General features: G+C 42.5%; 72 protein-coding genes, 1 rRNA gene and 2 other annotated features (1 of these 75 running past the window's edge). Of the genes, 71 read left to right on the top strand and 2 right to left on the bottom strand.

The window, feature by feature from the left end; all coding sequences use genetic code 11:
- The 69 genes from clpC to salA all read left to right on the top strand — a co-directional run.
- A protein-coding gene (gene clpC, locus AC0C66_RS20995; RefSeq protein WP_003225731.1) for an ATP-dependent protease ATP-binding subunit ClpC crosses the window boundary here: on the top strand, positions 1-101 show its 3' portion. It extends 2,332 nt beyond the left edge of the window; the window shows 101 of its 2,433 coding nt (coding positions 2,333-2,433); its start codon lies beyond the left edge, outside the window; the stop codon is at positions 99-101.
- Positions 102-192: 91 nt separating this feature from the next.
- A complete protein-coding gene (radA, locus tag AC0C66_RS20990) occupies positions 193-1,569 on the top strand; it encodes a DNA repair protein RadA (protein WP_072182888.1) in 1,377 nt (458 codons plus the stop codon).
- A gap of 3 nt (positions 1,570-1,572) precedes the next feature.
- Positions 1,573-2,655: a DNA integrity scanning diadenylate cyclase DisA gene (disA, locus tag AC0C66_RS20985; protein ID WP_014112331.1), complete on the top strand. Its 1,083-nt coding sequence runs from the start codon at positions 1,573-1,575 to the stop codon at positions 2,653-2,655.
- Between the two features lie 114 nt (positions 2,656-2,769).
- Positions 2,770-3,870, top strand: coding sequence for a PIN/TRAM domain-containing protein (locus AC0C66_RS20980; RefSeq protein ID WP_014112332.1), 1,101 nt, complete (start codon positions 2,770-2,772; stop codon positions 3,868-3,870).
- A gap of 13 nt (positions 3,871-3,883) precedes the next feature.
- Positions 3,884-4,582 carry a 2-C-methyl-D-erythritol 4-phosphate cytidylyltransferase gene (ispD, locus tag AC0C66_RS20975; RefSeq protein WP_072182889.1) on the top strand — a complete coding sequence of 233 codons (699 nt, stop codon included), beginning with the start codon at positions 3,884-3,886 and terminating at the stop codon, positions 4,580-4,582.
- A complete protein-coding gene (ispF, locus tag AC0C66_RS20970; protein ID WP_072182890.1) occupies positions 4,575-5,051 on the top strand; it encodes a 2-C-methyl-D-erythritol 2,4-cyclodiphosphate synthase in 477 nt (158 codons plus the stop codon). Before ispD ends, ispF begins: the two co-directional genes overlap by 8 nt.
- Before the next feature lie 90 nt (positions 5,052-5,141).
- Entirely contained in the window at positions 5,142-6,593 is a 1,452-nt protein-coding gene (gene gltX / locus AC0C66_RS20965) for a glutamate--tRNA ligase (RefSeq protein ID WP_061188090.1), read from the top strand.
- Positions 6,594-6,595: 2 nt separating this feature from the next.
- Positions 6,596-6,826 (top strand) — a binding site (T-box leader).
- 70 nt (positions 6,827-6,896) lie between these two features.
- Positions 6,897-7,550 carry a serine O-acetyltransferase gene (gene cysE / locus AC0C66_RS20960; RefSeq protein WP_014112338.1) on the top strand — a complete coding sequence of 218 codons (654 nt, stop codon included), beginning with the start codon at positions 6,897-6,899 and terminating at the stop codon, positions 7,548-7,550.
- Entirely contained in the window at positions 7,547-8,947 is a 1,401-nt protein-coding gene (gene cysS / locus AC0C66_RS20955; protein ID WP_072182891.1) for a cysteine--tRNA ligase, read from the top strand. The genes cysE and cysS overlap by 4 nt, the downstream gene beginning before the upstream one ends.
- Before the next feature lie 3 nt (positions 8,948-8,950).
- Entirely contained in the window at positions 8,951-9,382 is a 432-nt protein-coding gene (locus tag AC0C66_RS20950; protein WP_003242030.1) for a mini-ribonuclease 3, read from the top strand.
- The gene (gene rlmB, locus AC0C66_RS20945; RefSeq protein ID WP_003225755.1) at positions 9,366-10,115 is read left to right on the top strand and encodes a 23S rRNA (guanosine(2251)-2'-O)-methyltransferase RlmB; all 750 of its coding nucleotides are present in this window, start codon (positions 9,366-9,368) and stop codon (positions 10,113-10,115) included. The genes AC0C66_RS20950 and rlmB overlap by 17 nt, the downstream gene beginning before the upstream one ends.
- A 6-nt stretch (positions 10,116-10,121) precedes the next feature.
- Positions 10,122-10,634, top strand: a complete 513-nt coding sequence (rae1, locus tag AC0C66_RS20940; RefSeq protein WP_003225756.1) for a ribosome-dependent mRNA decay endonuclease Rae1/YacP — start codon at positions 10,122-10,124, stop codon at positions 10,632-10,634.
- Between the two features lie 62 nt (positions 10,635-10,696).
- Complete coding sequence (gene sigH / locus AC0C66_RS20935; RefSeq protein ID WP_003225758.1) at positions 10,697-11,353, top strand: RNA polymerase sporulation sigma factor SigH; 657 nt, start codon at positions 10,697-10,699, stop codon at positions 11,351-11,353.
- A gap of 92 nt (positions 11,354-11,445) precedes the next feature.
- Positions 11,446-11,595 (top strand): 50S ribosomal protein L33, encoded by a 150-nt coding sequence (gene rpmG, locus AC0C66_RS20930; RefSeq protein WP_003156421.1) that lies wholly within the window; start codon positions 11,446-11,448, stop codon positions 11,593-11,595.
- A gap of 33 nt (positions 11,596-11,628) precedes the next feature.
- Positions 11,629-11,808 carry a preprotein translocase subunit SecE gene (secE, locus tag AC0C66_RS20925; RefSeq protein WP_072182892.1) on the top strand — a complete coding sequence of 60 codons (180 nt, stop codon included), beginning with the start codon at positions 11,629-11,631 and terminating at the stop codon, positions 11,806-11,808.
- 179 nt (positions 11,809-11,987) lie between these two features.
- The gene (gene nusG / locus AC0C66_RS20920) at positions 11,988-12,521 is read left to right on the top strand and encodes a transcription termination/antitermination protein NusG (protein WP_003225764.1); all 534 of its coding nucleotides are present in this window, start codon (positions 11,988-11,990) and stop codon (positions 12,519-12,521) included.
- Positions 12,522-12,688: 167 nt separating this feature from the next.
- Entirely contained in the window at positions 12,689-13,114 is a 426-nt protein-coding gene (gene rplK, locus AC0C66_RS20915; RefSeq protein ID WP_003156430.1) for a 50S ribosomal protein L11, read from the top strand.
- A 94-nt stretch (positions 13,115-13,208) separates the two neighbouring features.
- Positions 13,209-13,907, top strand: coding sequence for a 50S ribosomal protein L1 (rplA, locus tag AC0C66_RS20910; RefSeq protein ID WP_003235040.1), 699 nt, complete (start codon positions 13,209-13,211; stop codon positions 13,905-13,907).
- A 45-nt stretch (positions 13,908-13,952) separates the two neighbouring features.
- Positions 13,953-14,093 (top strand) — a sequence feature (ribosomal protein L10 leader region).
- Between the two features lie 65 nt (positions 14,094-14,158).
- Positions 14,159-14,659, top strand: coding sequence for a 50S ribosomal protein L10 (rplJ, locus tag AC0C66_RS20905; protein WP_003242020.1), 501 nt, complete (start codon positions 14,159-14,161; stop codon positions 14,657-14,659).
- 45 nt (positions 14,660-14,704) lie between these two features.
- On the top strand, positions 14,705-15,076 hold the full coding sequence (gene rplL, locus AC0C66_RS20900) for a 50S ribosomal protein L7/L12 (protein ID WP_003156436.1): 372 nt from the start codon (positions 14,705-14,707) through the stop codon (positions 15,074-15,076).
- A gap of 89 nt (positions 15,077-15,165) precedes the next feature.
- Entirely contained in the window at positions 15,166-15,771 is a 606-nt protein-coding gene (locus tag AC0C66_RS20895) for a class I SAM-dependent methyltransferase (RefSeq protein ID WP_472973702.1), read from the top strand.
- Between the two features lie 246 nt (positions 15,772-16,017).
- The gene (gene rpoB / locus AC0C66_RS20890; protein ID WP_472973701.1) at positions 16,018-19,599 is read left to right on the top strand and encodes a DNA-directed RNA polymerase subunit beta; all 3,582 of its coding nucleotides are present in this window, start codon (positions 16,018-16,020) and stop codon (positions 19,597-19,599) included.
- Positions 19,600-19,660: 61 nt separating this feature from the next.
- Positions 19,661-23,260, top strand: a complete 3,600-nt coding sequence (gene rpoC / locus AC0C66_RS20885) for a DNA-directed RNA polymerase subunit beta' (RefSeq protein WP_014112343.1) — start codon at positions 19,661-19,663, stop codon at positions 23,258-23,260.
- A 175-nt stretch (positions 23,261-23,435) separates the two neighbouring features.
- On the top strand, positions 23,436-23,684 hold the full coding sequence (locus AC0C66_RS20880; RefSeq protein WP_003225778.1) for a 50S ribosomal protein L7ae-like protein: 249 nt from the start codon (positions 23,436-23,438) through the stop codon (positions 23,682-23,684).
- 113 nt (positions 23,685-23,797) lie between these two features.
- Entirely contained in the window at positions 23,798-24,214 is a 417-nt protein-coding gene (gene rpsL / locus AC0C66_RS20875) for a 30S ribosomal protein S12 (RefSeq protein WP_003225781.1), read from the top strand.
- A gap of 41 nt (positions 24,215-24,255) precedes the next feature.
- Positions 24,256-24,726: a 30S ribosomal protein S7 gene (gene rpsG, locus AC0C66_RS20870; RefSeq protein WP_003225784.1), complete on the top strand. Its 471-nt coding sequence runs from the start codon at positions 24,256-24,258 to the stop codon at positions 24,724-24,726.
- A 52-nt stretch (positions 24,727-24,778) separates the two neighbouring features.
- Entirely contained in the window at positions 24,779-26,857 is a 2,079-nt protein-coding gene (fusA, locus tag AC0C66_RS20865; RefSeq protein ID WP_041520830.1) for an elongation factor G, read from the top strand.
- Between the two features lie 119 nt (positions 26,858-26,976).
- Positions 26,977-28,167, top strand: coding sequence for an elongation factor Tu (gene tuf, locus AC0C66_RS20860; protein ID WP_003225787.1), 1,191 nt, complete (start codon positions 26,977-26,979; stop codon positions 28,165-28,167).
- A 100-nt stretch (positions 28,168-28,267) separates the two neighbouring features.
- A complete protein-coding gene (locus AC0C66_RS20855) occupies positions 28,268-29,224 on the top strand; it encodes an alpha/beta fold hydrolase (protein WP_072182895.1) in 957 nt (318 codons plus the stop codon).
- A 237-nt stretch (positions 29,225-29,461) separates the two neighbouring features.
- On the top strand, positions 29,462-29,770 hold the full coding sequence (gene rpsJ / locus AC0C66_RS20850; protein WP_003156464.1) for a 30S ribosomal protein S10: 309 nt from the start codon (positions 29,462-29,464) through the stop codon (positions 29,768-29,770).
- Between the two features lie 39 nt (positions 29,771-29,809).
- Complete coding sequence (rplC, locus tag AC0C66_RS20845) at positions 29,810-30,439, top strand: 50S ribosomal protein L3 (protein WP_003225791.1); 630 nt, start codon at positions 29,810-29,812, stop codon at positions 30,437-30,439.
- 27 nt (positions 30,440-30,466) lie between these two features.
- A complete protein-coding gene (rplD, locus tag AC0C66_RS20840) occupies positions 30,467-31,090 on the top strand; it encodes a 50S ribosomal protein L4 (RefSeq protein WP_003225792.1) in 624 nt (207 codons plus the stop codon).
- Positions 31,090-31,377 (top strand): 50S ribosomal protein L23, encoded by a 288-nt coding sequence (gene rplW / locus AC0C66_RS20835; protein ID WP_003225793.1) that lies wholly within the window; start codon positions 31,090-31,092, stop codon positions 31,375-31,377. Before rplD ends, rplW begins: the two co-directional genes overlap by 1 nt.
- Before the next feature lie 31 nt (positions 31,378-31,408).
- On the top strand, positions 31,409-32,242 hold the full coding sequence (gene rplB / locus AC0C66_RS20830; RefSeq protein ID WP_003225795.1) for a 50S ribosomal protein L2: 834 nt from the start codon (positions 31,409-31,411) through the stop codon (positions 32,240-32,242).
- 57 nt (positions 32,243-32,299) lie between these two features.
- On the top strand, positions 32,300-32,578 hold the full coding sequence (gene rpsS, locus AC0C66_RS20825; RefSeq protein ID WP_003156472.1) for a 30S ribosomal protein S19: 279 nt from the start codon (positions 32,300-32,302) through the stop codon (positions 32,576-32,578).
- 16 nt (positions 32,579-32,594) lie between these two features.
- Positions 32,595-32,936: a 50S ribosomal protein L22 gene (gene rplV / locus AC0C66_RS20820; protein WP_003156475.1), complete on the top strand. Its 342-nt coding sequence runs from the start codon at positions 32,595-32,597 to the stop codon at positions 32,934-32,936.
- A 3-nt stretch (positions 32,937-32,939) separates the two neighbouring features.
- Positions 32,940-33,596 (top strand): 30S ribosomal protein S3, encoded by a 657-nt coding sequence (gene rpsC, locus AC0C66_RS20815; protein WP_003242001.1) that lies wholly within the window; start codon positions 32,940-32,942, stop codon positions 33,594-33,596.
- A gap of 1 nt (position 33,597) precedes the next feature.
- Positions 33,598-34,032, top strand: coding sequence for a 50S ribosomal protein L16 (gene rplP, locus AC0C66_RS20810; protein WP_003225801.1), 435 nt, complete (start codon positions 33,598-33,600; stop codon positions 34,030-34,032).
- On the top strand, positions 34,022-34,222 hold the full coding sequence (gene rpmC / locus AC0C66_RS20805; RefSeq protein ID WP_003156482.1) for a 50S ribosomal protein L29: 201 nt from the start codon (positions 34,022-34,024) through the stop codon (positions 34,220-34,222). Before rplP ends, rpmC begins: the two co-directional genes overlap by 11 nt.
- Before the next feature lie 22 nt (positions 34,223-34,244).
- Positions 34,245-34,508 (top strand): 30S ribosomal protein S17, encoded by a 264-nt coding sequence (rpsQ, locus tag AC0C66_RS20800; RefSeq protein ID WP_003225804.1) that lies wholly within the window; start codon positions 34,245-34,247, stop codon positions 34,506-34,508.
- Between the two features lie 40 nt (positions 34,509-34,548).
- Positions 34,549-34,917 (top strand): 50S ribosomal protein L14, encoded by a 369-nt coding sequence (gene rplN, locus AC0C66_RS20795; protein ID WP_003225805.1) that lies wholly within the window; start codon positions 34,549-34,551, stop codon positions 34,915-34,917.
- 36 nt (positions 34,918-34,953) lie between these two features.
- Entirely contained in the window at positions 34,954-35,265 is a 312-nt protein-coding gene (gene rplX, locus AC0C66_RS20790) for a 50S ribosomal protein L24 (RefSeq protein WP_003156486.1), read from the top strand.
- Positions 35,266-35,291: 26 nt separating this feature from the next.
- Positions 35,292-35,831: a 50S ribosomal protein L5 gene (gene rplE / locus AC0C66_RS20785; protein ID WP_003225809.1), complete on the top strand. Its 540-nt coding sequence runs from the start codon at positions 35,292-35,294 to the stop codon at positions 35,829-35,831.
- A gap of 22 nt (positions 35,832-35,853) precedes the next feature.
- The gene (rpsN, locus tag AC0C66_RS20780; RefSeq protein WP_003156488.1) at positions 35,854-36,039 is read left to right on the top strand and encodes a 30S ribosomal protein S14; all 186 of its coding nucleotides are present in this window, start codon (positions 35,854-35,856) and stop codon (positions 36,037-36,039) included.
- 31 nt (positions 36,040-36,070) lie between these two features.
- Complete coding sequence (rpsH, locus tag AC0C66_RS20775; protein WP_003241998.1) at positions 36,071-36,469, top strand: 30S ribosomal protein S8; 399 nt, start codon at positions 36,071-36,073, stop codon at positions 36,467-36,469.
- 29 nt (positions 36,470-36,498) lie between these two features.
- The gene (gene rplF, locus AC0C66_RS20770) at positions 36,499-37,038 is read left to right on the top strand and encodes a 50S ribosomal protein L6 (RefSeq protein ID WP_003225814.1); all 540 of its coding nucleotides are present in this window, start codon (positions 36,499-36,501) and stop codon (positions 37,036-37,038) included.
- Between the two features lie 32 nt (positions 37,039-37,070).
- On the top strand, positions 37,071-37,433 hold the full coding sequence (gene rplR, locus AC0C66_RS20765; protein WP_014112347.1) for a 50S ribosomal protein L18: 363 nt from the start codon (positions 37,071-37,073) through the stop codon (positions 37,431-37,433).
- Between the two features lie 24 nt (positions 37,434-37,457).
- On the top strand, positions 37,458-37,958 hold the full coding sequence (rpsE, locus tag AC0C66_RS20760; protein ID WP_003156493.1) for a 30S ribosomal protein S5: 501 nt from the start codon (positions 37,458-37,460) through the stop codon (positions 37,956-37,958).
- 13 nt (positions 37,959-37,971) lie between these two features.
- Positions 37,972-38,151: a 50S ribosomal protein L30 gene (gene rpmD, locus AC0C66_RS20755; RefSeq protein WP_003156497.1), complete on the top strand. Its 180-nt coding sequence runs from the start codon at positions 37,972-37,974 to the stop codon at positions 38,149-38,151.
- A gap of 30 nt (positions 38,152-38,181) precedes the next feature.
- Positions 38,182-38,622, top strand: coding sequence for a 50S ribosomal protein L15 (gene rplO / locus AC0C66_RS20750; protein ID WP_003225819.1), 441 nt, complete (start codon positions 38,182-38,184; stop codon positions 38,620-38,622).
- 1 nt (position 38,623) lies between these two features.
- Positions 38,624-39,919 (top strand): preprotein translocase subunit SecY, encoded by a 1,296-nt coding sequence (gene secY / locus AC0C66_RS20745; RefSeq protein ID WP_014112348.1) that lies wholly within the window; start codon positions 38,624-38,626, stop codon positions 39,917-39,919.
- A 54-nt stretch (positions 39,920-39,973) separates the two neighbouring features.
- Positions 39,974-40,627 carry an adenylate kinase gene (locus tag AC0C66_RS20740; RefSeq protein ID WP_003225823.1) on the top strand — a complete coding sequence of 218 codons (654 nt, stop codon included), beginning with the start codon at positions 39,974-39,976 and terminating at the stop codon, positions 40,625-40,627.
- Positions 40,624-41,370 (top strand): type I methionyl aminopeptidase, encoded by a 747-nt coding sequence (map, locus tag AC0C66_RS20735; protein WP_003225828.1) that lies wholly within the window; start codon positions 40,624-40,626, stop codon positions 41,368-41,370. Before AC0C66_RS20740 ends, map begins: the two co-directional genes overlap by 4 nt.
- Before the next feature lie 310 nt (positions 41,371-41,680).
- Complete coding sequence (gene infA, locus AC0C66_RS20730; protein ID WP_003156508.1) at positions 41,681-41,899, top strand: translation initiation factor IF-1; 219 nt, start codon at positions 41,681-41,683, stop codon at positions 41,897-41,899.
- Between the two features lie 33 nt (positions 41,900-41,932).
- Positions 41,933-42,046 carry a 50S ribosomal protein L36 gene (gene rpmJ, locus AC0C66_RS20725; protein ID WP_003156543.1) on the top strand — a complete coding sequence of 38 codons (114 nt, stop codon included), beginning with the start codon at positions 41,933-41,935 and terminating at the stop codon, positions 42,044-42,046.
- A gap of 22 nt (positions 42,047-42,068) precedes the next feature.
- Positions 42,069-42,434 (top strand): 30S ribosomal protein S13, encoded by a 366-nt coding sequence (gene rpsM / locus AC0C66_RS20720; protein ID WP_003235095.1) that lies wholly within the window; start codon positions 42,069-42,071, stop codon positions 42,432-42,434.
- A 20-nt stretch (positions 42,435-42,454) separates the two neighbouring features.
- A complete protein-coding gene (gene rpsK / locus AC0C66_RS20715) occupies positions 42,455-42,850 on the top strand; it encodes a 30S ribosomal protein S11 (protein ID WP_009966385.1) in 396 nt (131 codons plus the stop codon).
- A 176-nt stretch (positions 42,851-43,026) separates the two neighbouring features.
- Positions 43,027-43,971 (top strand): DNA-directed RNA polymerase subunit alpha, encoded by a 945-nt coding sequence (locus tag AC0C66_RS20710; protein WP_003225835.1) that lies wholly within the window; start codon positions 43,027-43,029, stop codon positions 43,969-43,971.
- A gap of 77 nt (positions 43,972-44,048) precedes the next feature.
- A complete protein-coding gene (rplQ, locus tag AC0C66_RS20705; protein WP_003225836.1) occupies positions 44,049-44,411 on the top strand; it encodes a 50S ribosomal protein L17 in 363 nt (120 codons plus the stop codon).
- Positions 44,412-44,540: 129 nt separating this feature from the next.
- Entirely contained in the window at positions 44,541-45,386 is an 846-nt protein-coding gene (locus AC0C66_RS20700) for an energy-coupling factor ABC transporter ATP-binding protein (protein ID WP_014112350.1), read from the top strand.
- The gene (locus tag AC0C66_RS20695; protein ID WP_072182896.1) at positions 45,362-46,231 is read left to right on the top strand and encodes an energy-coupling factor ABC transporter ATP-binding protein; all 870 of its coding nucleotides are present in this window, start codon (positions 45,362-45,364) and stop codon (positions 46,229-46,231) included. Before AC0C66_RS20700 ends, AC0C66_RS20695 begins: the two co-directional genes overlap by 25 nt.
- Positions 46,228-47,025: an energy-coupling factor transporter transmembrane component T family protein gene (locus tag AC0C66_RS20690; protein WP_472973700.1), complete on the top strand. Its 798-nt coding sequence runs from the start codon at positions 46,228-46,230 to the stop codon at positions 47,023-47,025. Before AC0C66_RS20695 ends, AC0C66_RS20690 begins: the two co-directional genes overlap by 4 nt.
- A gap of 9 nt (positions 47,026-47,034) precedes the next feature.
- The gene (truA, locus tag AC0C66_RS20685; protein WP_061188096.1) at positions 47,035-47,778 is read left to right on the top strand and encodes a tRNA pseudouridine(38-40) synthase TruA; all 744 of its coding nucleotides are present in this window, start codon (positions 47,035-47,037) and stop codon (positions 47,776-47,778) included.
- Positions 47,779-47,939: 161 nt separating this feature from the next.
- The gene (gene rplM / locus AC0C66_RS20680) at positions 47,940-48,377 is read left to right on the top strand and encodes a 50S ribosomal protein L13 (protein ID WP_003241966.1); all 438 of its coding nucleotides are present in this window, start codon (positions 47,940-47,942) and stop codon (positions 48,375-48,377) included.
- A 20-nt stretch (positions 48,378-48,397) separates the two neighbouring features.
- Positions 48,398-48,790, top strand: a complete 393-nt coding sequence (rpsI, locus tag AC0C66_RS20675; protein ID WP_004399691.1) for a 30S ribosomal protein S9 — start codon at positions 48,398-48,400, stop codon at positions 48,788-48,790.
- A gap of 475 nt (positions 48,791-49,265) precedes the next feature.
- Positions 49,266-50,033 (top strand): class I SAM-dependent methyltransferase, encoded by a 768-nt coding sequence (locus AC0C66_RS20670; protein WP_014112354.1) that lies wholly within the window; start codon positions 49,266-49,268, stop codon positions 50,031-50,033.
- A 195-nt stretch (positions 50,034-50,228) separates the two neighbouring features.
- A complete protein-coding gene (locus AC0C66_RS20665) occupies positions 50,229-50,672 on the top strand; it encodes a YbaK family protein (protein WP_014112355.1) in 444 nt (147 codons plus the stop codon).
- Between the two features lie 59 nt (positions 50,673-50,731).
- On the top strand, positions 50,732-51,445 hold the full coding sequence (gene cwlD, locus AC0C66_RS20660; RefSeq protein WP_472973699.1) for an N-acetylmuramoyl-L-alanine amidase CwlD: 714 nt from the start codon (positions 50,732-50,734) through the stop codon (positions 51,443-51,445).
- A 95-nt stretch (positions 51,446-51,540) separates the two neighbouring features.
- Entirely contained in the window at positions 51,541-52,599 is a 1,059-nt protein-coding gene (gene salA / locus AC0C66_RS20655) for an iron-sulfur carrier protein/transcriptional regulator SalA (protein WP_061188098.1), read from the top strand.
- A gap of 37 nt (positions 52,600-52,636) precedes the next feature.
- On the opposite strand, the gene gerD is transcribed toward salA, so the two are convergent.
- Positions 52,637-53,194 carry a spore germination lipoprotein GerD gene (gene gerD / locus AC0C66_RS20650; protein WP_014112358.1) on the bottom strand — a complete coding sequence of 186 codons (558 nt, stop codon included), beginning with the start codon at positions 53,192-53,194 and terminating at the stop codon, positions 52,637-52,639.
- Positions 53,195-53,303: 109 nt separating this feature from the next.
- On the opposite strand from gerD, the gene kbaA reads away from it, so the two are divergent.
- On the top strand, positions 53,304-53,900 hold the full coding sequence (gene kbaA, locus AC0C66_RS20645; RefSeq protein WP_003225859.1) for a KinB-signaling pathway activation protein: 597 nt from the start codon (positions 53,304-53,306) through the stop codon (positions 53,898-53,900).
- On the opposite strand, the gene pdaB is transcribed toward kbaA, so the two are convergent.
- Positions 53,901-54,665, bottom strand: a complete 765-nt coding sequence (gene pdaB / locus AC0C66_RS20640; RefSeq protein ID WP_061188099.1) for a polysaccharide deacetylase family sporulation protein PdaB — start codon at positions 54,663-54,665, stop codon at positions 53,901-53,903.
- 353 nt (positions 54,666-55,018) lie between these two features.
- Between pdaB and AC0C66_RS20635 the strand changes: the two genes are divergently transcribed.
- Positions 55,019-55,142 (top strand): 16S ribosomal RNA (locus AC0C66_RS20635); the annotation flags it as partial.

The raw sequence follows: 55,142 nt of genomic DNA, 5'->3' as shown, positions 1-55,142 counted from the left end.
CTGAAGAACTCCTCCGAGGAAATATTCATAAAGGACAGCATATCGTTCTCGATGTAGAAGACGGCGAATTTGTCGTAAAAACGACTGCTAAAACGAATTAATATAGAAGACGAAAATGAGGCATACAGCATGTAAGTGTATGCCTCACTTTCATATCAAGAAATAGAACAAGGGAGAGGTCTTACACTATATATGGCTAAAACAAAATCGAAATTCATCTGCCAATCCTGCGGTTACGAGTCTCCAAAATGGATGGGGAAATGTCCGGGCTGCGGTGCTTGGAATACTATGGTGGAAGAAATGATAAAAAAAGTGCCGGCCAATCGGAGAGCGGCTTTTTCTCATTCAGTTCAAACTGTACAGAAACCTTCACCTATTACATCAATCGAAACATCAGAAGAACCCCGGGTTAAAACCCAGCTTGGCGAGTTTAACAGAGTGCTCGGCGGGGGCGTCGTCAAAGGCTCACTCGTTTTAATCGGCGGCGATCCTGGTATCGGAAAGTCAACGTTATTACTGCAGGTTTCCGCTCAATTATCAGATTCATCGAACAGTGTGCTGTACATTTCGGGAGAAGAATCGGTAAAGCAAACGAAACTGAGAGCAGATCGTCTTGGCATTAATAGTCCGTCACTGCATGTTTTATCTGAAACCGATATGGAGTATATTTCGTCTGCTATACAAGAGATGAATCCAGCGTTTGTTGTTGTAGACTCTATTCAAACGGTTTACCAAAGTGACATTACATCGGCTCCGGGCAGTGTGTCACAGGTCAGAGAATGTACCGCTGAGCTGATGAAAATTGCAAAAACAAAAGGCATTCCGATTTTTATCGTAGGGCACGTGACGAAAGAAGGGTCTATTGCAGGGCCGAGACTGTTGGAGCATATGGTTGACACTGTTTTATATTTTGAAGGGGAACGTCACCATACTTTCCGTATTTTGCGGGCTGTAAAAAACCGTTTTGGTTCTACAAATGAAATGGGCATTTTCGAAATGCGCGAAGAGGGGCTCACTGAAGTTTTGAACCCTTCAGAAATTTTCTTGGAAGAACGCTCAGCGGGATCCGCAGGCTCAAGCATAACTGCTTCTATGGAGGGCACAAGACCGATTCTCGTTGAAATCCAGGCGCTCATCTCGCCAACAAGCTTTGGCAATCCGCGGCGTATGGCAACAGGAATAGACCATAACAGGGTTTCTCTGTTAATGGCTGTGTTAGAAAAAAGAGTTGGGCTGCTGCTGCAAAATCAGGATGCTTATTTGAAAGTGGCCGGCGGCGTAAAGCTTGATGAACCTGCAATTGATCTTGCCATTGCGATCAGCATCGCGTCCAGCTTTAAAGATACACCTCCAAATCCTGCAGATTGTTTTATAGGAGAAGTGGGATTAACCGGAGAAGTTCGGCGGGTTTCAAGAATTGAACAGCGTGTGAAAGAAGCGGCTAAGCTCGGTTTTAAACGAATGATCATACCCGCGGCAAATCTGGATGGATGGACAAAACCAAAAGGGATTGAGGTTATCGGAGTAGCAAATGTTGCAGAGGCGCTTCGTACTTCATTAGGAGGATAATAGATGGAAAAAGAGAAAAAAGGGGCGAAACAAGAGTTAGACCTGTCATCTATATTGCAGTTTGTTGCTCCGGGTACACCGCTCAGAGCAGGGATGGAAAACGTCTTGAGAGCAAATACAGGCGGTCTGATTGTTGTTGGATATAATGATAAAGTAAAAGAAGTGGTGGACGGCGGCTTTCACATAAACACGGCTTTTTCTCCGGCTCATTTATATGAGCTGGCTAAAATGGATGGAGCAATCATTTTAAGTGATTCAGGTCAAAAGATCCTCTACGCCAATACTCAGCTGATGCCAGATGCCACAATTTCTTCATCAGAAACAGGAATGCGGCACCGTACTGCCGAAAGAGTAGCTAAGCAAACTGGCTGCCTCGTGATCGCTATTTCTGAAAGAAGAAATGTTATAACGTTATATCAGGAAAACATGAAGTATACACTAAAAGACATAGGATTTATTTTAACCAAAGCGAACCAAGCTATACAAACACTTGAAAAATATAAGACAATCCTCGATAAAACGATTAACGCACTGAATGCATTAGAGTTTGAGGAGCTTGTTACCTTCAGTGATGTCTTGTCTGTCATGCATCGTTATGAAATGGTGCTGAGAATCAAAAACGAAATCAACATGTATATCAAAGAGCTGGGGACAGAAGGACATCTGATTAAGCTGCAAGTCATTGAATTGATTACAGATATGGAAGAAGAGGCTGCTTTATTTATTAAGGATTATGTGAAAGAAAAGATTAAAGATCCGTTTGTTCTCTTGAAAGAGCTGCAGGATATGTCCAGTTATGATCTGCTGGATGATTCCATTGTGTATAAGCTGCTCGGTTATCCGGCTTCTACAAATCTTGACGATTATGTATTGCCTAGAGGATACAGGCTGTTAAATAAGATACCGCGTCTTCCGATGCCGATTGTTGAAAATGTTGTAGAAGCATTTGGAGTCCTACCAAGGATTATTGAGGCGAGTGCAGAAGAATTAGATGAAGTTGAGGGAATCGGTGAAGTACGAGCCCAAAAAATCAAAAAAGGACTAAAACGCCTGCAAGAGAAGCATTATTTAGACAGACAGCTGTGATTTCGGTTAAAACCTTATGAATACGGGTATATTAATGTTGGTTTTTGTTTATTCTGATATTCGTAGGATGCATAAAACTTTGTGAAATAAAATGTTAAAAAAGGAGGTGGGGGTATGTTAAAACGAATAGTTCAGGCGTTCTTCATTATCTTTGGCGGCGTTGTTGGTATATTTTTAATACCTGAATTGTTTGTACTGTTAAGTATACAGGACATACCTTTAATAACAAACGCATATACGTCTGCGGCAATAGGAGCAATTATCTTTTTTCTCATCAGTATATGGGGTACAGAATACGTTGTGAACTGGGTGAAGTGGATAGAGGATTCATTGTTAAAAGCGCCGGTTCCAGATTTGTTATTTGGAAGTCTTGGCCTGGTTTTTGGACTTATAATCGCTTATCTTATCGTAAATGTTATTCCTTTAGACAATATACCTTACCGCATATTCAGCACAATCATCCCTGTGTTTTTAGCGTTCTTCCTTGGTTATCTCGGTTTCCAGGTGGGCTTTAAGAAAAAGGATGAATTGATCAGCCTGTTTTCTATTTCCGCCAGAATGCAAAAGAAAAAAGGAACAGCCGATGAAGAACATGAGGTTCAGGACAAGAAGCTGAAAATTTTGGACACAAGTGTTATTATTGATGGGAGAATAGCAGATATTTGTCAGACTGGGTTTTTAGAGGGAGTTATCGTGATTCCGCAGTTTGTCCTTGAGGAATTGCAGCATATTGCTGATTCTTCAGATGTTTTAAAACGAAACAGAGGACGACGCGGTCTCGATATCCTGAACCGCATTCAGAAAGAATTAGACATTGAAGTTGAAATTTATGAAGGCGACTTTGAAGATATTCAGGAGGTTGACAGCAAGCTCGTCAAACTCGCTAAGCTGACATCCGGGGTCGTCGTGACGAATGATTTTAATTTAAATAAAGTATGCGAGCTTCAGAAGGTAGCAGTACTAAACATTAATGACCTTGCCAATGCGGTCAAGCCTGTTGTGCTTCCTGGCGAGGAAATGAATGTTCAGGTCATTAAGGACGGGAAAGAGCATAATCAGGGAGTTGCCTACTTGGATGACGGTACGATGATTGTTGTTGAAGAAGGACGCAATTATATCGGCAAGCATATTGATGTACTCGTTACAAGTGTGCTGCAAACAGCAGCGGGACGAATGATTTTTGCTAAGCCCAAGCTGTTGGAGAAGGCGCTGTAAAGGGAGAAAAACAATGAGTTATGATGTGGTGATTCCTGCAGCCGGACAGGGAAAACGGATGAAGGCAGGGAGAAATAAGCTGTTCATTGAGCTGAAAGGAGACCCGGTGATCATTCACACGTTAAGAGTGTTTGACAGCCACCGGCCGTGCGAAAAAATCATTTTGGTGATTAATGAGCGCGAGCGGGAGCACTTTCAGCAATTGCTGGCCGATTATCCGTTTCAAACCGCTGTTGAGCTTGTGGCAGGCGGAGATGAGCGTCAGCACAGTGTTTATAAAGGGCTGAAAGCCGTGAAACAAGAAAAGATAGTCCTTGTTCACGACGGCGCCCGGCCTTTTATAAAGCATGAACAAATTGACAAACTGATCGCTGAAGTGGAACAGACAGGAGCGGCCATCCTCGCTGTCCCGGTAAAAGATACGATTAAACGCGTTCAAGATTTACAAGTCAGTGAGACGATTGAACGTTCAAGCTTGTGGGCTGTCCAAACGCCACAAGCTTTTCGTCTTTCTTTATTGATGAAGGCCCACGCTGAGGCGGAGTATAAGGGATTTTTAGGGACGGATGACGCCAGCCTCGTTGAAGAGATGGAAGGCGGTTCGGTCCGCGTTGTAGAAGGCAGCTATACAAATATTAAGCTGACGACGCCAGACGATTTAACGTCAGCTGAAGCTATCATGGAATCAGAAAGTAGGAATAATCATGTTTAGAATTGGACAAGGATTTGATGTGCATCAATTAGTGGAGGGGCGCCCTCTTATTATTGGCGGAATTGAAATCCCGTATGAAAAAGGGCTGCTCGGCCATTCTGATGCAGACGTATTGCTGCATACAGTCGCTGACGCCTGCCTCGGAGCTGTTGGAGAAGGCGACATCGGCAAGCATTTTCCTGATACTGATCCCGAGTTCAAGGACGCAGATTCTTTCAAATTACTTCAGCATGTCTGGGGGATCGTGAAACAGAAGGGGTATGTTCTTGGAAACATTGACTGCACCATCATTGCACAGAAGCCAAAGATGCTGCCGTACATAGAAGATATGAGACAAAGAATCGCTGAAGGGCTTGAGGCGGACGTTTCTCAAGTAAATGTAAAAGCAACAACAACAGAAAAGCTTGGATTTACAGGTCGAGCGGAAGGAATAGCGGCTCAAGCGACAGTACTGATACAAAAAGGCTAACTTGCTTTGATGCTGGGTCTATTTGGTGGTAGAATAGATTCATACATTTTTGCCTGAGGCCATACATGACATGAAAGGAAGTATTTGAAAATGGGAAACGAAGTACGCGTCCGTTATGCACCGAGTCCAACCGGACATTTGCATATTGGAAATGCCAGAACGGCGCTTTTTAATTATTTATTTGCCCGCAATCAAGGCGGTAAGTTTATTATTCGTGTTGAGGACACTGATAAAAAGCGCAATATTGAGGGCGGAGAACAAAGCCAGCTGAATTATTTGAGATGGCTTGGTATTGACTGGGATGAGAGTGTGGATGTCGGCGGTGAGTACGGCCCATACCGTCAGTCAGAGCGTAACGATATCTATAAAGTGTACTATGAAGAGCTTCTTGAAAAAGGGCTTGCTTATAAATGTTACTGTACGGAAGAAGAGCTTGAAAAAGAGCGTGAAGAACAGATAGCCCGCGGAGAAATGCCGCGTTATTCCGGAAAACACAGAAATCTGTCTCAAGAAGAACAGGAAAAATTTATTGCTGAAGGCAGAAAGCCAAGTATTCGTTTCCGCGTGCCGGAAGGAAAAGTCATTGCCTTCAACGATATCGTAAAAGGCGAAATTTCTTTCGAATCAGATGGCATTGGCGACTTTGTTATTGTGAAAAAGGACGGAACGCCGACTTACAACTTCGCAGTAGCTATTGATGACTATTTAATGAAAATGACACACGTGCTGCGCGGTGAGGATCATATTTCTAACACACCGAAACAGATTATGATTTATCAAGCATTCGGATGGGATATTCCTCAGTTCGGACACATGACGCTGATCGTAAATGAAAGCCGTAAAAAGCTCAGCAAACGCGATGAGTCCATTATTCAATTCATCGAGCAGTATAAAGAGCTTGGCTACTTGCCGGAAGCGCTGTTCAACTTTATCGGCCTGCTTGGCTGGTCACCGGTTGGGGAAGAAGAGCTATTCACAAAAGAACAGTTTATTGATATTTTTGATGTAAACCGTTTATCTAAATCACCAGCTTTGTTTGATATGCATAAGCTAAAATGGGTTAACAATCAATACGTGAAGAAGCTGGATCTTGATCAGGTTATTGAACTGACGCTTCCGCATTTGCAAAAAGCCGGCAAAGTTGGCGCTGAGCTTTCTGCTGAAGAACAAGAATGGGTTCGTAAACTGATTTCCCTGTATCATGAGCAATTAAGCTACGGTGCGGAAATTGTTGAGTTGACTGATTTGTTCTTTACGGATGAGATCGAGTATAATCAAGAAGCAAAAGCTGTTCTGGAAGAGGAACAGGTTCCTGAAGTGCTCAGCACATTCGCTGCGAAGCTTGAAGAGCTTGAGGAGTTCACTCCGGATAACATCAAAGCATCAATCAAAGCAGTGCAGAAAGAAACTGGCCATAAAGGGAAAAAACTGTTTATGCCGATCCGTGTTGCCGTAACAGGGCAAACTCACGGTCCGGAACTGCCGCAATCAATTGAATTGATCGGTAAAGAAACTGCAATTCAGCGTTTAAAAAATATCTAAATAAATGATTGTTGACAGGGAAGAGTATAGAGCTTTAGGCCTTTACAGAAAGGATCTTCATTGGCTGAGAGAGATCCATGAGCCGGGTTTTAGAAGTGCGCCCTTAAGACCTTTGAAGAACATTTTTCGAAATCAGTATTCAAAGGCGGCCGCCGCCGTTACAGGCTGAAGTTGGGAGAGCAGAAGTCTGCTTTTCAAACAGAGTGGAACCGCGCGGTTAAAGCGTCTCTGTCATGTTTTCATGCAGAGGCGCTTTTTTTATTGGGTGAAGAGGAAATCAGATAGAGAAGTGGGGGGAAGCATGTGTTTTTTAGAATGCTCAAAGAAGACATTGATACAGTGTTCGATCAAGATCCTGCAGCAAGAAGCTATTTTGAAGTGATTTTAACTTATTCCGGTTTACATGCTATATGGGCGCATCGGATTGCACATGCTTTATATAAACGAAAATTTTATTTCCTTGCACGCCTTATATCTCAGGTAAGCCGATTTTTTACCGGGATCGAAATCCATCCCGGCGCTACTATCGGGAGAAGATTTTTCATAGACCACGGTATGGGGGTTGTCATTGGGGAGACATGTGAAATCGGCAATAACGTAACCGTTTTTCAGGGGGTTACCCTCGGGGGAACGGGGAAAGAAAAGGGAAAAAGGCACCCAACGATTAAAGATGACGCATTGATAGCCACAGGTGCTAAAGTGCTCGGTTCAATTACTGTCGGTGAAGGCTCAAAGATTGGAGCTGGTTCAGTAGTGTTGCACGATGTTCCTGATTTTTCAACAGTTGTCGGCATCCCTGGACGGGTCGTTGTACAAAATGGCAAGAAAGTAAGACGCGATTTAAACCATCAGGATTTGCCCGATCCGGTTGCTGATCGCTTTAAGTCTTTGGAACACCAGATTTTAGAGCTGAAGGCAGAACTTGAAGACAGAAAAGAAAGGATCAATCAAAAATGACAATCACTCTTTATAATACATTGACTAGACAGAAGGAAACATTCGTTCCTCTTGAAGAGGGAAAAGTGAAAATGTACGTGTGCGGACCGACGGTTTACAATTACATTCACATCGGGAACGCTCGTCCGGCTATCGTATACGATACGGTTCGAAACTATCTGGAGTATAAAGGCTATGATGTGCAGTATGTCTCTAACTTTACAGACGTAGACGATAAATTAATTAAAGCGGCAAATGAACTCGGTGAGGACGTACCTACCATTTCAGAGCGTTTTATTAAAGCATACTTTGAAGATGTAGGTGCGCTCGGCTGCCGAAAAGCCGACCTTCATCCGCGAGTGATGGAAAACATGGATGCGATTATCGAATTCGTAGATCAGCTCGTGAAAAAGGGCTACGCTTATGAATCAGAAGGTGACGTTTATTTCAAAACAAGAGCATTTGAAGGGTACGGAAAGCTTTCTCAGCAATCTATTGATGAACTGAGATCAGGTGCACGCATCCGGGTCGGCGAGAAAAAAGAAGATGCTCTTGATTTCGCGCTGTGGAAAGCGGCAAAAGAAGGAGAAATCTCTTGGGATAGCCCTTGGGGAAAAGGACGTCCGGGCTGGCACATTGAATGCTCAGCGATGGTGAAAAAGTATCTGGGTGACCAGATTGATATCCATGCGGGCGGACAGGATTTAACATTCCCTCACCATGAAAACGAAATTGCGCAATCTGAGGCACTGACAGGCAAAACGTTTGCGAAGTACTGGCTCCATAATGGCTATATCAATATTGATAATGAAAAAATGTCAAAATCACTGGGCAACTTTGTGCTTGTGCATGACATCATTAAACAGCATGATCCGCAGCTTTTGAGATTCTTTATGCTATCTGTTCATTATCGCCACCCGATTAACTATTCAGAAGAGCTTCTGGAGAATACGAAAAGCGCATTTAATCGTTTGAAAACAGCGTACAGCAACCTTCAGCACCGTCTGAACAGCAGTACGAATTTAACGGAAGATGACGATCAATGGCTTGAGAAAGTTGAAGAACACCGCAAAGCATTCGAAGAAGCGATGGACGATGATTTTAATACGGCGAATGCCATCTCTGTCTTGTTCGACTTAGCGAAGCATGCCAATTATTATCTTCAGAAAGATCATACGGCTGATCATGTGATTAAGGCGTTTATCGGCATGTTTGACCGCATTGTATCTGTCCTCGGTTTTTCATTGGGCGAGCAGGAACTTCTCGATCAAGAGATTGAAGACTTAATCGAAAAAAGAAATGAAGCGCGCCGAAATCGCGATTTTGCACTGTCAGATCAGATCCGCGACCAGCTGAAAAGCATGAATATCATTCTTGAAGATACGGCTCAAGGTACTCGCTGGAAACGGGGAGAATAACGGATGCTTGATTTTGAAACGATAAAAGATTCAAAGCAGCTTAACGGTCTGGCGCTTGCTTATATAGGTGATGCCATTTTTGAAGTGTATGTAAGGCATCACCTGCTTAAGCAGGGTTTTACCAAACCAAATGATCTTCATAAGAAATCAAGCCGGATCGTGTCGGCAAAGTCACAGGCTGAGATCCTATTCTTTCTGCAGGATCAATCATTTTTTACGGAAGAAGAGGAAGCGGTGCTGAAAAGAGGCAGAAATGCGAAGTCGGGAACGACACCTAAAAATACAGATGTTCAGACATACCGCTATAGTACAGCATTTGAAGCGCTGCTTGGCTATCTTTTTCTAGAGAAAAAAGAGGAAAGACTTAGTCAGCTCGTTGCCGAAGCTATACAATTCGGGACGTCAGGGAGGAAAACAAATGAGTCAGCAACATGATTACGTCATAGGGAAAAATGCAGTGATCGAGACGTTAAAATCAGATCGTAAGCTGTATAAGCTGTGGATGGCGGAAAACACCGTAAAGGGACAAGCACAGCAGGTGATTGAGCTTGCGAAAAAGCAGGGGATCACGATTCAATATGTCCCGAGAAAAAAACTCGATCAAATGGTGACAGGGCAGCATCAAGGCGTAGTGGCACAGGTTGCAGCGTATGAATATGCAGAACTGGACGATTTATATAAAGCAGCCGAAGAAAGAAATGAACAGCCTTTCTTCCTCATTCTGGACGAGCTTGAAGACCCTCATAATCTCGGTTCCATTATGAGAACGGCTGATGCGGTCGGCGCCCATGGCATCGTGATTCCAAAGCGGAGAGCTGTCGGGCTGACAACAACAGTGGCTAAAGCTTCAACAGGGGCAATTGAGCACATTCCTGTAGCAAGAGTCACCAATTTGGCGCGGACGTTAGAAGAAATGAAAGAGCGGGGGATCTGGGTTGTCGGAACGGATGCATCCGCGCGTGAGGATTACCGCAATATGGACGGCAATATGCCTTTGGCTTTAGTCATTGGAAGTGAAGGAAAAGGGATGGGCCGCCTCGTTAAAGAAAAGTGTGATTTTCTCATTAAACTCCCGATGGCCGGGAAGGTAACTTCACTGAATGCATCTGTCGCGGCTGGTCTTTTGATGTATGAAGTCTACCGGAAACGAAACCCTCTGGGAGAATAAAGACCCATGGATATCCTGTTAGTAGACGGATACAACATGATTGGAGCCTGGCCGCAGCTGAAGGATTTAAAAGCGAACAGTTTTGAAGAGGCGAGAGACGTACTGATTCAGAAAATGGCGGAATATCAATCGTATACAGGGAACAGGGTTATTGTTGTTTTTGACGCACATCTCGTAAAAGGGCTTGAGAAAAAACAGACCAATCACAGAGTTGAAGTGATTTTTACGAAAGAAAATGAGACGGCTGATGAGCGGATAGAAAAGCTTGCTCAGGCTTTGAATAATATTGCGACTCAAATTCATGTTGCAACCTCTGACTATACTGAGCAGTGGGCGATTTTCGGGCAGGGGGCATTGCGGAAATCGGCCCGGGAGCTTTTGAGAGAGGTAGAAGCGATTGAAAGGCGAATAGAGAGACGGGTAAGAAAAATCACTTCTGAAAAGCCGGCGGGTAAAATTGCTTTATCGGAAGAGGTTTTGAAAACGTTTGAAAAGTGGAGGCGGGGAGACTTAGATTAAGTTGACGCTTTTTTGCCCAATACTGTATAATATTTCTATCTACGTGCGCCGGGGGGATCGGAGTGAATCTACAGAACAACAAGGGAAAATTCAACAAAGAGCAGTTTTGCCAGTTGGAGGACGAGCAGGTCATTGAAAAGGTTCATGTTGGGGACAGTGATGCGTTAGATTACTTGATTACGAAGTACCGAAACTTTGTTCGGGCAAAAGCAAGATCCTATTTTTTAATAGGAGCGGACAGAGAAGATATTGTTCAGGAAGGTATGATAGGCCTCTATAAGTCTATTCGTGACTTCAAAGAGGACAAGCTTACCTCTTTCAAAGCTTTCGCAGAATTATGTATTACCCGCCAAATTATTACCGCAATAAAGACAGCTACTCGCCAGAAACACATTCCTTTGAATTCCTACGTCTCATTAGATAAACCGATTTTTGATGAAGAATCAGACCGAACGCTGCTTGATGTCATTTCAGGAGCGAAAACCTTAAACCCTGAGGAAATGATCATCAATCAGGAAGAATTTGATGACATTGAAATGAAAATGGGAGAACTATTAAGTGATTTAGAGAGAAAAGTACTCGTCTTATATCTTGACGGAAGAAGTTACCAAGAGATTTCCGATGAACTGAACCGGCATGTGAAATCGATCGACAATGCCCTTCAGCGTGTAAAACGTAAGCTGGAGAAGTACTTGGAAATTCGTGAAATCAGTTTGTAATAGGGATTTATGTTATATTGACAGTATTTTTCTGACTGTGATATGTTACTAAAGATAAGAACTAATGTCTATTTAGAAAAAGGTGTAATGACATGAGAAAAAAGATTACGCTAGCATGCAAGACATGCGGAAACCGTAATTATACGACAATGAAGAGCTCTGCATCAGCGGCTGAGCGATTAGAAGTAAAGAAATACTGCAGTACTTGCAATTCACATACAGCTCATCTTGAAACAAAATAGTTTTTGCGCTTTTAAATTGTGGAGGTCTTTTACATGCGTATTATGAAATTCTTTAAAGATGTTGGGAAAGAAATGAAAAAGGTAAGCTGGCCTAAAGGAAAAGAGTTAACGCGTTATACCATTACGGTGATTTCAACAGTTATCTTTTTTATTATCTTTTTTGCCCTCCTTGACACAGGAATTTCTCAATTAATTCGTTTAATAGTTGAATAATGATCAGCAATACGTGCTATAATAGATCATAATATCACTTGCCAAAACCCGTTCAGCGGGTTTTTTATTGTGGCTTAAAATGAAAGTTATCATAGGTTTGCCGCCTATTTTTTGAAGCGTTATGGTCATTCACTAAAAACCAAATGCGGGGAGGGAAGGACTGGAGAGTCCTGAAGAGAATGGAAAAGAATTGGTATGTTGTTCACACGTACTCTGGTTATGAGAATAAAGTAAAAGCCAACTTGGAAAAACGTGTTGAATCAATGGGGATGCAGGATAAAATTTTCCGTGTAGTCGTACCTGAAGAAGAAGAAACGGATATCAAAAACGGCAAGAAAAAAGTCGTGAAAAAGAAAGTATTCCCTGGTTATGTGCTTGTTGAAATTGTAATGACAGACGACTCTTGGTATGTTGTCCGCAACACGCCAGGCGTTACTGGATTCGTAGGATCTGCCGGCTCTGGCTCAAAACCGACGCCGCTGCTTCCGGGCGAAGCGGAAACCATTCTGAAGAGAATGGGCATGGACGAACGCAAAACGGACATTGACTTTGAACTGAAAGAGACAGTGAAAGTGATAGACGGGCCTTTTGCCAACTTTACTGGATCAATTGAAGAGATTGATTATGATAAAAGCAAGGTCAAAGTTTTCGTTAATATGTTCGGCCGTGAAACGCCGGTTGAGCTGGAATTTACCCAAATCGATAAATTGTAATGTGAAAAAACTTGAAATTGCTATATATAAATGATAATATAGCAAAGGTACGTCTTGGACTTATCCAAGGCAACTAGCTTGATATTTCGTCATTCATATAAAGAATGAAACCTTGAGTGGGAGGGTCTACCCTATTACCACATCACGGACTTAAGGAGGTGTGTCTCGTGGCTAAAAAAGTAGTAAAAGTTGTAAAATTGCAAATTCCTGCTGGAAAAGCTAACCCAGCACCACCAGTTGGACCTGCACTTGGTCAAGCCGGTGTTAACATCATGGGATTCTGTAAGGAGTTTAACGCTCGTACAGCTGACCAAGCTGGTTTAATCATTCCTGTTGAAATTTCGGTTTACGAAGACCGTTCATTTACATTTATTACAAAAACTCCGCCTGCTGCAGTATTGCTTAAAAAAGCAGCTGGAATTGAGTCTGGTTCTGGTGAACCAAACCGTAATAAAGTGGCAACTGTTAAGCGCGATAAAGTACGCGAAATCGCTGAAACGAAAATGCCTGACTTAAACGCAGCAGACGTTGAAGCGGCAATGCGCATGGTTGAAGGTACTGCCCGCAGTATGGGTATTGTAATCGAGGATTAATTTGTTTCTTGTCGGGTTGCGAGTTTTAACAAGTTCGCAACCCTTATTCGTGGGAGGTTATTCCGCTATAACCACATAAGGAGGAAATTTTAAAATGGCTAAAAAAGGTAAAAAGTACGTTGAAGCTGCTAAGCTTGTAGATCGTTCAAAAGCTTACGACGTTTCTGAAGCAGTAGCTCTCGTTAAAAAAACAAACACAGCTAAATTCGACGCTACAGTTGAAGTGGCTTTCCGTCTAGGGGTTGACCCTCGTAAAAACGACCAGCAAATCCGTGGAGCAGTCGTGCTTCCAAACGGAACTGGTAAAACTCAGCGCGTTCTCGTTTTCGCAAAAGGCGAAAAAGCGAAAGAAGCTGAAGCTGCTGGTGCAGATTTCGTTGGCGATACTGACTACATCAACAAAATTCAACAAGGCTGGTTCGATTTCGATGTAATCGTAGCTACACCTGACATGATGGGTGAAGTTGGTAAAATCGGTCGTGTACTTGGACCAAAAGGTTTAATGCCAAACCCTAAAACTGGTACAGTTACTTTCGAAGTTGAAAAAGCTATCGGCGAAATCAAAGCTGGTAAAGTTGAATACCGTGTTGATAAAGCTGGAAACATTCATGTTCCTATCGGTAAAGTTTCTTTCGAGGATGAAAAACTTGTTGAGAACTTCACAACAATGTATGATACAATCCTGAAAGCTAAACCTGCTGCAGCAAAAGGCGTTTACGTGAAAAACGTTGCTGTAACTTCTACTATGGGACCTGGTGTCAAAGTAGACTCTTCAACTTTTAACGTAAAATAATATTGACACGACATCAACATTCTGATATGATTCAAAATGTTGTAAAATAGAATATCATTTATACCGTAGACAGTAGGGGCCTAACCGCTTAATGATCCTACCGAGGTGTATATTATCACAGCTATTACGTTACGTATGCTTGTATATACAGCCTCCATGTCTCATGGAGGCTTTTTATATGGAATCCGTCGTCTCAGTCGTGATCACCTAACGGTATAAGTGTTACACAAGAATCTACAGGAGGTGTAACCATGAGCAGCGCAATTGAAACAAAAAAAGTTGTTGTTGAAGAAATTGCTTCTAAACTGAAAGAAAGTAAATCAACGATCATCGTTGACTATCGCGGACTTAACGTTTCTGAAGTAACAGAACTTCGTAAACAGCTTCGCGAAGCTAACGTTGAGTTCAAAGTTTACAAAAATACGATGACTCGCCGTGCGGTTGAACAAGCTGAGCTTAATGGTTTGAATGATTTCTTAACTGGACCGAACGCGATCGCATTCAGCACTGAAGATGTTGTCGCTCCGGCTAAAGTTCTTAATGAGTTCGCTAAAAACCACGAAGCTCTTGAAATCAAAGCTGGCGTTATCGAAGGTAAAGTTTCTACTGTTGAAGAAGTGAAAGCTCTTGCTGAACTTCCATCACGCGAAGGCTTGCTTTCTATGTTGCTTAGCGTACTTCAAGCTCCAGTTCGCAACTTTGCTCTTGCTGCAAAAGCTGTGGCAGAACAAAAGGAAGAACAAGGCGCTTAATCTAATCAGTTTTTCATAAATTAAAACAAAATGGAGGAATTACAAATGGCTTTAAATATCGAAGAAATCATTGCTTCCGTTAAAGAAGCAACTGTACTTGAATTGAACGACCTAGTAAAAGCAATCGAAGAAGAATTTGGCGTAACTGCTGCTGCTCCTGTAGCTGTAGCTGGCGGAGCTGCTGCAGGCGGAGCTGCTGAAGAGCAAAGCGAATTCGACCTTATCCTTGCTGGTGCAGGTTCTCAAAAAATCAAAGTTATCAAAGTTGTACGTGAAATCACTGGTCTTGGCTTGAAAGAAGCTAAAGAACTTGTTGACAACACTCCAAAACCACTTAAAGAAGGTATTGCTAAAGAAGAAGCTGAAGAGCTTAAAGCTAAACTTGAAGAAGTTGGCGCTTCTGTAGAAGTTAAGTAATCTTCACTTACCTGTAGGGGAAGCTCGCTTTTATGAGGCGAGCTTTTTCTTTGCCATTCTTTAAGACATGACAAAAGGAGGTTCTAATAATGAGTGAGCACTATTATTCAGAAAAACCTTCAGTAAAAAGCAACAAGCAAACCTGGTCTTTTAGGCTTCGTAAGAAAGATTTCACGTTTACAAGCGACAGCGGGGTTTTTTCTAAAAAGGAAGTTGATTTCGGATCCCGTCTGCTGATTGATTCTTTTGAAGAGCCAGAAGTTGAGGGCAGCATTCTGGATGTAGGCTGCGGGTATGGCCCGATTGGTCTATCAGTGGCCAGCGACTTTAAAGACCGGACCATCCACATGATTGACGTTAATGAGAGAGCTGTAGAGCTATCAAATGAAAATGCGGAACAAAACGGAATAACAAACGTTAAGATTTATCAGAGTGATATGTTTTCAAACGTTGATTCTGCCCAAACATTTGCTTCTATTCTTACAAATCCCCCAATCCGAGCCGGAAAAAAAGTTGTCCATGCTATCTTTGAGAAAAGCGCTGAACACTTAAAAGCTTCAGGTGAGTTGTGGATCGTCATACAGAAAAAGCAAGGCGCGCCTTCTGCCATTGAAAAGCTCGAGGAACTGTTCGATGAAGTTTCTGTCGTTCAAAAAAAGAAAGGCTATTATATCATAAAAGCAAAAAAAGTTTGACTCGGTATTTTAGCTATGTTAATATTATAAAATGCCAATGTATATATTTTGCTTGATATGATGAATTGTCAATGTCTATGTATAAATTATACAAGTATGGAAATGCTAATAAAATCGGTATTTGTTTTTGGATGTGGTTTTCTTAATTAGAAACCCTTTTTTCTTTTGTCTTGTAAAAGTATTTTCTTTCTATGAAAAGAAATGCTTATTACACATATAATACGCATGATTTGAGGGGTGAATCAGTTGACAGGTCAACTAGTTCAGTATGGACGACACCGCCAGCGCAGAAGCTATGCTCGCATTAGCGAAGTGTTAGAATTACCAAATCTCATTGAAATTCAAACCTCTTCTTATCAGTGGTTTCTTGATGAGGGTCTTAGAGAGATGTTTCAAGACATATCGCCAATTGAGGATTTCACTGGTAACCTCTCTCTTGAGTTCATTGATTATAGTTTAGGTGATCCTAAATATCCTGTAGAGGAATCAAAAGAACGTGATGTGACTTACTCAGCTCCGCTAAGAGTGAAGGTTCGTTTAATTAACAAAGAAACTGGAGAGGTAAAAGACCAAGATGTCTTCATGGGTGATTTCCCGATTATGACAGATACAGGTACTTTTATCATTAACGGTGCGGAACGCGTTATCGTTTCCCAGCTTGTTCGGTCTCCAAGTGTATATTTCAGTGGTAAAGTAGACAAGAACGGTAAAAAAGGTTTTACCGCAACTGTCATTCCAAACCGTGGCGCATGGTTAGAATACGAAACTGATGCGAAAGATGTTGTTTATGTCCGCATTGATCGCACACGTAAGTTGCCGGTTACGGTTCTTTTGCGTGCTCTCGGCTTCGGTTCCGATCAAGAGATTCTTGATCTCGTAGGAGAGAACGAATACCTGCGAAATACGCTTGATAAAGATAACACGGAAAACAGCGACAAAGCGCTGCTTGAAATTTACGAACGTCTCCGTCCTGGAGAGCCGCCTACAGTAGAAAATGCGAAAAGCTTGCTTGATTCTCGTTTCTTTGATCCGAAACGATACGATCTTGCCAATGTAGGACGCTATAAAATTAATAAAAAACTTCATATTAAGAATCGCCTCTTTAATCAGAGACTTGCTGAAACGCTTGTTGACCCTGAAACAGGAGAAATCCTGGCTGAAAAAGGTCAGATTCTTGATAGAAGAACACTAGATAAAGTACTGCCATACTTAGAAAACGGAATCGGTTTCAGAAAGCTGTATCCGAATGGCGGTGTTGTTGAAGATGAAGTAACTCTTCAATCGATTAAAATCTTTGCTCCGACTGATCAAGAAGGAGAACAGGTTATTAATGTAATCGGCAATGCTTACATTGAAGAAGAGATTAAAAACATTACGCCTGCTGATATTATTTCTTCCATCAGCTACTTCTTCAACTTGCTGCACGGAGTAGGCGACACAGATGATATCGATCATCTTGGAAACCGCCGTTTGCGTTCTGTAGGTGAGCTTCTCCAAAACCAATTCCGTATCGGTTTAAGCCGTATGGAGCGTGTGGTTCGTGAGAGAATGTCAATTCAAGATACGAATACAATTACACCTCAGCAGCTGATCAATATTCGTCCTGTTATTGCGTCCATTAAAGAGTTCTTTGGAAGCTCTCAGCTTTCTCAATTCATGGACCAGACGAACCCGCTTGCTGAATTAACGCATAAGCGCCGTCTGTCAGCATTAGGACCGGGCGGATTGACACGTGAGCGTGCCGGAATGGAAGTACGTGACGTTCACTACTCCCACTATGGCCGTATGTGTCCGATTGAAACACCTGAGGGTCCGAATATCGGTTTGATCAACTCACTTTCATCATATGCAAAAGTAAACCGTTTTGGCTTTATCGAAACGCCATATCGCCGCGTTGACCCTGAAACAGGGAAGGTAACGGGCAGAATCGATTACTTAACTGCTGATGAAGAGGATAACTATGTTGTCGCTCAAGCGAACGCTCGTCTTGATGACGAAGGCGCATTTATTGATGACAGCATCGTAGCCCGTTTCCGCGGGGAGAACACCGTTGTTTCCAGAAACCGTGTAGACTACATGGACGTATCGCCTAAGCAGGTTGTTTCTGCTGCGACAGCATGTATCCCGTTCCTAGAAAACGATGACTCCAACCGTGCCCTCATGGGAGCGAACATGCAGCGTCAGGCTGTGCCTTTGATGCAGCCGGAAGCGCCATTCGTTGGAACTGGTATGGAATACGTATCAGGTAAAGACTCTGGTGCCGCTGTTATTTGTAAACACTCTGGTATCGTTGAACGCGTAGAAGCGAAAAACGTATGGGTTCGCCGTTATGAAGAAGTCGACGGTCAAAAAGTAAAAGGAAACCTGGATAAATACAGCCTGCTGAAATTTGTCCGCTCTAACCAAGGTACGTGCTACAACCAGCGTCCGATCGTAAGTGTCGGCGATGAAGTGGTAAAAGGAGAAATCCTTGCTGACGGTCCTTCTATGGAGCTTGGTGAACTTGCACTTGGCCGTAACGTAATGGTCGGCTTCATGACATGGGATGGCTACAACTATGAGGATGCCATCATCATGAGTGAACGCCTTGTGAAGGATGATGTTTATACATCTATCCATATCGAAGAATACGAATCAGAAGCACGTGATACGAAACTTGGACCTGAAGAAATCACTCGCGATATTCCAAACGTCGGTGAAGATGCGCTTCGCAATCTTGATGACCGCGGAATCATCCGTATTGGGGCAGAAGTAAAAGACGGAGATCTTCTTGTTGGTAAAGTAACGCCTAAAGGCGTAACTGAACTGACTGCTGAAGAACGCCTGCTTCACGCCATCTTTGGTGAAAAAGCCCGCGAGGTTCGTGATACTTCACTTCGTGTGCCTCACGGCGGCGGTGGAATTATCCATGACGTTAAAGTCTTCAACCGTGAAGATGGAGACGAACTTCCTCCAGGTGTTAACCAGTTGGTACGCGTATATATCGTTCAGAAACGTAAGATTTCTGAAGGGGATAAAATGGCCGGTCGTCACGGTAACAAAGGTGTTATCTCTAAGATTCTTCCTGAAGAGGATATGCCTTACCTTCCTGACGGCACACCAATTGATATCATGCTTAACCCGCTGGGCGTACCATCACGTATGAACATCGGGCAGGTATTGGAGCTTCATATGGGTATGGCCGCTCGTTACCTCGGCATTCACATTGCATCTCCTGTATTTGATGGAGCGCGAGAAGAGGATGTTTGGGAAACACTTGAAGAAGCCGGCATGTCTCGTGACGCCAAAACTGTGCTTTACGACGGACGTACTGGAGAGCCATTTGATAACCGCGTATCTGTCGGTATCATGTACATGATCAAACTGGCTCACATGGTTGACGATAAACTTCATGCACGTTCTACAGGTCCTTACTCACTTGTTACGCAGCAGCCTCTTGGCGGTAAAGCGCAATTTGGAGGACAGCGTTTCGGTGAGATGGAGGTATGGGCACTTGAAGCTTACGGTGCGGCTTACACTCTTCAAGAAATTCTGACTGTGAAGTCTGATGACGTGGTTGGACGTGTGAAAACATACGAAGCCATCGTTAAAGGTGACAATGTTCCTGAACCGGGTGTTCCGGAATCATTCAAAGTATTAATCAAAGAACTTCAAAGCTTAGGTATGGATGTCAAAATCCTTTCTGGTGATGAAGAAGAAATAGAAATGAGAGATTTAGAAGACGAAGAAGATGCGAAACAAGCTGACGGCCTGGCATTATCAGGTGATGAAGAGCCGCAAGAAACAGCATCTGCAGACGTTGAACGAGATGTAGTAACGAAAGAATAATCTCTAGTTATAAAGGCAAGTGACATCGGTTAATCCGAAGATAAAAAGGGAGGTAGGCCCCTTGCTAGATGTGAACAATTTTGAGTATATGAACATCGGTCTTGCTTCACCGGATAAAATCCGTTCATGGTCTTTTGGTGAAGTGAAAAAGCCTGAAACGATAAACTATCGTACGTTAAAACCTGAAAAGGACGGTCTATTCTGCGAACGCATTTTCGGACCGACTAAGGACTGGGAATGTCATTGCGGGAAGTACAAGCGAGTTCGTTATAAAGGCGTAGTTTGTGACCGCTGCGGAGTCGAAGTAACACGGGCAAAAGTCCGTCGTGAGAGAATGGGGCACATTGAACTGGCTGCCCCAGTTTCCCACATTTGGTATTTCAAAGGTATTCCAAGCCGTATGGGTCTTGTGCTGGATATGTCACCTCGTGCTTTAGAAGAAGTCATTTACTTTGCTTCTTACGTTGTAACTGATCCGGCAAACACACCGCTTGAAAAGAAACAGCTTCTGTCTGAAAAAGAATACCGTGCTTATCTTGATAAATACGGTAATAAGTTCCAAGCGTCTATGGGTGCAGAAGCGATTCATAAACTTCTTCAAGATATCGATCTTGTAAAAGAAGTTGATATGTTAAAAGAAGAGCTAAAAACTTCACAAGGACAGCGCCGTACTCGTGCGATCAAACGTCTTGAAGTTTTAGAAGCCTTCCGTAACTCAGGAAACAAGCCTTCTTGGATGATCCTTGATGTGCTTCCTGTTATTCCTCCTGAGCTTAGACCGATGGTTCAGCTAGATGGCGGACGTTTTGCGACTTCTGATTTGAATGATCTTTATCGTCGTGTCATCAACCGTAACAATCGTTTGAAACGCCTTTTGGACCTTGGTGCGCCTAGCATCATTGTTCAAAACGAAAAGCGTATGCTTCAAGAGGCTGTCGATGCTTTAATTGACAACGGCCGCCGCGGACGTCCTGTAACAGGTCCTGGTAACAGACCGTTAAAATCTCTTTCTCACATGTTGAAAGGGAAGCAAGGCCGTTTCCGTCAAAACCTTCTTGGTAAACGTGTCGATTACTCCGGACGTTCTGTAATCGTTGTTGGTCCTCATTTGAAAATGTACCAATGCGGATTACCGAAGGAAATGGCGCTTGAACTTTTCAAACCTTTCGTTATGAAGGAGCTTGTTGAAAAAGGTCTTGCTCACAACATTAAGAGTGCGAAACGTAAAATTGAGCGCGTACAGCCTGAAGTATGGGATGTACTGGAATCAGTTATTAAGGAGCATCCGGTACTTCTGAACCGTGCCCCTACACTTCACAGATTAGGTATCCAAGCGTTTGAACCAACACTTGTTGAAGGACGCGCAATCCGTCTTCACCCGCTCGTATGTACAGCTTACAACGCTGACTTTGACGGTGACCAAATGGCGGTTCACGTACCATTATCTGCTGAAGCTCAAGCTGAAGCACGCATCTTGATGCTTGCTGCTCAAAACATCTTGAACCCTAAAGATGGTAAACCGGTTGTAACACCGTCTCAGGATATGGTACTGGGTAACTATTACCTGACACTTGAGCGTGCCGGTGCTGTCGGTGAAGGTATGGTCTTCAAGAATACAGACGAAGCGCTTCTTGCTTATCAAAACGGATATGTGCATCTTCATACGAGAGTAGCTGTTGCAGCTAACTCCCTTAAGAATGTGACATTTACCGAAGAACAGCGCTCAAAATTGTTAATTACAACTGTTGGTAAGCTTGTCTTCAATGAAATTCTTCCGGAATCATTCCCTTACATGAATGAACCAACGAAGAGCAACATTGAAGAGAAAACACCTGACCGTTTCTTCTTAGAAAAAGGTGCCGATGTAAAAGCTGTCATTGAACAGCAGCCAATCAATGCACCGTTTAAAAAAGGTATTCTGGGTAAAATCATCGCGGAAATCTTTAAACGATTCCATATCACGGAAACGTCTAAAATGCTTGACCGCATGAAAAACCTAGGTTTCAAATATTCAACAAAAGCTGGTATTACAGTTGGGGTTTCTGACATCGTCGTACTCGATGATAAACAAGAAATTCTTGAGGAAGCGCAAAGCAAAGTTGATAACGTCATGAAGCAATTCCGACGTGGTCTAATCACTGAAGAAGAACGCTATGAGAGAGTTATCTCTATCTGGAGTGCTGCAAAAGACGTTATCCAAGGCAAACTGATGAAATCACTTGATGAGCTCAACCCGATCTACATGATGAGTGACTCCGGTGCCCGTGGTAACGCGTCTAACTTTACGCAGCTTGCCGGAATGCGCGGCCTGATGGCCAACCCGGCTGGACGTATCATTGAATTACCGATCAAATCAAGTTTCCGTGAAGGTCTGACAGTATTGGAGTACTTTATCTCCACTCACGGTGCGCGTAAAGGTCTTGCCGATACCGCCCTTAAAACTGCTGATTCAGGTTACCTTACACGCCGTCTCGTTGACGTTGCGCAGGATGTTATCATCCGTGAAACTGATTGCGGAACTGACCGAGGCATCCTTGCTAAGCCTCTTAAAGAAGGAACTGAAACAATTGAGCGCTTAGAAGAACGCTTAATCGGCCGTTTTGCACGAAAACAAGTGAAGCACCCTGAAACAGGTGAAGTGCTTGTAAATGAAAACGAACTGATCGATGAAGATAAAGCACTGGAGATTGTAGAAGCCGGTATTGAAGAAGTGTGGATCCGTTCTGCCTTCACATGTAATACGCCTCATGGTGTATGTAAACGATGCTATGGCCGAAATCTTGCAACTGGCTCCGATGTTGAAGTCGGTGAAGCAGTCGGTATCATTGCTGCCCAATCAATCGGTGAGCCTGGTACACAGTTAACAATGCGTACATTCCATACAGGCGGGGTTGCCGGAGACGATATCACACAGGGTCTTCCGCGTATCCAAGAGCTTTTCGAAGCGCGTAATCCGAAAGGTCAGGCAACAATTACAGAAATCGACGGTACAGTCGTTGAGATCAATGAAGTTCGTGATAAGCAACAGGAAATTGTGGTTCAAGGCGCAGTGGAAACACGTTCTTATACGGCACCTTATAACTCCCGCCTGAAAGTAGCGGAAGGAGATAAAATTACTCGAGGCCAAGTACTGACAGAAGGTTCAATCGATCCGAAAGAGCTTCTTAAAGTGACTGACCTGACTACTGTTCAAGAGTATCTTCTCCATGAGGTTCAAAAGGTTTACCGTATGCAGGGTGTTGAAATCGGTGATAAACACGTAGAAGTAATGGTTCGCCAGATGCTTCGCAAAGTCCGCGTAATTGACGCCGGTGACACTGATGTACTTCCAGGTACATTGCTTGATATTCACCAATTTACTGAAGCGAACAAAAAGGTATTGCTTGAAGGCAATCGTCCTGCTACAGGCCGTCCTGTCTTGCTCGGTATTACAAAAGCATCTCTTGAAACTGATTCATTCTTATCTGCTGCTTCCTTCCAGGAAACAACACGTGTCCTTACAGACGCAGCGATCAAAGGTAAGCGTGATGAGCTTCTTGGCTTGAAAGAGAATGTTATCATCGGTAAGCTTGTTCCAGCTGGTACAGGTATGATGCAATACCGTAAAGTAAAACCAGTTTCAAATGTTCAGCCGACTGAAGACATGGTTCCGGTTGAATAACTGATTTAATGTTGCTGAAAGACTGCCCAAACAGTCTTTCAGCAATATTTAATAAAAAATCACTCTATGAGAAGAACAAAACTAAAAAATGTCATACCTTGTTGACATTCGTCTCCTAGAATGATAATATAACCAAGGTGCTCGAAATAAACCTGTTACTTTGGAGGATATGTTTATGTCTTATGATAAAGTATCACAGGCCAAATCAATTATTATTGGTACGAAGCAAACAGTGAAAGCTCTAAAACGAGGTTCAGTAAAGGAAGTAGTCGTTGCAAAAGACGCAGATCCGATACTCACGTCAAGTGTTGTTTCACTTGCGGAAGATCAAGGTATCTCTGTCTCAATGGTTGAATCCATGAAAAAGCTCGGCAAAGCCTGCGGAATTGAGGTAGGAGCAGCCGCTGTTGCCATTATTTTATAACGTACTTTTGTTTTTGCGTAAGAATTATTCTTGTGTGAAGACATTGTTTTTTGCCTTTTGATGAACCACCTGGGTATGTGGGTTATAAAACGTAATGAAGGGAGGAAAAATTCATGCCTACAATTAATCAGCTAATTCGCAAAGGACGCGTGAGTAAAGTAGAAAACTCAAAGTCTCCTGCACTTAACAAAGGATACAACAGCTTTAAAAAAGAGCACACTAACGTATCTTCTCCACAAAAACGCGGGGTATGTACTCGTGTTGGTACAATGACACCGAAAAAACCGAACTCAGCACTTCGTAAATATGCTCGTGTTCGTTTAACTAACGGAATCGAGGTTACTGCTTACATTCCTGGTATCGGTCACAACCTGCAAGAGCACAGTGTTGTACTTATCCGTGGCGGACGTGTAAAAGACTTACCAGGGGTACGTTACCACATCGTTCGTGGTGCGCTTGACACTGCTGGAGTTGAAAACCGTGCACAAGGCCGTTCTAAATACGGTACGAAAAAGCCTAAAGCAAAATAATAAACGAAAATACGCATAATTGATGAAGGGAGGATATTCAGATGCCACGTAAAGGTCCTGTAGCAAAAAGAGACGTTTTACCTGATCCGATTTACAACTCTAAGCTTGTATCTCGTCTAATCAACAAAATGATGATCGATGGTAAAAAAGGTAAGTCTCAAACAATCCTATACAAGTCATTCGATATCATTAAAGAACGTACTGGCAATGATGCAATGGAGGTTTTCGAACAAGCATTGAAAAACATCATGCCTGTACTTGAAGTAAAAGCACGCCGTGTAGGTGGTGCGAACTACCAAGTTCCTGTAGAAGTTCGTCCTGAACGTCGTACGACTCTTGGGCTTCGCTGGTTAGTAAACTACGCTCGTCTTCGCGGAGAAAAAACGATGGAAGAGCGTTTAGCTAATGAAATCCTTGACGCAGCTAACAACACTGGTGCTGCTGTTAAGAAACGTGAAGATACTCATAAGATGGCTGAAGCAAACAAAGCATTTGCTCACTATCGTTGGTAGGATTTATATACTAAAAAACACAATTTCCCAATAAGGAAGGAGAAATTACCCAATGGCAAGAGAGTTCTCCTTAGACAAAACTCGTAATATCGGGATCATGGCTCACATTGATGCCGGTAAAACGACTACTACAGAACGTATCTTGTTCTATACTGGTCGTATCCACAAAATTGGTGAAACTCATGAAGGAGCTTCACAAATGGACTGGATGGAGCAGGAACAAGAACGTGGTATCACAATCACTTCCGCTGCGACAACTGCACAGTGGAAAGGATACCGCGTAAACATCATCGATACTCCAGGACACGTAGACTTCACAGTTGAAGTTGAACGTTCTCTTCGTGTACTTGATGGTGCTGTTGCTGTACTTGACGCGCAATCAGGCGTTGAGCCTCAAACAGAAACTGTTTGGCGTCAGGCAACAACTTACGGAGTACCGCGTATCGTTTTTGTTAATAAAATGGACAAAATCGGTGCAGACTTCCTTTACTCTGTAGGAACTTTAAGAGACCGTCTTCAAGCAAACGCTCATGCAATTCAATTGCCGATCGGTGCTGAAGACAACTTCGAAGGTATCATCGACCTTGTAGAAAACGTTGCGTATTTCTACGAAGATGACCTCGGAACTCGTTCTGATGCGAAAGAAATCCCTGAAGAGTACAAAGAGCAAGCTGAAGAGCTTCGCAACAGCCTCATTGAAGCTGTTTGTGAGCTTGATGAAGAGCTTATGGATAAATACCTTGAGGGTGAAGAAATCACTATTGACGAGTTAAAAGCAGGTATCCGTAAAGGTACATTAAATGTTGAATTCTACCCTGTTCTTGTTGGTTCTGCCTTCAAAAACAAAGGTGTTCAACTAGTACTTGATGCTGTTCTTGACTACCTTCCTGCACCAACTGACGTTGCTGCAATCAAAGGTACACGTCCTGACACAAATGAAGAGATTGAGCGCCATTCTTCTGATGAAGAGCCATTCTCTGCATTAGCATTTAAAGTTATGACTGACCCTTACGTTGGTAAGTTGACGTTCTTCCGTGTGTACTCTGGAACTCTTGATTCCGGTTCATACGTGAAAAACTCTACTAAAGGCAAACGTGAGCGTGTTGGACGTATCCTTCAAATGCACGCTAACAGCCGTGAAGAAATTGCTACTGTATACGCAGGGGATATCGCAGCTGCTGTAGGTCTAAAAGATACAACAACTGGAGATACTCTTTGTGATGAGAAGGATCTTGTTATCCTTGAATCAATGGAATTCCCAGAACCAGTTATCGACGTTGCTATTGAGCCTAAATCAAAAGCTGACCAAGATAAAATGGGTATCGCTTTAGCGAAACTTGCTGAAGAAGATCCTACATTCCGTACTCAAACAAACCCAGAAACTGGCCAAACGATCATCTCTGGTATGGGTGAACTTCACCTTGATATCATTGTTGACCGTATGAAACGCGAATTTAAAGTAGAAGCCAATGTTGGTGCTCCTCAGGTTGCGTACCGTGAAACATTCCGTACCGGTGCAAAAGTTGAAGGTAAATTCGTACGTCAGTCTGGTGGACGCGGTCAGTTCGGACACGTTTGGATCGAATTCGAACCAAACGAAGAAGGCGCTGGCTTTGAATTTGAAAATGCGATTGTCGGTGGGGTAGTTCCACGTGAATACATCCCAGCTGTTCAAGCAGGTCTGGAAGATGCACTTGAAAATGGTGTACTAGCAGGCTTCCCGCTTATCGACATTAAAGCAAAACTTTTCGATGGTTCTTACCATGATGTTGACTCAAACGAAATGGCATTTAAAGTTGCTGCTTCTATGGCATTGAAAAATGCAGTCAGCAAATGTAACCCAGTTCTTCTTGAACCTATCATGAAAGTAGAAGTGGTTATTCCAGAAGAATACATGGGAGATATCATGGGTGATATTACTTCACGTCGCGGACGCGTAGAAGGTATGGAAGCACGCGGTAACGCTCAAGTTGTTCGCGCTATGGTTCCTCTTGCTGAAATGTTCGGTTACGCTACTGCACTTCGTTCTAATACGCAAGGTCGCGGTACGTTCACTATGTTCATGGATCACTACGAAGAAGTGCCGAAGAGCGTTTCTGAAGAAATTATCAAAAAAAATAAAGGCGAATAATTGATTTTGCCTCTTAACTCAAGTATAACTACTATTGTAAGATGAGGAAGTGAAAGCTTTCTTTCACTTCCTATCACTCTATACATTACTAATTAAAAGCTCTTAAGGAGGATTTTAGAATGGCTAAAGAAAAATTCGACCGTTCCAAATCACATGCCAATATTGGTACAATTGGACACGTTGACCATGGTAAAACAACTTTAACTGCTGCTATCACAACAGTACTTCATAAGAAATCTGGTAAAGGTACAGCTATGGCGTACGATCAAATTGATGGTGCACCAGAAGAACGCGAGCGCGGTATCACAATCTCTACTGCACACGTTGAGTACGAAACTGAAACTCGTCACTATGCACACGTTGACTGCCCAGGACACGCTGACTATGTTAAAAACATGATCACTGGTGCTGCGCAAATGGACGGAGCTATCCTTGTAGTATCTGCTGCTGATGGCCCAATGCCACAAACTCGTGAGCACATCCTTCTTTCTAAAAACGTTGGTGTACCATACATCGTTGTATTCTTAAACAAATGCGACATGGTAGACGACGAAGAGCTTCTTGAACTAGTTGAAATGGAAGTTCGCGATCTTCTTAGCGAATACGATTTCCCTGGTGATGATGTACCAGTAATCAAAGGTTCTGCTCTTAAAGCTCTTGAAGGTGACGCTGATTACGAAGCAAAAATCTTCGAACTTATGGATGCGGTTGATGAGTACATCCCAACTCCAGAGCGTGACACTGAAAAACCATTCATGATGCCAGTTGAGGACGTATTCTCAATCACTGGTCGTGGTACAGTTGCAACTGGACGTGTAGAACGCGGACAAGTTAAAGTCGGTGACGAAGTTGAAATCATCGGTCTTCAAGAAGAAAACAAGAAAACAACTGTTACAGGTGTTGAAATGTTCCGTAAGCTTCTTGATTACGCTGAAGCTGGTGACAACATTGGTGCCCTTCTTCGTGGTGTATCTCGTGAAGAAATCCAACGTGGTCAAGTACTTGCTAAACCAGGTACAATCACTCCACACAGCAAATTCAAAGCTGAAGTTTACGTTCTTTCTAAAGAAGAGGGTGGACGTCATACTCCATTCTTCTCTAACTACCGTCCTCAGTTCTACTTCCGTACAACTGACGTAACTGGTATCATCCATCTTCCAGAAGGCGTAGAAATGGTTATGCCTGGAGATAACACTGAAATGAACGTAGAACTTATCTCTACAATCGCTATCGAAGAAGGAACTCGTTTCTCTATTCGTGAAGGCGGACGTACTGTTGGTTCAGGCGTTGTTTCTACAATCACTGAGTAATAGTATGATTATAAACGAGACCCACTGTGGGTCTCGTTTTTTGTTTGCATATCTTTTTCTTGTATAATAGGATGTATCATATTCGAGGGGCTAATTTTTTATGATTCCTGAAAAGAGATCAATCGCTATCATGAAAGAACTGAGCATTGAAAATACAAAGCAAATGCTGATGATTAATGGGTCTGATGTAAAAAATCCGTTGCTGCTTTTTTTACATGGGGGGCCGGGGACGCCACAAATCGGATATGTTAGACATTATCAAAAAGACCTAGAACAGCATTTCACGGTAGTACATTGGGATCAAAGGGGTTCTGGGCTTTCGTATTCAAAACGAATTCCTCATCACTCCATGACAATCAGTCATTTCATTAAAGACACAATTCAAGTAACTCAATGGCTCCTAGATCATTTTTCAAAAACAAAAGTATATCTTGCCGGTCATTCGTGGGGCTCACTGCTGGCACTTCAAGTACTGCAACAGCGTCCGGATTTGTTTTACGCGTATTTTGGAATCAGTCAGGTTGTTAACCCTCACTATGAAGAATCAGCTTCTTATCAATATATACGTAAAATCTCAGATGCAAAAAGAGCCGGTATAGTATTCCCTCTCATACGTTTCCTTGGCGCTCCGCCTTGGAAGAAGGATATCCAGCATTTTATCTATCGGTTCTGTGTCGAAATGAGCAGGGGAGGATTCACTCACCATCATCGTCAATCCTTTGCTGTATTATTTCAAATGCTTACCGGTAAGGAATATGGAATAAGAAATATGCACAGCTTCCTCAATGGTTTGCACTTCAGTAAAAAACATTTAACTGATGAGTTGTACCGTTTTAATGCATTTAGATCAGTTCCTTCTATTAAAGTACCGTGCTTTTTTATTTCGGGGAGATATGATTTAATTGTTCCTGCTGAAATATCGAAACAATATTATCATGAGCTTGTAGCACCTGAAAAGCGCTGGTTTCAATTTGAGAAATCCGCTCACACCCCGCATATCGAGGAGCCGTCATTATTCGCGGATACACTGAGCCGCCACGCGCTGTACCACTTATGATAGGTCCTTGATAAATGAGAAAAACACCTGTATAATAAAAAAAGTGTGCAAACCATGCATATTTTAAATAAGTCTTGCAACATGCGTCTATTTTCTGTATAATGGTGTATGTTGGTCTTTGACTGCGATGAAGTGAGAGGTTGCTGACACACCCGGCCGCTTTGCCATGGCAAAGGTGTTCAGGTTTTTCTCACGGAGAACTGTCTAACTTGATGTAGGCGAAAAGGAGGGAAAATAATGGCAAAACAAAAAATTCGTATTCGTTTGAAAGCATATGATCATAGAATCCTTGATCAATCTGCAGAGAAGATTGTTGAAACGGCAAAACGTTCTGGTGCTAGTGTATCTGGTCCGATTCCGTTACCAACTGAAAAATCAGTTTACACAATCCTTCGTGCGGTGCACAAATACAAAGATTCTCGTGAGCAATTTGAAATGCGTACACATAAACGTTTAATCGATATTGTGAACCCAACACCACAAACTGTTGATGCTCTCATGCGATTAGACTTACCATCTGGTGTCGATATCGAAATCAAACTTTAATTCTAAAATATAGAATGATCTTAATAGGAGGTGTGACGAATGACCAAAGGAATCTTAGGAAGAAAAATTGGTATGACGCAAGTATTCGCTGAAAATGGTGATCTTATTCCGGTAACTGTTATCGAGGCTGCTCCAAACGTTGTTCTTCAAAAGAAATCAACTGAAAACGACGGTTACGAAGCAATCCAGCTTGGTTTTGACGACAAGCGTGAAAAGCTTTCTAACAAACCTGAAAAAGGGCACGTTGCAAAAGCGGAAACTGCTCCTAAGCGCTTCGTTAAAGAATTACGCGGAGTGGAAATGGATGCGTATGAAGTTGGTCAGGAAGTCAAGGTTGAAATTTTCTCTGCTGGAGAAATCGTAGATGTAACAGGAGTATCTAAAGGTAAAGGTTTCCAAGGTGCAATCAAGCGCCACGGACAATCTCGCGGACCTATGTCTCACGGTTCACGCTACCACCGTCGTCCTGGTTCAATGGGACCTGTAGATCCTAACCGTGTATTCAAAGGTAAATTATTACCTGGACGTATGGGCGGAGAGCAAATCACTGTTCAAAACCTTGAAATCGTAAAAGTTGATGCAGAACGTAATCTTCTTTTGATCAAAGGTAACGTACCTGGTGCGAAGAAATCTTTAATCACTGTTAAAAGTGCTGTTAAATCTAAATAACTCTCTTAGGAAAGGAGGAAATTGATCATGCCAAAAGTAGCATTATACAACCAAAACGGTTCTACTGCTGGTGACATCGAATTAAACGCTTCTGTATTTGGTATCGAGCCAAATGAGAGTGTTGTATTCGACGCTATTCTTATGCAAAGAGCTTCCTTACGTCAAGGAACTCATAAAGTAAAAAATCGTTCTGAAGTACGCGGCGGAGGTCGTAAACCATGGCGTCAAAAAGGTACTGGACGTGCCCGTCAAGGTTCTATCCGTTCACCGCAATGGCGCGGAGGTGGTGTCGTATTCGGCCCAACACCACGCAGCTATTCTTATAAATTACCTAAAAAAGTTCGCCGCTTGGCAATCAAATCAGTATTGTCTTCTAAAGTAAACGACAACAACATCATCGTTCTTGAAGATCTTACTCTTGATACGGCTAAAACAAAAGAAATGGCAGCTATCCTTAAAGGATTATCTGTTGAGAAAAAAGCTTTAATCGTAACTGCGGATGCTAACGAAGCAGTGGCTTTATCTGCTCGCAACATTCCTGGAGTTACTGTAGTTGAAGCTAACGGAATCAACGTTTTAGACGTTGTCAACCACGAGAAGCTTCTGATTACAAAAGCAGCGGTTGAAAAAGTAGAGGAGGTGCTTGCATAATGAAAGATCCTCGTGATGTTCTAAAGCGCCCCGTCATTACTGAACGTTCTGCTGATTTAATGGCTGAAAAGAAATATACTTTTGAAGTTGATGTAAGAGCTAACAAAACAGAAGTGAAAGACGCGGTTGAAAGCATCTTTGGAGTGAAAGTTGACAAAGTCAACATCATGAACTACAAAGGCAAATCAAAACGTGTTGGACGCTACACTGGTATGACTAGCCGTCGCAGAAAAGCGATAGTAAAACTTACTGCAGACAGCAAAGAAATCGAAATTTTTGAAGCTTAATTATCTGTAAAAAGAAGGAGGGAAATTCAAAATGGCGATTAAAAAGTATAAACCGACCTCTAATGGACGTCGTGGTATGACAACTTCAGATTTTGCTGAAATCACGACTGACAAGCCGGAAAAATCCTTGCTTGCTCCCCTTCACAAAAAAGGCGGACGTAACAACCAAGGTAAACTGACTGTACGTCACCAAGGTGGCGGACATAAACGCCAATACCGTGTTATCGACTTCAAACGCGATAAAGATGGTATACCTGGACGCGTTGCTACAGTTGAATACGATCCAAACCGTTCAGCTAACATCGCTCTAATCAACTATGCAGACGGAGAAAAACGTTACATTCTTGCTCCTAAAGGAATTCAAGTGGGTACTGAAATTATGTCAGGTCCTGAAGCTGACATTAAAGTAGGTAATGCACTTCCACTTATCAACATCCCTGTTGGTACAGTTGTGCATAACATTGAATTAAAACCTGGTAAAGGCGGACAGCTTGTACGTTCAGCTGGTACATCTGCTCAGGTTCTTGGTAAAGAAGGTAAATACGTTCTTGTACGTCTTAACTCTGGAGAAGTTCGCATGATTCTTTCTGCTTGCCGTGCTTCTATCGGCCAAGTAGGTAACGAACAGCACGAACTTATCAACATCGGTAAAGCCGGACGTTCTCGCTGGAAAGGCATCCGTCCTACAGTTCGTGGTTCTGTAATGAACCCTAACGATCACCCACACGGTGGTGGTGAAGGACGTGCGCCAATCGGACGTAAATCACCAATGTCTCCATGGGGCAAACCGACTCTTGGATTCAAGACTCGTAAGAAAAAGAACAAATCCGATAAATTTATCGTACGTCGTCGTAAAAATAAATAACGGGGTTGTCTACGGTTCACTTCGGACCGTAGTGCAATCACGAAGGGAGGTTCCAAAATGGCTCGCAGCTTGAAAAAAGGACCATTTGTCGATGGACACTTGATGACAAAAATCGAGAAATTAAATGAAACAGACAAGAAACAAGTCGTAAAAACTTGGTCTCGTCGTTCTACTATTTTCCCACAGTTTATTGGTCACACAATCGCAGTCTATGACGGACGTAAACACGTGCCTGTATTCATCTCTGAAGATATGGTAGGGCATAAGTTGGGTGAATTCGCTCCAACTCGTACGTACAAAGGTCATGCTAGTGATGACAAAAAAACAAGACGCTAAGAGAGGAGGCTTTTAAATGCAAGCTAAAGCTGTTGCAAGAACAGTCCGTATTGCTCCTCGTAAAGCACGTCTAGTAATGGACCTGATTCGAGGCAAGCAAGTAGGTGAGGCAGTATCAATCTTGAACCTTACACCAAGAGCTGCTTCTCCAATTATCGAAAAAGTATTAAAATCCGCTATTGCAAATGCTGAGCATAACTATGAAATGGACGCTAACAACCTGGTTATTTCTCAAGCATTCGTTGACGAAGGCCCTACGTTAAAAAGATTCCGCCCACGTGCTATGGGACGTGCGAGCCAAATCAACAAACGTACGAGCCACATTACAATCGTTGTATCAGAAAAGAAGGAGGGATAAGTAGTGGGTCAAAAGGTAAATCCAGTCGGTCTTCGTATCGGAGTCATTCGTGATTGGGAATCTAAGTGGTACGCTGGTAAAGATTACGCTGACTTCCTGCACGAAGATTTAAAAATTCGTGAATACATTAGCAAACGCCTTTCTGACGCTTCTGTTTCTAAAGTGGAAATCGAGCGTGCAGCAAATCGCGTTAACATTACGATCCACACAGCTAAGCCTGGTATGGTTATCGGTAAAGGCGGTTCTGAAGTTGAAGCACTTCGTAAAGCCCTTAACAGCCTTACTGGCAAGCGTGTACACATTAACATTCTTGAAATCAAAAGAGCAGATCTTGATGCACAGCTAGTTGCTGACAACATCGCTCGTCAATTAGAAAACCGTGTTTCTTTCCGCCGTGCACAGAAACAACAAATCCAACGTACTATGCGTGCTGGAGCACAAGGCGTGAAAACAATGGTTTCTGGTCGTCTTGGCGGTGCAGATATCGCTCGTTCTGAATACTACAGTGAAGGAACTGTTCCATTGCACACATTACGTGCGGACATTGACTATGCAACATCTGAAGCTGACACTACTTACGGTAAGCTTGGTGTGAAAGTCTGGATCTATCGTGGAGAGGTTCTTCCTACTAAGAAGAAAACTGAGGAAGGAGGAAAATAATATGTTATTACCAAAACGCGTTAAATATCGCAGAGAGCATCGCGGAAAAATGCGTGGCCGTGCGAAAGGCGGTACTGAAGTACATTTCGGTGAATTCGGTATCCAAGCTCTTGAAGCTTCTTGGATCACTAACCGTCAAATCGAAGCTGCACGTATTGCGATGACTCGTTACATGAAACGTGGCGGTAAAGTTTGGATCAAAATTTTCCCTTCTAAACCTTACACTGCTAAACCACTTGAGGTACGTATGGGATCCGGTAAAGGGGCTCCAGAAGGTTGGGTAGCTGTTGTAAAACCGGGCAAAGTTTTATTTGAAATTTCTGGTGTATCTGAAGAGGTTGCTCGTGAAGCACTTCGTCTTGCATCTCACAAATTGCCAATTAAAACGAAGTTCGTAAAACGTGAAGAAATTGGTGGTGAATCAAATGAAAGCTAATGAAATTCGTGACCTTACCACTGCTGAAATTGAACAAAAAGTAAAGTCTCTTAAAGAAGAACTTTTCAATCTTCGCTTTCAATTAGCGACAGGACAACTTGAAAATACTGCTCGCATTCGTGAAGTGCGCAAAGCTATCGCGCGCATGAAAACTGTGATTCGTGAAAGAGAAATTGCTGCTAATAAATAATCACTGAGGGGAGGTCGTGAGCATGAGCGAACGTAACCAGCGCAAAGTTTACCAAGGCCGTGTTGTTTCTGACAAAATGGATAAAACCATCACTGTTGTTGTTGAAACATACAAAAAACATACACTTTACGGTAAACGCGTAAAATACTCAAAAAAATTCAAAGCACATGATGAAAATAATCAAGCTAAAATTGGCGACATCGTAAAGATCATGGAAACTCGTCCATTGTCTGCAACTAAGCGTTTCCGTCTAGTTGAAGTTGTCGAAGAAGCTGTTATTATCTAATAAAGTTCGGAATTCTTTTTCCGAAGGGAGGTAACAAATAATGATTCAACAAGAGACTCGTTTAAAAGTAGCTGACAACTCTGGCGCACGTGAAGTACTTACTATTAAAGTTCTTGGTGGTTCTGGACGTAAAACAGCTAATATTGGTGATGTAATTGTTTGCACGGTTAAACAAGCAACACCAGGAGGCGTTGTCAAAAAAGGTGAAGTCGTAAAAGCTGTTATCGTTCGCACTAAAAGCGGAGCGCGCAGAAGTGACGGTTCATACATCAGCTTCGATGAGAATGCATGTGTTATCATCCGTGACGACAAGAGCCCACGCGGAACTCGTATCTTCGGACCAGTTGCTCGTGAATTGCGTGAAAACAACTTTATGAAAATTGTTTCTCTAGCTCCAGAAGTTATCTAATGAAATAAATGCCTTAGTCAAGGAGGTGCGATCAGGATGCATGTTAAAAAAGGCGATAAAGTAATGGTTATCTCTGGTAAAGATAAAGGCAAACAAGGAACAATCCTTGCTGCTTTCCCTAAAAAGGACCGCGTTTTAGTTGAAGGTGTGAACATGGTGAAGAAACACTCTAAACCAACTCAAGCTAACCCTCAAGGCGGTATTTCTAATCAAGAGGCGCCAATTCATGTATCAAACGTTATGCCGCTCGATCCTAAAACAGGTGAAGTGACTCGCGTAGGATACAAAGTGGAAGATGGCAAAAAAGTTCGTGTTGCAAAAAAATCTGGGCAAGTTCTAGATAAATAGTATTAAAAGGAAGGGAGGTCTATCTCATGAACCGCCTTAAAGAAAAGTACAATAAAGAAATTGCACCTGCTTTAATGACAAAGTTCAACTATGATTCTGTCATGCAAGTGCCTAAAATCGAAAAAATCGTAATCAACATGGGTGTTGGTGACGCTGTTCAAAACGCGAAAGCAATCGACAGTGCTGTTGAAGAATTAACGTTTATCGCAGGTCAAAAACCTGTCGTTACTCGTGCGAAGAAATCAATTGCTGGATTCCGTCTTCGTGAGGGAATGCCTATCGGTGCGAAAGTAACTCTTCGCGGAGAGCGCATGTATGATTTCCTTGATAAACTTATTTCTGTATCTTTACCGCGTGTACGTGACTTCCGCGGGGTTTCTAAAAAATCTTTCGACGGTCGCGGTAACTACACACTTGGTATCAAAGAACAGTTAATCTTCCCTGAAATTGACTACGATAAAGTAACAAAGGTTCGCGGAATGGACATCGTTATCGTAACAACTGCTAATACTGACGAAGAAGCTCGTGAGCTATTAACTCAAGTAGGTATGCCGTTCCAGAAATAATCAATGAAAGGGAGGCGAAATCGTGGCTAAAAAGTCTATGATTGCGAAACAACAACGTACACCAAAGTTTAAAGTACAAGAGTACACACGCTGTGAACGCTGCGGACGTCCGCATTCAGTCATTCGTAAATTTAAACTTTGCCGTATTTGTTTCCGTGAGCTTGCATATAAAGGACAAATTCCTGGCGTGAAAAAAGCCAGCTGGTAATCCCCAAGAAAGGGAAGGAGGTAATTATATAATGGTTATGACAGATCCAATTGCAGATATGCTAACTCGTATTCGCAATGCAAACATGGTACGTCATGAGAAGCTTGAAATTCCTGCTTCTAAATTGAAAAGAGAAATTGCTGAAATTTTAAAGCGTGAAGGTTTCATTCGTGACGTTGAGTTCGTAGAAGACAGCAAACAAGGTATCATCCGCGTTTTCTTGAAATACGGACAAAACAACGAGCGCGTTATCACTGGTCTTAAAAGAATCAGCAAACCTGGTTTGCGTGTTTATGCTAAATCTAATGAAGTACCTCGCGTACTTAACGGTCTTGGAATCGCGATTATTTCTACATCACAAGGTGTTTTAACGGACAAAGAAGCCCGTGCAAAACAAGCTGGTGGAGAAGTTCTAGCATACGTTTGGTAAGAAGTTTAACATGAATGGAGGTGTTTGGTATGTCTCGTGTAGGTAAGAAGTTACTTGAGATTCCTTCTGATGTTACAGTAACGTTAAATGATGACAACACTGTAGCTGTGAAAGGACCAAAAGGAGAATTAACTCGTACGTTTCACCCTGATATGGAGATTAAAGTAGAGGACAATGTGCTTACAGTCACTCGTCCTTCTGATCAAAAAGAGCACCGTGCCTTGCATGGTACGACTCGCAGTCTGCTTGGCAACATGGTTGAAGGTGTATCTAAAGGATTTGAAAGAGGTTTGGAATTAGTCGGTGTCGGTTACCGTGCGTCTAAATCCGGAAATAAACTTGTTTTAAATGTTGGATACTCTCACCCTGTTGAGATCGTTCCTGAAGAAGGCATCGAAATCGAAGTCCCTTCTCAAACTAAAGTAGTTGTAAAAGGTACAGACAAAGAACGTGTAGGAGCTATTGCTGCTAACATCCGCGCTGTCCGTTCTCCAGAGCCTTACAAAGGTAAAGGAATCCGCTACGAAGGTGAAGTTGTTCGCCGCAAAGAAGGTAAATCTGCTAAGTAAGATCGCTTAAAGTGAAGAAAGGAGTGACCTAGATGATTACGAAAACTAGCAAAAATGCTGCTCGTCTTAAAAGACACGCTCGTGTTCGCGCTAAACTTTCCGGTACTGCTGAAAGACCGCGCCTGAACGTTTTCCGTTCTAACAAGCACATTTACGCTCAAATCATCGATGATGTAAATGGTGTTACACTTGCTAGTGCATCTACTCTCGATAAAGACTTGAACGTTGAAAGCACTGGAGATTCTTCTGCTGCTACTAAAGTTGGAGAATTAGTTGCAAAACGCGCTGCTGAAAAAGGCATTTCTGACGTAGTATTTGACCGTGGCGGATACTTATACCATGGACGTGTAAAAGCTTTGGCTGATGCCGCTCGTGAAGCTGGACTTAAATTTTAATAAAAGAAGGAGGGACACATGATTATGCGTCGTATTGACCCAAGCAAATTAGAGTTAGAAGAACGCTTAGTTACGGTTAACCGCGTAGCGAAAGTTGTTAAAGGTGGTCGTCGTTTCCGCTTCGCAGCTCTAGTCGTTGTCGGTGACAAAAACGGACACGTAGGATTCGGTACTGGTAAAGCACAAGAAGTACCAGAAGCGATCCGCAAAGCTGTTGAAGATGCGAAAAAGAATTTGATTGAAGTACCAATGGTTGGAACTACAATTCCACACGAAATCATCGGACGTTTCGGTGCAGGTAACATCTTGTTAAAACCTGCTTCTGAAGGTACTGGAGTTATCGCTGGAGGCCCTGTACGTGCGGTACTTGAGCTTGCTGGTGTAGCTGATATCCTTTCTAAGTCTTTAGGTTCTAACACACCGATCAACATGATTCGTGCAACACTTCAAGGCTTAAGTGAACTTAAGCGTGCTGAAGAGGTTGCGAAGCTTCGTGGAAAATCTGTAGAAGAACTGTTAGGATAAGGAGGGAATATTAATGGCTAAATTAGAAATTACCCTCAAACGAAGTGTAATCGGTCGCCCGGAAGATCAACGCGTTACTGTCAGAACACTTGGTTTAAAGAAAACAAACCAAACTGTTGTTCATGAAGACAACGCTGCGATCCGTGGTATGATTAATAAAGTATCTCATTTAGTTTCTGTTAAAGAACAATAAAAATAATTGATCGGATAAGGAGGTGTCCTAATGAAACTTCATGAATTAAAACCTTCAGAAGGTTCACGCAAAACGCGTAATCGCGTAGGTCGTGGTATTGGTTCTGGCAACGGTAAAACAGCTGGTAAAGGTCACAAAGGTCAAAACGCTCGTTCTGGCGGCGGTGTACGCCCTGGATTCGAGGGGGGACAAATGCCTTTATTCCAACGTCTTCCTAAACGCGGTTTCACTAACATTAACCGCAAGGAATACGCTGTAGTCAACCTAGACAAATTGAACGGTTTTGCAGAAGGAACGGAAGTCACTCCTGAACTTCTTCTTGAGACTGGTGTTATTAGCAAACTTAATGCAGGAGTAAAGATTCTTGGCAACGGTAAATTAGAGAAAAAATTAACTGTAAAAGCCAATAAATTCTCTGCTTCTGCGAAAGAAGCTGTTGAAGCTGCTGGCGGTACAGCTGAGGTGATCTAACTTGTTTAAAACAATCTCCAACTTTATGCGTGTGAGTGATATCAGGAATAAAATCATATTCACTTTACTCATGCTTATCGTCTTTCGCATAGGTGCGTTTATTCCTGTGCCTTATGTTAACGCTGAAGTGTTACAGGCACAGTCTCAAATGGGTGTTTTTGATCTCCTTAATACATTTGGCGGCGGTGCGCTTTACCAATTTTCCATTTTCGCAATGGGAATTACTCCTTATATCACAGCTTCGATCATCATTCAGCTGCTTCAGATGGATGTTGTGCCGAAGTTTACCGAGTGGTCTAAGCAAGGTGAAGTTGGCCGCCGTAAATTAGCTCAGTTCACAAGGTACTTTACGATTGTGCTTGGTTTCATCCAGGCGTTAGGTATGTCTTACGGATTCAACAATCTGGCAAACGGTATGCTAATCGAAAAATCCGGTATATCGACATATCTTATCATTGCTTTAGTACTCACTGGCGGAACTGCCTTTTTAATGTGGCTTGGAGAACAAATTACGTCTCATGGAGTAGGCAACGGAATATCGATCATTATCTTCGCGGGGATTGTGGCTAGTATTCCAAAAACAATTGGACAAATATATGAGACTCAATTTGTCGGCAGCAACGATCAGCTGTTTATTCATATTGTGAAAGTCGGTCTTCTTGTGATTGCGATTTTAGCAGTTATTGTTGGAGTTATTTTCATTCAGCAAGCCGTACGGAAAATTGCGATTCAATATGCTAAAGGCACAGGTCGTTCACCTGCTGGCGGAGGTCAGTCTACACACCTTCCATTGAAAGTGAACCCTGCAGGGGTTATTCCGGTAATCTTTGCGGTTGCGTTTTTGATAACGCCGCGGACGATCGCGTCATTCTTTGGAACAAACGATGTGACAAAGTGGATTCAAAACTACTTTGATAATACGCATCCGGTGGGTATGGCGATATATGTTGCGTTGATTATTGCCTTTACGTACTTTTATGCTTTTGTACAGGTCAATCCTGAACAAATGGCTGATAACCTTAAAAAACAGGGTGGCTATATCCCGGGGGTTCGTCCAGGGAAAATGACTCAAGATAGAATTACGAGCATTTTGTATCGACTTACGTTTGTGGGTTCTATATTCTTAGCCGTGATTTCCATTCTTCCTATCTTTTTCATTCAATTCGCTGGATTGCCTCAAAGTGCACAAATTGGCGGAACATCTTTGTTAATTGTTGTCGGGGTAGCCTTGGAGACAATGAAACAACTAGAAAGCCAGTTGGTGAAACGAAACTACCGTGGATTTATGAAAAACTAGAGGAAATGGATTTATCCATTCCCTCTTAATAAAGAGAGGACGGGGGAAATCCGAATGAACTTAGTCTTAATGGGGCTTCCTGGTGCCGGTAAGGGCACACAGGGCGAACGAATTGTTGAGGATTATGGGATTCCTCATATCTCAACAGGAGATATGTTCCGTGCTGCTATGAAAGAAGAAACACCACTCGGACTCGAAGCAAAATCTTATATTGATAAGGGAGAGCTCGTTCCTGATGAAGTCACAATCGGAATTGTAAAAGAGAGACTTGGCAAAGACGATTGTGAAAGAGGTTTTCTTCTGGACGGATTTCCGCGAACAGTCGCTCAAGCCGAAGCTCTTGAAGAAATTCTTGAGGAATACGGCAAGCCGATTGATTATGTCATTAACATTGAAGTCGACAAAGATGTTCTGATGGAACGTCTGACTGGACGCAGAATTTGCAGTGTTTGCGGCACAACCTATCATTTAGTCTTTAATCCGCCGAAAACGCCGGGTGTTTGTGATAAAGACGGAGGCGAACTCTATCAACGGGCAGATGATAATGAGGAAACCGTCTCTAAACGGCTTGAGGTAAACATGAAGCAAACTCAGCCTTTACTCGATTTCTATTCTGAGAAAGGTTATCTTGCAAACGTGAATGGCCAACAGGACATTCAAGACGTTTATGCAGATGTGAAGGATCTTCTTGGAGGATTAAAAAAATGATTATCTGTAAAACCCCACGTGAACTTGGTATCATGCGGGAAGCAGGGCGAATCGTGGCTTTAACTCATGAAGAGTTAAAAAAGCACATTAAACCAGGAATCTCGACAAAAGAATTGGATCAAATTGCCGAACGTTTTATTAAGAAGCAGGGTGCAATCCCATCTTTTAAGGGGTATAATGGGTTTCGCGGGAGCATTTGCGTATCAGTTAATGAAGAACTCGTTCACGGCATTCCTGGCAGCAGGGTGCTGAAGGATGGTGACATCATCAGTATTGATATCGGTGCTAAATTAAATGGTTATCATGGTGACTCTGCATGGACATATCCGGTAGGAAACATCAGCGATGATGACAAAAAACTTCTGGAAGTGACAGAGGAGTCTTTATATAAAGGCTTGCAGGAAGCAAAACCAGGTGAACGTTTGTCGAATATTTCCCACGCAATACAAACGTATGTCGAAAATGAGCAGTTTTCAGTTGTTAGGGAGTATGTCGGACATGGTGTTGGTCAAGACTTGCATGAGGACCCGCAAATTCCTCATTACGGTCCGCCCAACAAAGGACCACGGCTCAAACCTGGCATGGTTCTCGCTATTGAACCTATGGTGAACGCTGGCAGCCGCTACGTGAAAACATTGGCTGATAACTGGACGGTTGTAACGGTAGATGGGAAAAAGTGTGCTCATTTTGAACATACGATTGCGATTACGGAAACGGGTTTTGATATACTGACGAGAGTCTAGGTGATGAAATAATTCCGAAGACAGATGTTTTTCCGGCTTGATAGGGCAGAAAGTTTGGATGAACATTGGCAGGACCGAATTCATCTTGTCGTTGTCATTGGGGTTGTTGACCATCATCAATGTACTAACAGCAGACGGAGAAAAGCGTACATTACATTCTCCTAAGAAAAAGAATATCAATCATTTAACCCTTTATGATTGCGTATCTCCGGAAGTTCAGAACAGTATAAACGAAACAGGGCGTGTGACAAACTTCTTTTGAAATTTGTCAGAAAGCAAGTTACTGATTTGAAGAAGGGAGAACACTTGAATGGCGAAAGACGATGTAATTGAAGTGGAAGGTACTATAGTCGAAACACTGCCAAACGCGATGTTCAAAGTTGAACTTGAAAATGGCCACACTGTTTTGGCTCATGTATCTGGTAAAATCCGCATGCACTTCATTCGCATTTTACCTGGAGACAAAGTTACGGTAGAATTATCTCCATATGACTTAACTCGTGGCAGGATTACGTACCGTTACAAATAAAGCACTCCGGAAACTGAAGGAGGTTGGAAACACATGAAAGTGAGACCATCAGTTAAACCAATCTGCGAAAAATGTAAAGTTATTCGCAGAAAAGGAAAAGTAATGGTGATCTGTGAAAATCCAAAGCATAAACAAAAACAAGGATAATTTATAAGGAGGTGCCCAGAGAATGGCTCGTATTGCTGGTGTAGATATCCCACGTGACAAACGTGTTGTTATTTCTTTAACATACATCTTCGGAATTGGCCGCACAACGGCTCAGCAAGTTTTAAAAGAAGCTGGAGTTTCAGAAGATACTCGTGTGCGCGATCTTACTGAAGAAGAACTTGGTAAAATCCGTGATATTATTGACAAACTGAAAGTAGAAGGTGACCTTCGACGTGAAGTTTCTCTTAATATCAAACGTCTGATTGAAATCGGAAGCTACCGCGGAATCCGTCATCGCAGAGGATTACCTGTTCGCGGACAAAACTCTAAAAACAATGCGCGTACTCGTAAAGGTCCGCGTCGTACTGTAGCTAACAAGAAAAAATAAGTAAGGGAGGTTCTTAAACAATGGCTGCTGCTCGTAAATCTAACACGCGTAAACGTCGCGTGAAAAAGAATATTGAGTCTGGAATTGCTCATATTCGTTCAACTTTCAATAACACGATCGTTACGATCACTGACACTCATGGTAATGCTATTTCTTGGTCAAGTGCCGGAGCTTTAGGATTCAGAGGTTCTCGTAAATCTACTCCTTTTGCTGCGCAAATGGCTGCAGAAACAGCTGCTAAAGGTTCAATCGAACATGGTCTTAAAACTCTTGAGGTTACTGTTAAAGGCCCTGGTTCAGGTCGTGAAGCTGCAATCCGTGCGCTTCAAGCTGCTGGACTAGAAGTCACTGCTATCAGAGACGTAACTCCTGTTCCTCATAACGGATGCCGTCCACCAAAACGTCGCCGCGTGTAATTTGTTTGTATAGATTTTGTGTCCCTGTCAATAATGGGTTATGATACAGTTATTTATGAAACGAATGCACCGACTCGTTGCCTGAGCACATACGGGACTAAACAATGGGGAATTTCGGATGGAATCTCATATGATTCTATTCGAGGTTTCGACGTTTTGAAGGAGGGTTTTAAGTAATGATCGAGATTGAAAAACCAAAAATCGAAACGGTTGAAATCAGCGACGATGCCAAATTTGGTAAGTTTGTCGTAGAGCCACTTGAGCGTGGATATGGTACAACTCTGGGTAACTCCTTACGTCGTATCCTCTTATCCTCACTCCCTGGTGCCGCTGTAACATCAATCCAGATAGATGGTGTACTGCACGAATTCTCGACAATTGAAGGCGTTGTGGAAGATGTTACAACGATTATCTTACACATTAAAAAGCTTGCATTGAAAATCTACTCTGATGAAGAGAAGACGCTAGAAATTGATGTACAGGGTGAAGGAACTGTAACGGCAGCTGATATTACACACGATAGTGATGTAGAGATCTTAAATCCTGATCTTCATATCGCGACTCTTGGTGAGAATGCGAGTTTCCGAGTTCGCCTTACTGCTCAAAGAGGACGTGGGTATACGCCTGCTGACGCAAACAAGAGAGACGATCAGCCAATCGGCGTGATTCCGATCGATTCTATCTATACGCCAGTTTCTCGTGTATCTTATCAGGTAGAGAACACTCGTGTAGGCCAAGTTGCAAACTATGATAAACTTACACTTGATGTTTGGACTGATGGAAGCACTGGACCGAAAGAAGCCATTGCGCTTGGTTCAAAGATTTTAACTGAACACCTTAATATATTCGTTGGTTTAACTGACGAAGCTCAGCATGCTGAAATCATGGTTGAAAAAGAAGAAGATCAAAAAGAGAAAGTTCTTGAAATGACAATTGAAGAATTGGATCTTTCTGTTCGCTCTTACAACTGCTTAAAGCGTGCGGGTATTAACACGGTTCAAGAGCTTGCGAACAAGACGGAAGAAGATATGATGAAAGTTCGTAATCTAGGACGCAAATCACTTGAAGAAGTGAAAGCGAAACTAGAAGAACTTGGACTCGGACTTCGCAAAGACGATTGACTAGTTTCCCTTGTGAACTAGGATTTTCGTGTGTTTATTATTCAGAAACAGCATTTCAATAAAGGAGGGGACATCACATGTCATACAGAAAACTAGGACGTACGAGTGCACAGCGTAAAGCTATGCTTCGTGATCTTACAACTGATTTGATCATCAACGAAAGAATCGAAACAACTGAAACACGTGCGAAAGAACTTCGCTCTGTAGTTGAAAAAATGATCACGCTTGGCAAACGCGGTGATCTTCACGCTCGCCGTCAAGCTGCTGCATACATCCGCAACGAGGTTGCTAACGAAGAAAATAACCAAGATGCACTTCAAAAATTATTCTCTGACATTGCAACTCGTTACGAGGAGCGCCAAGGTGGATACACACGTATTATGAAGCTTGGTCCTCGCCGTGGTGACGGAGCACCAATGGCAATTATCGAATTGGTTTAATCACATATTTTTGTGTATCTAAAGAAGGGCGGGACAGTTTCTAACTGGATCTATGCCCTTTTTTTAGATACTGCAACTTTTTATATAGAGAGAAAAGCAGAGCATTAGCTGAGAGGAGGCCGGTTTTCCATGAATCAAAATCAGTTGATATCGGTAGAGGATATCGTTTTTCGATATCGGAAAGACGCAGAAAGACGAGCACTAGACGGCGTCTCCCTGCAGGTGTATGAGGGTGAATGGCTTGCAATTGTAGGTCATAACGGTTCAGGGAAATCAACACTGGCCCGGGCATTGAATGGTTTAATCCTTCCTGAATCAGGCGACATCGAGGTTGCCGGGATTCAATTGACAGAGGAATCGGTTTGGGAAGTGCGTAAAAAGATAGGTATGGTCTTTCAAAATCCGGATAACCAATTTGTCGGAACGACTGTTCGCGATGATGTGGCTTTTGGTTTAGAAAACAATGGTGTACCGCGGGAAGAAATGATTGAGAGAGTAGACTGGGCAGTAAAACAGGTGAACATGCAAGATTTTCTCGATCAAGAGCCGCACCATCTCTCCGGAGGCCAAAAGCAGAGAGTTGCGATTGCGGGTGTTATTGCCGCACGTCCTGATATTATTATCTTAGATGAAGCAACATCCATGCTTGACCCGATTGGGCGAGAAGAAGTGCTTGAAACGGTAAGACATTTAAAGGAGCAAGGCATGGCGACTGTCATTTCCATCACACATGATCTGAATGAGGCAGCAAAAGCAGACAGGATCATTGTGATGAATGGCGGTAAGAAATATGCCGAAGGGCTGCCTGAAGAGATTTTTAAATTGAATAAAGAACTTGTTCGAATTGGGCTTGATTTACCCTTCTCATTCCAGCTTAGCCAGCTTTTAAGAGAAAATGGACTGGCTTTGGAAGAAAATCATTTGACTCAGGAAGGGCTGGTGAAAGAGCTATGGACATTACAATCAAAGATGTAGAACATCGTTATCAGATGAAGACGCCGTTTGAGCGCCTTGCACTGTATGATATCAATGCATCGATTAAAGAAGGCAGCTACGTAGCCGTTATTGGGCATACAGGCTCTGGCAAGTCCACTCTTCTTCAGCACCTGAATGGTCTTCTGAAGCCGACGAAGGGACAGATATCACTAGGCAGCACAGTCATTCAGGCAGGGAAAAAGAATAAAGAGCTGAAAACCCTTCGTAAAAAAGTCGGAATCGTTTTCCAATTTCCTGAGCATCAATTATTCGAAGAGACAGTTCTCAAAGATATTTCATTCGGACCGATGAACTTTGGTGTGAAAAAAGAAGATGCTGAACAAAAAGCGAGAGAGATGCTGAAGCTTGTAGGTTTATCAGAAGAGCTTTTGGACAGGTCGCCTTTTGAATTAAGCGGGGGGCAAATGCGCAGAGTTGCAATTGCCGGCGTACTTGCAATGGACCCTGAAGTGCTTGTTCTTGATGAACCGACTGCAGGATTGGACCCAAGAGGGCGAAAAGAGATTATGGACATGTTTTATGAGCTTCATCAACGGGGAAACCTGACGACGATCCTTGTGACACACAGCATGGAGGATGCGGCTGCATACGCTGATGAAATGATCGTTATGCATAAAGGAACGATACAAGCATCAGGCAGTCCGCGTGATTTGTTTTTAAAAGGTGAAGAGATGGCTGGATGGGGGCTGGATCTTCCGGAAACGATAAAATTTCAAAGACAGCTGGAAGCTGCACTTGGCGTCAGATTTAAAGAGCCTATGCTCACAATTGAAGATGCCGCTGCTGAAATCCGTGCTCTTTTTCAGGGGGAGAAGACCTTATGATGGACAGCATGATTATCGGCAAGTATGTACCAGGCTCTTCACTTGTACATCGGCTTGATCCCAGAACAAAACTCATTACGATCTTTTTATTTGTCTGCATCGTATTTCTAGCCAATAATGTACAGACATATGCGCTTCTTGGATTTTTTACTGTAGGCGTCGTTTCTTTAACAAGAGTTCCTTTCTCTTTTTTAATGAAAGGGCTAAAGCCAATCATCTGGATTGTCCTCTTTACGTTCCTTCTTCACATTTTAATGACACATGAAGGACCGGTTATTTTTCAATTAGGTGTTTTCAAAGTCTATGAGGGCGGTTTGGTCCAAGGGATATTCATTTCTCTTAGATTCGTCTATTTGATTTTAATTACAACCTTATTAACGCTGACGACAACACCGATTGAGATTACCGATGGAATGGAGCAGCTGCTGAATCCATTGAAAAAAATAAAGCTTCCTGTTCACGAGCTTGCTCTTATGATGTCAATTTCTTTGCGGTTTATTCCGACCTTGATGGAGGAGACAGATAAGATCATGAAGGCTCAGATGGCGCGAGGCGTTGATTTTACAAGCGGACCTGTCAAAGACAGAGTGAAGGCTATTGTCCCGCTTCTTGTCCCTCTCTTCGTCAGTGCATTCAAACGCGCCGAAGAGCTTGCTGTGGCAATGGAAGCCAGGGGATATCAAGGCGGAGAGGGACGTACGAAATACAGAAAGCTTGTATGGACAGGAAAAGACACTTCTGTCATTGTGAGCTTGATGATTTTGGCTGCTTTGTTATTTTTCTTAAGGACATAGAGGTGCTGTATGAGACTGAAATGCACGATTTCTTATGACGGACATTTGTTTAATGGATATCAGGTACAGCCGGGAAAAAGAACGGTTCAGAATGAACTTGAGAAGGCTTTGGCTGTCCTGCATAAGTCGAAAGACAGAATTCCGGTCGTTTCGTCAGGAAGAACAGATAGCGGGGTTCACGCAGCCGGACAGGTGATTCATTTTGACACTCCGCTGTCTATCCCGGCGGAGAGATGGCCGTATGCTTTAAATGCACTGCTTCCGGACGATATCGCAGTCAAACAGGCAGAAATTGCGGATGATGGGTTCCATGCACGATTTAGCGCAGTCAAAAAAGAATATCGCTATTTTGTATACACGGAGAAACACCCGGACGTATTTAAACGGCATTACGCTTACCATTTTTCATATCACCTTAATGTGCAGAACATGAGAGAAGCGGCAAAGCATCTTATAGGGACACATGATTTTACGAGCTTTTGCGCGGTTAAAACAGAAGTGCAGGACAAGGTAAGAACGATTTACGAACTTGATTGGACTGAGACGGATGACGGCCTGCAAATGCGGATCACAGGCAGCGGTTTCTTATATAATATGGTCAGAATTATTGCGGGTACTTTGCTTGATGCAGGTATTGGAAAAATTTCTCCCGATGATGTGAAATCCATGCTGGCAGCGAAGGATCGCGAAGCGGCAGGGCGTACAGCACCGGGGCATGGGCTATATTTATGGAACGTTTACTATGACAACTAAACCAGGTGTATAATATTTTCTTGACAGAGTCTGCATAAAGTTATAAGATATCATATGGTATGTATTTCAACCCCACGATAAGCCCCGGAACTTATTGTGTTGTGAAATAGAACGTAATCGAAGTTTATTGAAAATGACAGATCATTTAGGAGGGAAATTCAATGCGTACAACACCTATGGCTAACGCAAGTACTATTGAACGCAAGTGGTTAGTTGTTGATGCTGCTGGCAAGACTTTAGGTCGTCTTTCTTCAGAAGTTGCAGCTATCCTTCGCGGAAAACACAAACCAACTTACACACCACACGTTGATACTGGAGATCATGTGATCATCATCAACGCTGAAAAAATCGAGTTAACTGGTAAAAAGTTAACTGACAAAATCTACTACCGTCACACTCAACATCCAGGCGGATTAAAATCAAGAACTGCTCTTGAAATGCGTACAAACTACCCTGAGAAAATGCTTGAGCTTGCTATCAAAGGCATGCTTCCAAAAGGTTCTCTAGGTCGTCAAATGTTCAAAAAATTGAACGTATACCGTGGTTCTGAGCATCCACACGAAGCACAAAAACCTGAAGTTTACGAACTTCGCGGTTAATTAAAAAGGAGGTTACCAATTTGGCACAGGTTCAATATTACGGTACTGGCCGTCGTAAAAGCTCTGTAGCGCGTGTGCGTTTAGTTCCAGGAGAAGGTCGTATCGTCGTTAATAATCGTGAAATCAGCGAACACATCCCATCTGCAGCTCTAATCGAAGATATCAAACAACCATTAACTTTGACTGAAACAGCTGGTACTTATGATGTTTTAGTAAACGTACATGGAGGCGGCTTATCTGGTCAAGCTGGAGCAATCCGTCACGGTATCGCTCGTGCTTTGCTTGAAGCAGATCCAGAATACCGTACAACTCTTAAACGTGCAGGTCTTCTGACTCGTGACGCTCGTATGAAAGAACGTAAAAAATACGGTCTTAAAGGCGCTCGTCGTGCACCTCAGTTCTCAAAACGTTAATTTTACGTTTTCAAAGCTCTCGACCTTGTGTTGGGAGCTTTTTTATTTTAATAAAATGCTCATACCTCCGCATACAGTAAGATAACTAAATGAACGCTTGACGGACTAAGCAAAATGCTTGCTTATAAACGGTCTCACTGTAATAATCATGATAGCTTTCATGTCATTACTACGTTTGGAATCTGGTCAAAGTTCTTAATGGTTATGTCGTCAGTCCAGCTCATTCTAACCACTGGTCTCAACCTGTTAAATCTCCCTGCTGATTCTTCAACTGTATCATAGCCCGGAGGAACACTAGCTCTTTGCTAATGACACCATTTGACGAAATAAGTGTAAATCTGATGACGTAAATCACATATCTCCTTTGTGATTTTTTTGCGTTTTTATGAACTTTTTTCTAAATATACAAAGGGAAAGCGATAACAATCTAGAAATATTTGTTATACTCTATACATTAAAGTAAGGAGAACGATTCATGAATGCGTTAGTAGACCATAATAGCAAAGCCTGGGATCAAAAAGTAGAAACAGGCAATGAATGGACTGTTGCTGTTGAGCAGCATGTCATCGAACAAGCGAAAACAGGCAATTGGGATATAAGGGTAACACCAATGAAAGATGTACCGAGGGATTGGTTTCCCCCTGTCAACGGGCTGAAAGTACTCTGTTTAGCATCAGGTGGCGGCCAGCAAGGCCCGATTTTGGCAGCTGCAGGAGCGGATGTCACTGTATTAGATAACTCGGAAAAACAGCTGGATCAGGATAGAATGGTTGCTGAGCGCGATGATCTCAAGATACATACTGTCAAAGGAAGCATGGACGACCTCAGTCAATTTAAGGATGAATCATTTGATGTCATTGTACATCCTGTTGCCAATGTTTTTGTTGAGAACGTCCTCCCAGTCTGGAAGGAAGCGCACCGTGTGCTGAAAAGAAACGGTGTTCTAATCTCAGGCTTTGTAAATCCAGTCGTATTTCTGTTTGATGTAGAATTAGAACAGCAAGGGATTTTAAAAGTAAAACACTCCATTCCATATGCCGACTCAGAAGATCTTCCAAAGCATAAAGTGAAAAAACTGATTGAAAAAAATGAGGCTCTGGAATTCGGCCATTCCTTAGAAGACCAAATCAAGGGCCAGATTGATGCCGGTTTTATCGTCACTGGATTTTACGAAGATAAAGGCGGGTTTGTATTGGACCAATATATTCATACATATTCTGCAACAAGAAGCGTGAAAGTATGAAAAGCAGCGACCTATTAAAGGGGCTGTTTTTTTAATAATCACTAACAGAACATTTGTTCCGACCTCGTGGAAAGCTGCTACATCCTCTTCTTTTTATCGATTCGGCACCTTCATTTGGGCGAATTTCCAATCGAATTCGGGCATTGTTTCACTATCCAATCCTCAAAATAACCGGTAAAAGGAGAGTGAATTTGTATGGCAGAAGTACTGTCTTTTATGGATGTGAAACGCCAAAAGGATTTTGAATTAGAAAAGAACTTGCTCAAAGAACTCTCTCTGAGACAAATTATCCAGTCTGTTAAGGACTGTTTGGAACCATTATTTCCATTTTTTCATGATGAAAGAGATATTATTACCGAAGGCTGTATTGATTTTGCGATAGAAGCTTATTTGTTAGGCGGGCGTTTTGGGATATTCGGCTATTACGGAGAATCCATGCAGAGCATCAGTGCCCGCTCTGCAAGAGAAGAAGAAGAGCTTCGTATGGAGTTTTTTGATTATCTCTATAATTGGACACACGAGCAATACACAACATTTGATAAAAATACGGTTTATGAAGCAGCACGCAAGTTCATTAAAGACTGGTGGACAGAGGGGTTTGTCCAAAGAGAAAAACAGTGTAAGCTTCGCATGCGTTAATCATATTTCCCGGCCCTGTCCCATAGTTATGTAGTAACGGACAAGCGGGAGGGGAAGGGATGAGGAAAAAGCTTAAATGGCTTGTTTTTTTGCTAGGCTTTATCGTATTACTATTTCTATTCAAGTATCAGTTCAGCAATAACGATTCTTGGAAGCCATGGAGTCTGCCCTTGAGCGGGAAAATTATTTATCTGGATCCAGGTCATGGCGGGCCTGACGGCGGAGCAGTCGGCGGAAAGCTGTTAGAGAAGGATGTAACCCTGGAAGTGGCCTTTAGAGTCAGGGATTACCTTCAGGAACAAGGAGCGCTTGTCATCATGACCAGAGAAAGTGATACCGATCTCGCTCCAGAAGGAACGAAGGGCTACAGCAGACGAAAAGCAGAAGACTTAAGGCAGCGAGTTAAATTAATAAACCATTCAGAGGCTGAACTCTATATCAGCATTCATCTCAATGCGATTCCGTCGCAAAAATGGAGCGGAGCCCAAAGCTTTTATTTCGGAAAATATGCGGAAAATGAGAAAGTCGCGAAATACATTCAGGATGAGTTGAGAAGAAACTTGGAAAACACAACCCGGAAAGCAAAGCGGATTCATGGTATCTACTTAATGCAAAACGTCACCAAACCGGGGGCGCTTGTAGAAGTTGGATTTCTATCCAATCCAAATGAAGCAAGGCTGCTCGGGAAGTCGAAATATCAGGACAAGGTGGCATCTTCCATATATAAAGGCATTTTGAGATATTTCACAGAAAAAGGAGACCCTCCGGAGTAAAGGAGGGTTTTCTTATGGTTCTAAGCATAAGACACCCGCCATTTATGTATGATATAATAATGCTTGTAAACGAATACACAAAAGGGTGAGGTTCGATGATAAGAGAAGATGAAGTAAGAAAACTAGTCGGTGAAATGCGCGAACCTTTTCTTCAAAGACCTCTGGGAGAATTGGATGCCGTTAAGGAAATTAAAATAAAGCCTGAAAAACAGCATGTCAGTGTAAAAGTCGCTCTTGCCAAAACCGGAACTGCAGAACAAATGCAGATTCAGCAAGAGATCGTAAACGTCTTAAAAGGGGCAGGCGCTGAGACGGTCGGCCTTCGATTTGAAGAGCTGCCTGAAGAAACGGTTGCAAAATTCCGGGCGCCGTCAGCTGAGAAAAAAACATTGTTAAATATGGATAACCCACCAGTCTTTCTTGCTGTAGCAAGCGGAAAAGGCGGCGTAGGCAAATCAACTGTGTCAGTAAACCTTGCTATTTCTCTGGCTCGTCTTGGGAAAAAGGTCGGTTTAATTGATGCGGATATTTATGGCTTCAGTGTGCCGGATATGATGGGTATCACTGTGCGTCCTACTGTTGAAGGAGAGAAACTGCTTCCTGTTGAACGCTTTGGGGTAAAGGTGATGTCAATGGGCTTCTTCGTAGAAGAAAATGCTCCGGTCGTATGGAGGGGGCCAATGCTTGGCAAAATGCTAAACAACTTTTTCCACGAAGTAGAGTGGGGAGAAGTAGACTATATCGTTCTTGATCTTCCGCCTGGGACGGGGGACGTTGCTCTCGATGTACATACTATGCTTCCGAGCTGTAAAGAAATCATAGTATCGACACCGCATCCAACAGCTGCTTTTGTCGCAGCGAGAGCGGGTTCTATGGCAATTAAAACCGATCATGAGGTCGTTGGTGTCATAGAAAACATGGCTTATTATGAAAGTGCAAAGACAGGGGAAAGAGAATATGTCTTTGGAAAAGGCGGGGGAGATAAACTAGCTGAGGAACTAAACGTGCCTTTGCTCGGCAGAATCCCGTTGAAACAGCCTGATTGGGATCAGGACCAATTTGCGCCGTCTGTTTATGATGAAAATCATCCTATTGGAGAAATTTATCAGGACATTGCAAAAAAAATAGTTGCAAAAATGTCAGTGCAAGTATAAAAAAGGTGAACCGGGATTCTAGATCCCGGCTTTCCCTTTATTCACTTTCTTTGGCAGTGTCTTTTGCTGCTTTTTTTAGCTCATCTTCGAACTGTTTTTTGTAAAGCGGACTAGAAAGTGTTTCGTTAATAACCTCTTCTAAATAACTGCGGAATTCTTGGCTTTTTGCCAGTTCGCTGTACTTTTTATTCATGCCCGGATCCTGCATAACGCCCATCAGCATCTTCTGGTAATCCGGATCCTTCATCAGTTTTTTAATCACTTTTTCATGCTCTGTCTGAAGAGTTTTGGCAAAGCCTTGAGCAAAATCAGTGTCTTCAAAAATGTTTTTCCAGAATTCTTCACCTTTTTTAGAGGTAAGTGTTTTTTCTATTGTTCCTTTAATCGCATCTTGGTCAATCACCAGCGCTTCATTCATCGCATCATCGTTTAATAATTCCTTAATTGCTTTCTTTCCATCATCAGTTTTTAATATATCAACAACCATTTTTTTGGTCTGATCATAGTCCATATCCGCTGCTTGGTCTTTTGGAGCGCAAGCTGTTACAGATAATAACAAAAAACAGCTCATCAATAGCATTTTGGCTTTTGACATGCTTAAGCTCCTTTCACATACTTGTCTTACTTTTAATATGATTCATCTGTTTGGAATTATACATAACAAAATATCGCGGTTTGCGATTTTTGAGGGGATGAATAAAGAAATGAAAAGCCGTGGTTTGGTTCGTTTTTTCTTTTCTATTTTAGCTGTCGGAGCGGTTATCACGAGTATTGTGGGTTTTGCTTTAAAATGGGGAGAATATAGGGGACTGTTTCTTGCTTTTGAAGCGGGACAGATTTTCTCTGTTTTATTTTGGTTTATCGGTGTAGGCATGATTTTCAGTGTGATCAGCCAAATGGGTTTTTTCGTGTTTTTAACAGTTCACCGGTTTGCGCTTGAGATATTAAGGTCCTCGTCTTTGTGGAATTTGCTTCAGCTGTTTTTCATCCTGTTTGTTGCTTTTGATTTAATGTACGTGCGTTTTTTATTTTTTGGAGAGAGCGGAGAGTCGCTGGCTGGCTATGCGTGGTTACCGGTGTTTTTATTGATATTTGGAGTGATTACAGCTTATATAAAGCAAAAGCAGTCCTCTAAGAAAACGTTTGTGTCATCGTTGTTTTTAATGGTTGTGATTACCGCATTAGAATGGTTCCCTGCGCTAAGAGTAAATGATGAGGACTGGCTTTATTTAATGCTTTTCCCGTTAATGGCGTGTAATGCTTTCCAATTGCTGATGCTGCCGAAGTTTGCAGCAAAGTAATTACTTTACCTCTGCGGATTTGGCATCTGAATTTGCGATGAGATCACCTACGGTTACATTTTTTAATCCTTTTTCTTTAAGATGTTGGATGATATCGGGCAACGCTTCTTCTGTTTGTTTTGCCGAGTCGGAGGCGTGTAAAAGAATAATGTCTCCTCCGGAAACTTGCTTGCTCACATTATCGATGATTTTATCAACCCCGGGATTTGTCCAATCTTGAGAGTTCACACTGTAATGAACAACTGTATAATTGTATTGCTTTGCGACCGTTAGAACATTCTTATTGAATTGTCCGGTAGGGGGTCTTAATAGCTGTATGTTTTTGATCCCTAACTTTTCAAAGGCAGTTTGTGCACGGTTAATGTCTTTTTTTATTTCGCTGCTTTCTAAATTGGCATAGTTTTTATAGGCGTACCCCATGCTCCCAATTTGATGGCCATCCTTCACTATACGTGCCACTGTGTCAGGGTGGCGTTCGGCCCAAGAAGCGGAAAGGAAAAATGTCGCATTTTTAATCCCGTTCGCTTTCAAGGTGTCAAGAATGGGTTCTGCTTTCTCATCCCCCCAGCTGATATCAAACGTAAGTGCGATGTCTTTTGAATCTGTTTCTCCTTTATAAATGGCTTTAGGTCCGGTGTCAGTTGAAAAGACGGGAAGCGGGACAGCTCTTTGAATGTAAAAAAAGCTGGCTGCTGCAAATGCGGCGATAAGTATAATAATAAATTGTTTCACTCGTTTAATGTGCCACACATAGAAGTGATTCACTGATGAGTCCTCCTTATCTTGTTCATCATTCTTGTTTTTACATTTTATGAGCATGGCCAATTGAATATAACCGATAAAATGTCGCTTTACATTCAGCTTAAATTAGGTATTGACCTATTGATAATATCCGTGATATATTATTATTCGTCGCTGATAAACAGCCGACGTCAACTAAAAGCTTCATTAAATAGTTTGAAAAAAGTTGTTGACTTAAAAGAAGCTAAATGTTATAGTAATAAAGCTGCTTCGTTAAGCGGGAGTAATGATCTTTGAAAACTAAACAAGACAAAACGTACCTGTTAATTCATGTTTTATAAAATCGCACAGCGATGTGCGTAGTCAGTCAAACTACTTTATCGGAGAGTTTGATCCTGGCTCAGGACGAACGCTGGCGGCGTGCCTAATACATGCAAGTCGAGCGGACAGATGGGAGCTTGCTCCCTGATGTTAGCGGCGGACGGGTGAGTAACACGTGGG

Source organism: Bacillus sp. VA13 (assembly GCF_055710085.1).
Note: the sequence above shows the minus strand (reverse complement) of the source record. Positions and strands in the feature narration are given on the sequence as shown.

What these genes read in the sequence shown, in the direction of transcription:
- radA (WP_072182888.1), top strand. Translation starts at nt 193, where the DNA reads ATGGCTAAAACAAAATCGAAATTCATCTGCCAATCCTGCGGTTACGAG.
- disA (WP_014112331.1), top strand. Translation starts at nt 1,573, where the DNA reads ATGGAAAAAGAGAAAAAAGGGGCGAAACAAGAGTTAGACCTGTCATCT.
- AC0C66_RS20980 (WP_014112332.1), top strand. Translation starts at nt 2,770, where the DNA reads ATGTTAAAACGAATAGTTCAGGCGTTCTTCATTATCTTTGGCGGCGTT.
- ispD (WP_072182889.1), top strand. Translation starts at nt 3,884, where the DNA reads ATGAGTTATGATGTGGTGATTCCTGCAGCCGGACAGGGAAAACGGATG.
- ispF (WP_072182890.1), top strand. Translation starts at nt 4,575, where the DNA reads ATGTTTAGAATTGGACAAGGATTTGATGTGCATCAATTAGTGGAGGGG.
- gltX (WP_061188090.1), top strand. Translation starts at nt 5,142, where the DNA reads ATGGGAAACGAAGTACGCGTCCGTTATGCACCGAGTCCAACCGGACAT.
- cysS (WP_072182891.1), top strand. Translation starts at nt 7,547, where the DNA reads ATGACAATCACTCTTTATAATACATTGACTAGACAGAAGGAAACATTC.
- AC0C66_RS20950 (WP_003242030.1), top strand. Translation starts at nt 8,951, where the DNA reads ATGCTTGATTTTGAAACGATAAAAGATTCAAAGCAGCTTAACGGTCTG.
- rlmB (WP_003225755.1), top strand. Translation starts at nt 9,366, where the DNA reads ATGAGTCAGCAACATGATTACGTCATAGGGAAAAATGCAGTGATCGAG.
- rae1 (WP_003225756.1), top strand. Translation starts at nt 10,122, where the DNA reads ATGGATATCCTGTTAGTAGACGGATACAACATGATTGGAGCCTGGCCG.
- rpmG (WP_003156421.1), top strand. Translation starts at nt 11,446, where the DNA reads ATGAGAAAAAAGATTACGCTAGCATGCAAGACATGCGGAAACCGTAAT.
- secE (WP_072182892.1), top strand. Translation starts at nt 11,629, where the DNA reads ATGCGTATTATGAAATTCTTTAAAGATGTTGGGAAAGAAATGAAAAAG.
- nusG (WP_003225764.1), top strand. Translation starts at nt 11,988, where the DNA reads ATGGAAAAGAATTGGTATGTTGTTCACACGTACTCTGGTTATGAGAAT.
- rplA (WP_003235040.1), top strand. Translation starts at nt 13,209, where the DNA reads ATGGCTAAAAAAGGTAAAAAGTACGTTGAAGCTGCTAAGCTTGTAGAT.
- rplJ (WP_003242020.1), top strand. Translation starts at nt 14,159, where the DNA reads ATGAGCAGCGCAATTGAAACAAAAAAAGTTGTTGTTGAAGAAATTGCT.
- rplL (WP_003156436.1), top strand. Translation starts at nt 14,705, where the DNA reads ATGGCTTTAAATATCGAAGAAATCATTGCTTCCGTTAAAGAAGCAACT.
- AC0C66_RS20895 (WP_472973702.1), top strand. Translation starts at nt 15,166, where the DNA reads ATGAGTGAGCACTATTATTCAGAAAAACCTTCAGTAAAAAGCAACAAG.
- AC0C66_RS20880 (WP_003225778.1), top strand. Translation starts at nt 23,436, where the DNA reads ATGTCTTATGATAAAGTATCACAGGCCAAATCAATTATTATTGGTACG.
- rpsL (WP_003225781.1), top strand. Translation starts at nt 23,798, where the DNA reads ATGCCTACAATTAATCAGCTAATTCGCAAAGGACGCGTGAGTAAAGTA.
- rpsG (WP_003225784.1), top strand. Translation starts at nt 24,256, where the DNA reads ATGCCACGTAAAGGTCCTGTAGCAAAAAGAGACGTTTTACCTGATCCG.
- fusA (WP_041520830.1), top strand. Translation starts at nt 24,779, where the DNA reads ATGGCAAGAGAGTTCTCCTTAGACAAAACTCGTAATATCGGGATCATG.
- tuf (WP_003225787.1), top strand. Translation starts at nt 26,977, where the DNA reads ATGGCTAAAGAAAAATTCGACCGTTCCAAATCACATGCCAATATTGGT.
- AC0C66_RS20855 (WP_072182895.1), top strand. Translation starts at nt 28,268, where the DNA reads ATGATTCCTGAAAAGAGATCAATCGCTATCATGAAAGAACTGAGCATT.
- rpsJ (WP_003156464.1), top strand. Translation starts at nt 29,462, where the DNA reads ATGGCAAAACAAAAAATTCGTATTCGTTTGAAAGCATATGATCATAGA.
- rplC (WP_003225791.1), top strand. Translation starts at nt 29,810, where the DNA reads ATGACCAAAGGAATCTTAGGAAGAAAAATTGGTATGACGCAAGTATTC.
- rplD (WP_003225792.1), top strand. Translation starts at nt 30,467, where the DNA reads ATGCCAAAAGTAGCATTATACAACCAAAACGGTTCTACTGCTGGTGAC.
- rplW (WP_003225793.1), top strand. Translation starts at nt 31,090, where the DNA reads ATGAAAGATCCTCGTGATGTTCTAAAGCGCCCCGTCATTACTGAACGT.
- rplB (WP_003225795.1), top strand. Translation starts at nt 31,409, where the DNA reads ATGGCGATTAAAAAGTATAAACCGACCTCTAATGGACGTCGTGGTATG.
- rpsS (WP_003156472.1), top strand. Translation starts at nt 32,300, where the DNA reads ATGGCTCGCAGCTTGAAAAAAGGACCATTTGTCGATGGACACTTGATG.
- rplV (WP_003156475.1), top strand. Translation starts at nt 32,595, where the DNA reads ATGCAAGCTAAAGCTGTTGCAAGAACAGTCCGTATTGCTCCTCGTAAA.
- rplP (WP_003225801.1), top strand. Translation starts at nt 33,598, where the DNA reads ATGTTATTACCAAAACGCGTTAAATATCGCAGAGAGCATCGCGGAAAA.
- rpmC (WP_003156482.1), top strand. Translation starts at nt 34,022, where the DNA reads ATGAAAGCTAATGAAATTCGTGACCTTACCACTGCTGAAATTGAACAA.
- rpsQ (WP_003225804.1), top strand. Translation starts at nt 34,245, where the DNA reads ATGAGCGAACGTAACCAGCGCAAAGTTTACCAAGGCCGTGTTGTTTCT.
- rplN (WP_003225805.1), top strand. Translation starts at nt 34,549, where the DNA reads ATGATTCAACAAGAGACTCGTTTAAAAGTAGCTGACAACTCTGGCGCA.
- rplX (WP_003156486.1), top strand. Translation starts at nt 34,954, where the DNA reads ATGCATGTTAAAAAAGGCGATAAAGTAATGGTTATCTCTGGTAAAGAT.
- rplE (WP_003225809.1), top strand. Translation starts at nt 35,292, where the DNA reads ATGAACCGCCTTAAAGAAAAGTACAATAAAGAAATTGCACCTGCTTTA.
- rpsH (WP_003241998.1), top strand. Translation starts at nt 36,071, where the DNA reads ATGGTTATGACAGATCCAATTGCAGATATGCTAACTCGTATTCGCAAT.
- rplF (WP_003225814.1), top strand. Translation starts at nt 36,499, where the DNA reads ATGTCTCGTGTAGGTAAGAAGTTACTTGAGATTCCTTCTGATGTTACA.
- rplR (WP_014112347.1), top strand. Translation starts at nt 37,071, where the DNA reads ATGATTACGAAAACTAGCAAAAATGCTGCTCGTCTTAAAAGACACGCT.
- rpsE (WP_003156493.1), top strand. Translation starts at nt 37,458, where the DNA reads ATGCGTCGTATTGACCCAAGCAAATTAGAGTTAGAAGAACGCTTAGTT.
- rpmD (WP_003156497.1), top strand. Translation starts at nt 37,972, where the DNA reads ATGGCTAAATTAGAAATTACCCTCAAACGAAGTGTAATCGGTCGCCCG.
- rplO (WP_003225819.1), top strand. Translation starts at nt 38,182, where the DNA reads ATGAAACTTCATGAATTAAAACCTTCAGAAGGTTCACGCAAAACGCGT.
- AC0C66_RS20740 (WP_003225823.1), top strand. Translation starts at nt 39,974, where the DNA reads ATGAACTTAGTCTTAATGGGGCTTCCTGGTGCCGGTAAGGGCACACAG.
- map (WP_003225828.1), top strand. Translation starts at nt 40,624, where the DNA reads ATGATTATCTGTAAAACCCCACGTGAACTTGGTATCATGCGGGAAGCA.
- infA (WP_003156508.1), top strand. Translation starts at nt 41,681, where the DNA reads ATGGCGAAAGACGATGTAATTGAAGTGGAAGGTACTATAGTCGAAACA.
- rpmJ (WP_003156543.1), top strand. Translation starts at nt 41,933, where the DNA reads ATGAAAGTGAGACCATCAGTTAAACCAATCTGCGAAAAATGTAAAGTT.
- rpsM (WP_003235095.1), top strand. Translation starts at nt 42,069, where the DNA reads ATGGCTCGTATTGCTGGTGTAGATATCCCACGTGACAAACGTGTTGTT.
- rpsK (WP_009966385.1), top strand. Translation starts at nt 42,455, where the DNA reads ATGGCTGCTGCTCGTAAATCTAACACGCGTAAACGTCGCGTGAAAAAG.
- AC0C66_RS20710 (WP_003225835.1), top strand. Translation starts at nt 43,027, where the DNA reads ATGATCGAGATTGAAAAACCAAAAATCGAAACGGTTGAAATCAGCGAC.
- rplQ (WP_003225836.1), top strand. Translation starts at nt 44,049, where the DNA reads ATGTCATACAGAAAACTAGGACGTACGAGTGCACAGCGTAAAGCTATG.
- AC0C66_RS20700 (WP_014112350.1), top strand. Translation starts at nt 44,541, where the DNA reads ATGAATCAAAATCAGTTGATATCGGTAGAGGATATCGTTTTTCGATAT.
- AC0C66_RS20695 (WP_072182896.1), top strand. Translation starts at nt 45,362, where the DNA reads ATGGACATTACAATCAAAGATGTAGAACATCGTTATCAGATGAAGACG.
- AC0C66_RS20690 (WP_472973700.1), top strand. Translation starts at nt 46,228, where the DNA reads ATGATGGACAGCATGATTATCGGCAAGTATGTACCAGGCTCTTCACTT.
- truA (WP_061188096.1), top strand. Translation starts at nt 47,035, where the DNA reads ATGAGACTGAAATGCACGATTTCTTATGACGGACATTTGTTTAATGGA.
- rplM (WP_003241966.1), top strand. Translation starts at nt 47,940, where the DNA reads ATGCGTACAACACCTATGGCTAACGCAAGTACTATTGAACGCAAGTGG.
- AC0C66_RS20670 (WP_014112354.1), top strand. Translation starts at nt 49,266, where the DNA reads ATGAATGCGTTAGTAGACCATAATAGCAAAGCCTGGGATCAAAAAGTA.
- AC0C66_RS20665 (WP_014112355.1), top strand. Translation starts at nt 50,229, where the DNA reads ATGGCAGAAGTACTGTCTTTTATGGATGTGAAACGCCAAAAGGATTTT.
- cwlD (WP_472973699.1), top strand. Translation starts at nt 50,732, where the DNA reads ATGAGGAAAAAGCTTAAATGGCTTGTTTTTTTGCTAGGCTTTATCGTA.
- salA (WP_061188098.1), top strand. Translation starts at nt 51,541, where the DNA reads ATGATAAGAGAAGATGAAGTAAGAAAACTAGTCGGTGAAATGCGCGAA.
- gerD (WP_014112358.1), bottom strand. Translation starts at nt 53,194, where the DNA reads ATGTCAAAAGCCAAAATGCTATTGATGAGCTGTTTTTTGTTATTATCT.
- kbaA (WP_003225859.1), top strand. Translation starts at nt 53,304, where the DNA reads ATGAAAAGCCGTGGTTTGGTTCGTTTTTTCTTTTCTATTTTAGCTGTC.